Genomic DNA, 55,143 nt, shown 5'->3' with positions numbered 1-55,143 from the left:
CCGGCATGCCCGCAGCACTCGGCCGGTACGGCGCGTGGATGAGCCCCGCCACCGACGACGAGACTCGCAAGAAAGTGGCCGTGGAAGCCGAGAAACTGGGCTACGCCACGGTGTGGTTCGGCATCGGCGCGAGCTCCGTCGAGGATCTGGCCTACTTCGAGGAAGTCCTCGACGCCACCGACCGGATCACCGTCGCCACCGCGATCGTCAACATGTGGACCAACGACGCCGGTCGTATCGCCGCCGCCTACCACCGCCTCGCCGAGCGCCACGGTGAGCGGTTCGTTCTCGGCGTCGGCGTCGGGCACCCGGAGTCGATCACGACGTACCAGAGTCCGTACCAGAAGATGGTCGCCTACCTGGACCAGCTCGACGCCGAAGGCGTGCCCGCCGAAGCCCGCGTGCTCGCGGCGCTGGGGGACCGTTCGCTCGAGCTCGCCGCCACGCGTACGCGCGGCGCGCACCCGTACCTCGTCGTGCCGAAGCACACCGAGCACGCGCGGGCGGTCCTCGGCCCGGGCGCGCTGCTGGCGCCGGAGCACAAGGTCGTGGTGGACGACGATCCCGTGGCCGCCCGCGCGATCGGCCGTCCGTTCGTGCACAAGCCCTACCTCGGCCTGCGCAACTACATGAACAACCTGCGCCGCCTCGGCTACACCGATGCCGACGTCTCCGGTGAGGGCAGCGACCGCCTCGTCGACGACCTCGTCCTCCACGGCACGCCCGCCGCGATCCACACGCGGCTGGCCGAACACCTGAACGCCGGTGCCGACCACGTCGGGGTCCACGTGCTGGGGCCCGACCCGTTGACGGGCTACCGCCGGCTCGCCGAAGTGCTCTTGTGAGCGAACTGCTGCACGGCCTCATCGGCCTTGTCGAACGCCGCCCGCGCCGCCGAGAGGTCCTCGGCCGCGCGGGCGGCTCGCGCTTCCGCGTCCGCCAGGCGTTCGCGCAGCTCGGCCAGGCGGGTGTCGGCCAGTTCGGCGATGCGTTCGGTACGGACCAGATTTCGTGAGGCTTCGGCTCGTTCGCGCGTGGCGGCGGAAGCCTTGCGCTGCCACTCTTCGCGAGCGACGCGTTCCCGTTCGCGGTCCGCATGGTCCTTTTCGGACTTCTCGCGCGCGGCTTTCTCGTCGGCCTGTTTGCGACGGGTGTTTTCCTTGGCCGGTGCGGTTTTCTTCTCCGGCGCGGGCTTCTTCTCCGGCGCGGGCTTCTTCTTCCGCGGACCCGACGCGGCGGGCAACGACAGCCACTGGTCCACATCCTGGTGCGCCACCGACGTCAGCCGCCCGGCCAGCACGAGCCGCGCGACGTCCGGGTCCGCCACGACCGTCTCCAGCGTCTCCTCCACCTCGCGCGCGACGGAGTCGCTCAGGTCCGGCGCGTCGCGCAAGACCTCGCGCACCAGCTCGGCCCGCCGCTGCGCGAGCTCCCGCAACTGCTCGCCGGCGAGGCTCGCGTGCGCGGCACGCAGGCGGTCGCCCAGCTCGGCCAGCTCCTCGAGCGCCGAGGAACCGTCGCGAGCCAGCCGGTTGACGAAGAAGGCCGCGGTCGTCGGCTTGCGCAGCGCCTGGATGCGGCGCGCGAGCTCGGCGTCGCCCGCTTGTTTGGCCGCACGGGCCGCTGCTGTGCGCGACGCGACGAAGTCCGCGGGCTCGCCCGCGTAGAGGTCGTCGGCGACGGTGTCGAAATCCGGTGCTGCCACCGCACCACGGAACCACACCGGTAGTCCGAACGCGACGTATCACGTACGGTGGACGCCTCGGCAAAGCCGAAAGCCGCAGGTCAAGCGAGACAGGTCCAGGGACGGTGCCCATGACGCCATCGGGCAGGCTCGCGCTGACGGCCAGCCCCCTGGTCGCCGGCGCGCTGCAGGCGCTCCAGCGCGTGACCGGGCTGCCGGTCGCGATGGGCGGGCCCGTGTCGGCGGGGTCGCGGACGCTCGTGATCGACCAGCTGCGCGGCACGGCCACGGGCTCGCTGCAGCACCTGCGCGTCGACACCGGCGCCGGGCTGGGCGGCAAGGCCGTGGCGCTCGGGCGGCCGTCGACGGTCATCGACTACCTCAACGCGCAGGGCATCACCCACAAGTACGACCGCGCCGTCGCGCCGGAGCAGCTGCGGGCGATGGTCGCGCTGCCGGTGCGCGTGGGCGCGTCGACGCGTGCGGTGCTGTACGCGGCAACGCGCGATTCGATCACCTTCGGCGACCGGATCCTACGCGCGGCGAGCGCGGTCGTCGCACGGTTGGAGCGCGACATCGAGGTGGAGGAAGAAGTCCGGCGGCGCGTCAGGACACCGCCGCCGGGTGAGCACCACGACCTGCACGCCGAGCTCCTCGCGATCGCCGGTTCGATGCACGACGACGAGGCCCGCGCGCGGCTGCTCGAAGTGTGCGAACGCCTGCGTCCGCCCGAGGCCCCGCCGGGCATCACGCTGTCGCCGCGCGAGCTCGACGTGCTGCGGCTCGTGCGCGAGGGCTGCACCAACGACGAGATCTCCGAGCGGCTCGGGCTGCTGCCCAACACGGTCAAGTCGTACCTCAAGCACGCCATGCGCAAGCTCGACGTCAGCAACCGGATCCAGGCGGTGAACCGGGCGCACGCGGCCGGCCTGTTCGGCTGAGCACCCCCTTTGTGGGGTGGCCGGGTGGTCACCGCGCGGGCATCATCGCCGCACGGGCAGCGCTGCCCGTTCGACGCGAAGGGATCGGCACGTGTTCTACGACCTCGCTGTCCGCGATTTCCTCGACCGCGCGGAAACGGTGTACCCGGACCGGATCGCGGTGGTGGACGAACCCGACCAGCCCGCGGCCTCGTGGGGCGCGATCACCTACCGCGAGCTGGCCCGGCGGGCCCGCGCGCAGGCCGCGAACCTCGACACGCTGGGCGTGCCCGTCGGCGGCCGCGTCGCGATCGTTTCGCACAACTCGGCGCGGCTGCTCACGTCGTTCTTCGGGGTTTCGGGCTGGGGCCGCATCCTGGTGCCGGTGAACTTCCGGCTCGCGCCGGCGGAGGTGCGCTACATCGTGGAGCACTCGGGCGCCGAGGTCGTGATGGTCGACCCGGAGCTGAAGCCGCTGCTGGACTCTGTCACCGCGAAGCACGTGTTCGTGCTCGGCGAGCACGACGAGCAGATCTTCGGCGGTGACGGCGAACCGCGGCCGTGGAAGCCCGATGAATCGGCCACCGCCACGCTCAACTACACCTCGGGCACCACCGCGCGGCCCAAGGGCGTGCAGCTGACGCACCGCAATCTCTGGCTCAACGCCACCACGTTCGCCTTGCACACCACGCTCAACGACAACGACGTGCTGCTGCACACCCTGCCGATGTTCCACTGCAACGGCTGGGGCATGCCCTATGGCGTCACCGGTCTCGGCGCGCGCCACATCGTGCTGCGCAAGGTCGACGGCACGGAGATCCTGCGCCGCGTGGAGGAACACGGCGTCACGATCATGTGTGCCGCCCCCGCCGTGGTCACCGCGGCCCTCGACGGCGCCGCCAAGTGGGACGGCGAGATCCCCGGCCGCGACCGCGTGCGAATTGTCGTGGCGGGCGCGCCGCCGCCGACCCGCACCATCGAACGCGTGCGCGCCGAGCTGGGCTGGGAGTTCATCCAGATCTACGGCCTCACCGAGACGTCGCCGCTGCTCACGGTCAACCGCTTCCGCTCGGAGTGGGAAGACCTCGACGCGCACGAGCAGGCGAAGCTCCTGGGCCGCGCGGGCGCGCCGGCGCTGGGCGTGCGCGTGTCGATCGACACCGACGGCGAGGTGCTCGTCCAGTCGAACATGAACCTCGACGGCTACTGGGAGAACCCGGACGAAACCGCCCGCGTGCAGGGGGGCAACTGGTTCCACACCGGCGACGGCGGCCGCTTCGAGGACGGTTACCTCTCCATCGCCGACCGCAAGAAGGACGTGATCATCACCGGCGGCGAGAACGTGTCGTCCATCGAGGTGGAAGACGCCCTGAACTCCCACCCGGCCGTGCGCGAGGCCGCCGTGATCGGCATCCCCGACACGAAGTGGGGCGAGCTCGTCACGGCCCTGGTCGTCACCGACGGCACCCCCGTGACGGCGGAGGACCTGATCACGCACTGCCGCCGGCACCTGGCCGGCTACAAGTGCCCGAAACGCGTGGACTTCCTCGACGAACTCCCCCGCACGGCGACCGGCAAGATCCAGAAGTTCAAGCTGCGCAAGCCGTTCTGGGAAGGCCAGGACCGGCAGGTGAACTAGCCACGCGGCTCGGCCGGCCGGTAGACGAGCTGCACCACCCCGTTGCCGAACACCTTCGACCGTTCCAGCGCGAAGTCCAGATGCGGACCGTCGTCCGGGAACAGGCGGCGGCCCGCGCCGACGACGACGGGGTGTTGCAGGAGGACCAGCTCGTCGACGAGGCGGCGGGCGAGCAGCCAGCGCACGAGCGTCGCGCTGCCGCTGGTGAGGATGGTGCCGCCGGGGGCGGCCTTGAGGTCGCGGATCGCGGGTTCGAGGTCGCGCGGCAGGAGGGTGCTGTGCTGCCGGCCGACGGCGGTGAGCGTGGTGGAGGCGACGTACTTGCGGACGTTGTTCATGAACTCCGCGCCGGGGTCGTCCGCGCGGCCGGGCCAGGCTTCGGCGAAGCCCTCGTACGTCACGCGGCCCAGCAGCATCGCGTCGGCGTCGGACAGGCCGGCGCCGACGATGCGTTCGAGCTCGGGCGTCCAGTGCGAAAGCGACCAGCGGTCCGGCGCTTCGACGACGCCGTCCAGCGACACGAACAACGTGGACACGATCTTGCGCATCGGAGGGCTCCTCGTTCGGGGTGCCCCACTATCCCGGAGACGACCGGGATCGCGCAGACAAACCGAACGATCAACCCACTTGCCGCACCAGGTCGAGCGCGCGGCCGAGCGTCGACAGCCGCGCGTCGAGCGAGTCGCCCGCCGGGTAGAGGCGGACCGTGTCGACGCCGGCGTCGCGCCAGACGCGCAGCCGTGTGCGGACCATGTCCTCGGTGCCGATGAGCGTGGTGCCCAGGACCATCTCGTCCGTCACCAGCGAAGCGGCGCCGTCGCGGTCGCCGGACTGCCAGCGGTCGCGGACCTCCGCGGCGACCTCGGCCCAGCCCTGGCGGCTGTAGGCGTCGTTGTAGAAGTTGGTGCTCGCGGAACCCATGCCACCCAGGGAAAACGCGAGCTCCTTCTTCCGAGAGCCAACCATGTCGCGCAGCTCGTCGTCATTCGCGGCGAACGCGACTTCCGCGCCCTGGCACACGTCGAGGTCGCCCCGCGCGCGGCCGGACTTCGCGAGGCCCGCGTCGAGGTGGCTGAAGTACGCCGAAGCGCCTTCGGGTACGAAGCTGGTGCCGAGCCAGCCGTCGGCGACCTCGCCGGTGAGTTCCAGCATCTTCGGCGACAGCGTGGCCAAATAGATGGGGATGTCCTCGTTGGGTTTCGACGACAGCCGCATCGGCCGCGCCTCACCTGGCAGCGGGATCTCGAAAGCCTTGCCGGAGAAGGAGATCTTCTTCCCCGCGAACGCGCTGCGCACGATCTCCACCGTCTCGCGCATTCGCGTGAGCGGCTTCGCGAACGCCACGCCGTGCAGGCCCTCCATCACCTGCGGCCCACTCGGTCCGAGGCCCAGGGAAAACCGGCCGCCGGACATGTCGGCGAGCGTCAGCGCCGCCTGCGCCACCGCGACCGGCGTGCGCACACCGACCTGCATGATCCCGGAGCCGAGCTGTAGCCGCGAAGTGCGCCCGGCCAGGAACCCGAGCACCGACGGCGCGTCGGAACCCCACGCCTCGGCGACCCAGCACACGTCGAGACCGAGTTTTTCGGCCTCCAGCACGAAATCCAGTGTGTCCGTCCAGCCGCCGGAGGCTTCGACCGTGGTCGCGGTGCGCATCAGCGCGCCGCCTCGACCCGGTCCTTGATCGCCGCGACGGTGGCGATCATCGCGGTCTCGAACTCGCGCATGCGCACGAAAACGATCTTCTGCTCCTTGTCCGGCATGCGGTCGATGGCGAAGGACAGACCCGATCGTGCCGGCCCGATCTGCATCCACTGGGTGAGCTTCGTGCCGCCGTTCTCGGGCTCGAGCGTGAATCGCCAGGTCGCCGTGGGCGTGTCCGCGTCCGCCACCGCCCACGCGAACACGCGCGGCTCCTCGCACTCGACGATGAACGACGTCGTCGACCACTCGCCGAGCGCGTCGTGCTTGCTGTAGCCCACGAAGGAGCCGCCGAGCTTCGGGCCGGTCGCGCCGTCGCACCACTCGACACGCTGGAGCTCAGCGCTCATCTCGGGCATGCGCTGCACGTCGGACACGAACGGCCACACCGTCTCGGGAGCGCCGTCGATCCAGGTGGCCGCCTCGGCCGTGGGCTTGTCCGCGTACCGCGCGCCGGTCCACTCCATCGTGGTGCGCCTCCTCAGCATCGACCGTCAAGGTGCCTCTGACCACGATAGTTTCGTAGTGAGACCCTCGTGTCAACGCGAGGTCGGCTCAGTGCGCGGCTTCCTGCTTGGCGAACCGCGCCTCGACATCGGGCCGGTGCGCGATCTTCTCGGGGAAGCCGGGGCCGCGGCGCATCCGCGTGTCCTCGGCCGTGAGCGGCTCGCCGCACTGCGCGCAGACGACTTCGGCGTGCGTGTCGTGGCCGCACGTCTCGTGGTGCGTCGTGATCGGCGGGCCGGCCTCGCCAGCGAGCCAGCGGTCCCCCCACGCCGTCATCGCGATGAGGACCCCGAAGAAGTCCTTGCCCTTGTCGGTGAGCACGTAGTCGTAGCGCACCGGCTCGGTCTGGTACGCCACCTTCTCCAGCAGACCCTCGTCGACCAGCCGGCGCAGCCGGTCGGCGAGGGTGTTGCGCGCGATGCCGAGCGCCTGCTGGAACTCGTCGAAGCGCGTGACGCCGTAGAACGCGTCGCGCAGCACGAGCGGCGTCCACCAGTCCCCGAGCAGGTCCATGGTCCGCGCGATGGAGCACGGCCACTGCGCGAAGGAAGTCCGTTTCATGGACGGGAGACTACGCCGTCTCAGTCTGAAACTCAGCTGTTGGAAGCTGTGATCAGGCGATTTCCACGCGGTGGCCGACGGTCACGTCCACGTGATCGGGCACCTCGTCGTGCTCGTCGCCGACCGAGAGCGTACCCGCGGGCTCCACGAGCAGCACGGCCGCGCCTTCCTTCGAAGACGGCTTGTGGAACGTCCCGCGCGGCACCACGAACACCGAGCCGCGCCCCACCGTGACCACGCGCTCGCCGGCGGGCTCACGCAGGCCGATCTGGATCTCGCCGTCGAGGACCAGGAAGAACTCGTCGGTGTTCTCGTGGACGTGCCACACGTGCTCGCCGGAGAAGCGGGCGAGGCGGACGTCGTAGTCGTTGATGTTCGCGACGATGCGCGGGCTCCACACGGCGTCGAAGCCGTCGAGCACGGTCTGCAGATCGATGGGCTGGTTCATGCGATCGATCGTGGTCCTGTCGCCGGGCGACCGGGAGTGCTAGGAATAGCACATGTCGCAAGGATCCTCGCACCGCGTGGTGATGGTCGTGGACGACGGCTCGAACCCGTTCGAGATGGGCGTCGCGACGGAGCTGTTCGGCCTGCGCCGCCCGGAGCTCGGACGGGAGTGGTACGAGTTCACGCTGGCCTCGGCGCGCGAGCGCGTGGGCATGCACCTGGGGATGTTCACGCTCTCCGGCATCGCGAGGCTCGACGCGGTCGACGAGGCGGACACGGTGATCGTGCCGAACCGGCCGGATCCGCAGGTGCCGGCGGAGGCCTCGGTGCTGTCCGCGATCCGGCGGGCCCACACGCGCGGCGCGCGGCTGATGAGCTTCTGCACGGGCGCGTTCACGCTGGCCGAGGCGGGCGTGCTGGACGGGCTGCGCGCGACGACGCACTGGCGGTGGGCGGCCGAGTTCACCGAGCGCTACCCCGACGTGCGGCTGGAGCCCGACGTCCTGTTCGTCGACGAGGGCACGGTGCTCACGGCGGCGGGCAGCGCTGCGGCAATGGACCTGGGTCTGTACGTGATCCAGCGCGACCACGGCGCGGAGATCGCCAACGCCGTGAGCCGCCGCCTGGTCTTCCCCGGTCACCGCGACGGTGGTCAGCAGCAGTTCGTGGAACGGCCGGTGCCCGTGGTGCCGGACGCGTCACTGGCACCGGTGCTGGAGTGGGCGCGCGGCAATCTCGACCGGGCGTTGACCATCGCGGACCTGGCCGGGCGGGCGGCGACCAGCCAGGCGACGCTTCACCGGCGGTTCCGCGGCGAGCTGGGCACGACGCCGCTGGCCTGGCTGACGACGGAGCGCGTCAGCCTCGCGTGCCGGCTGCTGGAACGCGGCGAGCTGCGGCTGGACCGCGTCGCCACCGAATGCGGGTTCGGGACGGCCGCCAACCTGCGGGCACAGCTGCGGCGGCACACGGGGCTGAGCCCGTCGGAGTACCGGCGGCGGTTCGGACCGGCGGCCTGATCAGCTCTCGAGCTCGCGCAGGGCAGCGGCGATCGCGTCGCGGTGGACGGCCGGCGGGTAGGTGGCGGGGTCGGCCGCGGTCAGGGCGTTGAGGCCTTCGACCAGGGCGATCAGGCGTTTCGCGGTCCGTTCGCGGCGCGGGTGGGCCCAGCGGGGGTGGCAGGCGCCGACGAGCCGCGTCACGCGGATGACGAACGAGCGGTTGTGCGCGCGGTGGCGGTCGGCCAGCTCGGGGTCCGCGAGGGCGGCGGCGAGGAAGCCGACCCAGACCCGGGCCTCGTCGGCGGCTTCCTCGGTGAGGGTGGCGGCGTGGCAGAGGACGTCGCGCAGCACGGCCGCGGGTGGGCCGCCGGCCGCTTCGGTGGCGTCGGCGCGTTCGGCGGTGCGCTGGTGCAGCAGGTCGCGGGCGTGCAGCAACAGAGCGCGCTTGGTCGGGAACGCGTGCATGACCAGGCCCGTGGTGCAGCCCGCGCGCTCGGCGACCGCGCGCACGGTGAGGCCGGGCAGCCCGTCCGCGGCCAGCACCCGCCACACTGCACCGGAGAGCAGCTCGCGCTGAGCGCCGACGTCACGCTGTCTTGGCATGCGGGCCTCCTTTCCGTAACATCGGTTACGGTAACACTTGTTCCGAAACCACGTGTGAAAATCTGGGGGTGCCGGTGGTCGAGATCCTGCGTTCCGAGTGGGACGCGCCGGAGGCGGTCGCGCTGCGGGCTGCGCAACGGGCCGAATTGGACGCTCGGTACGCGACCGGCGACCACGAAGCCGGCCCGGCGCCAACCGCCGAAAGTATGGCCGTTTTTGTCATCGCGTGGTCCGGCGGCACCGCGGTCGGCTGCGGTGGCCTGCGGTTCCTCGGGCCGGGCGAGGCGGAGATCAAACGCATGTACGTGGTGCCGGCCTCGCGCGGGACCGGCGTTTCGACGGCGTTGTTGCGGGTGCTTGAAGGGGAGGCCGCGTCGCACGGCATCACGCGGCTACTTCTGGAAACCGGTGTCCGCCAGCCGGACGCGATCCGCTTCTACCAGCGGGAAGGCTACGAATCGATCCCGGCGTTCGGCGCGTACAGCAGTGATCCACTGGCCCGATGCTTCGCGCGATTACTCCATTCGGCGCAGTCGTCAAAAAACCGATCCGCGCCTCCTGTTAAACCCCGGTGAAAATGTCTGATCGGCCAACTACGGATTTAGCGTGGATGGACGAGACCTCGCCGTCTCGACAGATTTGGCGCAGGCCCTCACAAAAGGCGGCCGTCTTCGGCTAGCTTGACCCAAGAGGGTTCGAAAGGCGAAACGGGGAGCGACGATGGCGAAACACCGCCCACGCCGGAGGTCTGTCCGCAGCAAGACGGCAGCCGCCCTCGCGGGTGGTGCGCTCGTGGTGCTGCCGACGTTGGCCGCGTCGGGTCTGCCCATTCCGCTCGCCGCCGCCCCGGCTCTCAGGGCCGCGGGCACCTCGCAGCCGCCGATGGCCGCGCCGTGGCTTCCGCCGAACATCGAGCTCCCGCCGGTCGCCGTGGACGGCAGCCTGCCGCAGCCGCCGACCCCGTTGCCCCTGACCGTGCCGGGCTTCCACGTGAGCACGGGTTCGGCCACGCCGTCCGGTCCACTGGGGATTCCGGGCAGCATGCTGAAGGCGTACCAGAACGCGGCCGACATCATGTCCCGCGAGCAGCCCGGCTGCCACCTCGACTGGCAGCTCATCGCGGCCATCGGGCGCATCGAGTCCAACCACGCGCGCGGCGGTTACGTCGACGCGCAGGGCAACACGCTCGAGCCGATCCTCGGGCCGGTGCTCGACGGTTCCGGCCCGTTCGCCGCCATCGGCGACACCGACGGCGGCAAGTACGACGGCAACGCGGTGTGGGACCGCGCCGTGGGCGCCACGCAGTTCATCCCGTCGACCTGGGCGGGCTACGCCTCCGACGGCAACGGCGACGGCGTGTCCAACCCGAACAACATCTACGACGAAACCCTCGCCACGGCGCGCTACCTGTGCTCCGGCGGCTTGGACCTCTCCAGCGACGCGATGCAGCGCGTGGCCGTGCGGCGCTACAACAACTCGCAGTCCTATGTGGACACGGTCATGGCCTACGCGGCGGCCTACCGCGGCGGCGTGTCGCAGCTGCCCGACAGCCAGGTCCCCATCGGCGCGCCACCGGGCCCGGGCGCCATCGCGGCCGCCGCCGGCAGTCCCCTCGGCAACCCGGCCCCGCCGCCGCCCCCGCTCGTCACACCGCCGGGCAGCCCCACGCAGCTCCCACCGTCGACCACAACGAGCTCGCCCACCACGACTCCGACGACCCCCAGCACCACCCCGTCGGACTCCGGCGACACTCCGCCGCCGTCCGACGGCTCGACCCCGCCGCCTTCGGACGGATCGACTCCGCCGCCCGCTGACAGCTCCACCCCACCGGCCGGCTCGACCCCTCCGTCCAGCTCGACGACGCCGACCACCACCACGTCGTCGTCCAGTTCGGACTCGCCGTCGTCCGGCTCGGACTCGTCCTCCTCCACCAGCTCGGACACCACCCCGCCCCCGGAGACGACGAGCACCACGCCGACCAGCTGATTCCCGTGGCGTGAGTGGTGAAACCGGGCTTCGCCGCTCACGCGTCCGGCTGCGTCACCGAAGCCCGGGCCTCGTCGTAGGCGTCGCGGGCTTCGGTGACAGCGGGGAGCCGGCGTTCGACCCAGCGGACCAGACCGCGGACCTGCTCGGCGGCCTCGCGGCCCATCGGGGTGAGCGAGTAGTCGACGCGGGGCGGGATGACGGGCTTGGCGTCGCGGTCGAGGAAGCCGTCGCGTTCGAGGGTTTGCAGCGTCTGCGCCAGCATTTTTTCACTCACGCCGCCGATTTCGCGGCGGAGCTCGCTGAAGCGGTACGAGCGTTCGAGCAGGGCGGCGAGCACGAGGATGCCCCAGCGGCTCGTCACGTGCTCCAGCACGATGCGCGACGGACAGGTCGCGCGGTTGACGTTGGGCGCCTCGGGCAGTGCTTCGGTCATGTCACCCTCCTCATTACTCGAACACCAGTACCTTACTCTGAAGTGGGTACTTCCCGAGAGAGAGTAACAGTCCTACGGTGAGTGGTGGAAGATCCACCGACCCGAAGGAAAAACATGAGCATCGTCATCACCGGAGCCACCGGGCTGCTGGGCCGGCAGGTCGTCGCCGACCTCCTCGCGGCCGGCGTGCCCGCGGGTGAAATCACGGCCGTGGCGCGCAGTGCGGAGAAGGCGGCCGACCTGGGTGTGCGCGTGCACATCGGCGACTACGACCGGCCGGAGACGCTGGCCGGGGCCTTCGCCGCCGGGGACCGCGTGCTGCTGGTGTCCGGCACGGAGCTGGGCAAGCGCGTCGGCCAGCACACCGCCGTCATCGACGCCGCGAAGGCCGCCGACGTCGCGCAGCTCGCGTACACAGGCGTCTTCGGCAGCCCGGACGCCGACTTCACCCTCGCCGACGACCACCGCGAGACCGAGCAGCGCATCCTCGACGCAGGGCTGCCGTACACATTCCTGCGCAACAACTGGTACTCCGAGATGGCCGTCGCCGACGTCCCCGGCTCGCTCGCCCGCGGAGCCGTCGTGAACAGCGTCCGCGCCGACGCCCGCATCGCCACCGCCCCGCGTGAGGACTACGCCACGGCCGCGGCCACGGTCCTGCGCACGGACGGCCACCTCGGCGTCGCCTACGAGCTCGGCGGCGACACCGCGTGGACGTTCGGCGAGTTCGCCGCGGAGCTCGCGCGCCTCGGCGGCCGCCCGGTGGTCCATACCACTATCCCCGGCGCGGAGTACGAAGCGATCCTCACCGGCGCCGGTGTGCCGGCGTTCATGGCGACGGTCCTGGTCGACGTCGACGACGCCATCTCCCGCGGCCGCCTCGCCGGCACCCCGGGCGAGCTGGCGAAGCTCCTCGGGCGCCCGCCGGCACCGATCACCGAGACGATCGCGAAGCTCCTCGGCTGAAGCCGCGCCGAGTACCATTCGGCGCGGCGGCGATCCCGGCGCCGCACAGACGGGCGATCGGATGCCTGGCACCCGGGAGTTCCCGGCATCCGCGCCCGTACCAAGCCCGGCCACGCACCTCATGAGCCCGGCCGAGAGCCCTCTCGAACCCGATCAACCGGGGCGCCCGGGCTAAGCTGCACGCGGTCCGAGCCCGAGGAGCGAACGTGTCCTGGAACCCCCAAGCGCTGCCCGATCTGTCCGGTCGGACCTACGCCGTGACGGGCGGGAACGCGGGGATCGGCTACTTCATCTCCGAACAGCTCGCCGGCGCCGGCGCGCACGTCGTGATCCTCGGGCGCACCCCGGCCCGGCTGGCGACCGCGGCCGACGCGATCAAGAACCACCACGGACAGGCCGAAATCAGCACGATCCGCCTGGATCTGGCCGACCTCGAGTCCGTCGCGGAAGCCGCCGATTCACTCAATCGGCTCGGGCGCGTGGACGGGCTGGTCGAGAACGCCGGCTCCACCTCCCCCGGCCGCCGACGCCGGACCACGCGTCAGGGCTTCGAACTCGCCGTCGGCACCAACCACCTCGGCCACTTCGCCCTCACCGCGCTCGCGATGCCGGTGCTCACCGCGTCCGACGCCCGCGTCGTGCCCATGGGCAGCCTGATCACCCGGCTGCAGCCGTTCGACCTCGACGACCTGCAGACCGAACGCAAGTACTCCGAGTTCCGCGCCTACGCCCAGTCCAAGCACGCCGTGCAGTCCTTCGGCTTCGAACTCGACCGGCGGCTGCGCGCGGCCGGCTCGAAGGTCACCTGCGTGGTGGCCCACCCCGGCTTCAGCCTCGGCAGCGCCAGCCCGCGCCGCGACGGCATCACCGACCCGAAGCCGCTGATGCGCCTGTTCGCGCCCCTCACGCAGGGCAAGGACCGCGGCGCCTGGCCCGCCGTCCGCGCCGCCGTCGACCCGGAAGCCACCGGGGGCCAGTTCTACGGCCCCGCCCGCGGCGGCGTCGGCCGCCCCGTGCCGAAGACGGCCGTCAAGGTCGACCTGGACCCCGAACGCGCGGGCAAGCTGTGGACCCTGTCGGAAAAGCTGACGGGTACGACGTTCGACGTCCGCTGATCAACCCGGCGGCTCAAGGCCCGAGTCGAGGGCGTCCATCGCCCGGTTCAGCAACGTCACCAGGCCCGGATCACTCCCCGGGTACCAGCTCTTGAACGCCGCCCGGTTGGCGGCGAACGCGACCTCCACCGTGAGCCGCACGTAGAGGTCGTCCACCGAGAGGCCCGTGCGCGAAGCGATCGCCTCGAGCGCGGCTTCCTCCACGAGCTTGTTGACGTGCGCGAGCCGGCCCCACAACTCGGGGTATTCGCGCAGCATCAGGGCCCGCTCGCCGAAGGTGGGGTCGGCGGAGGCCTCCGTGAAGCGCTCCGTGAAGACCGCGCGCAGGGTCGCGAGTGGACGTTCCGAGGCGGGCCGCGCGGCGACGCCCGACCGGACGCCGTCGGGGGTGAGCGCCAGGGAGAAAACCGCGGCTTCCTTGCTGTCGAAGTAGTTGAAGAACGTACGCGCCGAGACGCCGGCCTTGTCGCAGATCTGGTCGACGGTCACCTCGTGCGGCCCGCGCGATCGGTACAGCGCGACGGCCGCCGCGCGGATCGCCTGTCGCGTTGCTTCCTTCTTGCGCTCGCGAAGTCCCGCCCCTGTCATCTTTCTTACACTACTGCACTTTTGCAGTACTGCAATATAACGTGACCACCATGGCGGAAGAACTGGCCAACCCCTCGACCACTCGCACCCTCGCCGAGAACCTTTGGTTCCCCGTTGTCCTTTTTCTCGGCTTTGCCGTGGTCTACCTGGCCGCCTTCCACCGGCCGCAGCCGCACGAGGTGCCGGTGGCGGTCGCCGACCCGGTGGCCGCGACGCGGGTCCAAAGCCGGCTGGACGAGGTCAGCCCCGGCGGGTTCCACGTCGTCGCCGTGCCCGACGGGCAAGCGGCCCGCGAAGCCGTGCTGGGCCGCACCACCAGCGGGGCCTTCACCCCGGACGCAAAGCACCCGGTGCTCTACGTCGCCAAAGCCAACGGCTTCACCCTCCATTCCCTGCTCACCCAGACCTTCACGCCCCTGGCCAACGGGAAGCTCGCCGTTGTCGACCTCGCCCCGACCGTCGCCGGCGACCCGCTCGGCAACGGGCTGTTCTACCTGCTGATCTCGTGGGGCCTGCCGAGCTATTTCGTCGTGATGATGCTGCTGCGCGCGGTCGGGCTCAGCCGCCGCGCGCGGATGCTCACGTTCGTCGGCTGGGCCGCGTTCCTGTCGGTGGCGGGCTTCCTCATCGCCCACGCCATGGACGTCATCCCCGGCAACCCGGCCGCGATCCCGCTCGCGTTCCTGTCGAGCCTCGTGGTTTCCCTGGTCTCCCAAGGCCTCGTGCCGATCTTCAAGCAGTTCTTCCCCGGCGTCGCGGTCACGCTGTTCGTCATCCTCAGCTCCGCGTCCAGCGGCGGCATCATCCCGCCGCAGATGCAGCCCGCGCTGTTCCGCGCCCTGCACCCGATCCTGCCGATGGGCAACCTCAACGACGCACTGCGCGGCATCTTCTACTTCCACGGCACCGGCGTCGCCGGACACGTCCTGGTGCTGTGCGCCTGGCTCGCGCTCGGCATCGCCCTCAACGTGGGTCACGCCCTGTGGCTGCGCCGAAAGCACACGCAAGACGAAACACCGCCCGTGGAAGATCCCGTGCTCGAGATGCCGCGCCCCACGGCACTCCCGACCCACGGCCACCGCTTCGGCGAGCTCGTGCCCATGCTGATCGGCACCGTCCGCTCCACCACCGGCGATCGCGTCGCCGACGCGATCCTCACCGTCACCGACGGAAAAGGCCGGCAGCTCGTGCGGACCACCACCGACGACGAGGGTGCCTTCGCCGTCGGTGGGTTGCCCGAGCAGTTCGTGCACCTCGTGGTGACCGCGCCCGGCCGGCAGCCCACCGCACGGCGGACGTTCTTCCGCGAAGGCGTGTTCCGGCGCGAAGACTTCGTGCTCGCACCGGAGCCGGCGCTGCCCCAGGGGGAAGCCGCCTTCGCGCGTTCAGGTCGGCAATACTGATGTGATGAACGATCCCCAGTTCCGGTCCGATCTCTACCGGGGAACCGCGAATTACTACGACCGATTCCGCGTGCCGTATCCGCAGGATCTCCTCGATGATCTCACCGACCGATCCGGGACGAGTGGCGAGGACAGCCTCCTGGACCTCGCGTGCGGCCCTGGCCTGATCAGCTTTGCCCTGCACGACCGATTCCGGGACGTCTGGGCCGTCGACCAGGAGCCCGGCATGATCGATGTCGCGCGGAACAAGGCCGCGGCAGCCGGTATCAATACCATCCGTTTCATGACCTCGTCCACCGAGGACTTGTCCGTGCCGGAGAACTCATTCGACCTGATTGCCATCGGTAACGCGTTTCACCGCATGCAGCGCGAGACCGTCGCCGCCCGCCTCATGCGGTGGCTTCGGCCGGGCCGGTGCGTGGCCTTGCTCTGGGGCGGAACGCCCTGGGACGGCCAAGCTCCTTGGCAACGAGCCATGTCGGAGACCATGGAGCGGTGGAGAGCCCGAGCGCAGGCCCATGACCGGATTCCGCCTCGCTATGACGAGAACCGGAAGCGAAGGCCGGACCTGGACATTCTGCGTGACGCCGGGTTCGAGCCGGCCGGCTCCCACCAGTTCCCCGCCACCTGGGAGTGGACACCCGACACGTTGATCGGATTCGCCTATTCCACGGCGGTTGTATCCCACGACGCGCTCGGCGACCTGGCCTCCGGCTTCGAAGAAGACCTCCGGCACGCAGTCCGCGCCTGTGAGCCTTCCGGGGTAATGCGCCAGAGCATCGAGTTCGCCTACGAACTGGCCCGCCGCCCGGCCTGACGTGAGGCGGTCCGGGCGGGCCCGCCGCTCACGCCGTCCAGCCACCGTCCACAGTGAGCGTCGAGCCGGTCGTGTACGAAGACGCGTCCGATGCCAGATACACCGCCGCACCACCGAGTTCCGGCGGCGAGGCCACCCGGTTCTGCGGGATGTTCGCCAGGATCCGCTCGCCCCACTTGCTCGTGACCAGGCCCTCGGACAGCTCGGTGTGGAAGTAGCCCGGCGCCAGCACGTTCACGCGCACGCCCTTCGGCGCCCACTCCACGGCGAGCACGCGCGACAACGCCTCAACACCACCCTTGCTCGCGGCGTAGGCGGCAATGCGGTCGAACCCGGTGCGCGCGTGCACCGACGACACCGTGATGATCGACCCCACCCCCTGCGTGAGCATCTGCCGCCCGGCCGCGCGGGCGCAGTAGTACGTGCCCGACAGGTTGACGTCGAGCACGTGCGCCCAGTCGTCGTCGCTGCCCTGCTCGCTGCGCCGGAACGTCGGGCTGATCCCGGCCGCGGTCACGCACACGTCCAACCGCCCGTGCGAAGCCACGATTCCCGATACCGCACTGTCCGCAAAGGACGGATCCGACACCGAACCCGCCAGCACCAGCGCACCACCGAGCTCCGCGGCCAACGACGTCAAGTCGTCCTCCGTCCGCGAGGTCACGGCCAGCGTCGCCCCGGCCGCGGCCAACGCCACCGCGATCGCCCGGCCCAGGCCCTTGCCCGCGCCCGTGACCCAGGCGACCTTGCCCGTCAGGTCGAACTCGTTCATCCGCGCAGGTTCCTCTTCAGCACCTTGCCCGAAGGCGTCCGCGGCAGCTCGTCGAGGAACACCAGATCCGCCGGCACCTTGAACTTCGCCAGCCGTTCGCGGCAGAACGCCACGAGCGCGTCACGGTCCCGCGTCGCGCCCGGGCGCAGCACGACGAACGCCTGCGGCACCTCGCCCCACCGCGGGTGGCCCATGCCGACCACCGCCGCCTCGACGACGTCGGGGTGCTCGTACAGCACGCGCTCCACCTCGGGCGTCGCGATGTTCTCGCCGCCGGACACGATCATGTCCTTCTTGCGGTCCTCGACGTAGAGGTACCCGTCCTCGTCGAGCCGCCCGACGTCGCCGGTGTGGAACCAGCCGTCGCGGAACGCCTTCGCCGTCGCGGCCTCGTCGCGCCAGTACCCGGTGCTCACCTTGGGCCCGCGCAACGCGATCTCGCCCAGCTCGCCGGCCGGCAGTGGCGCCCCGGACTCGTCGACGATCCGGACTTCCAGGTGTACCACCGGCCGCCCGACCGAACCCACCTTGGCCAGCATGTGCTCGGGGTCGTTGAAGGTGTCGCCCGACACGGTCTCGGTGAGCCCGTACGCGTCGGAGAACCACGCCTTCGGGAACGCGGCGAGGATCTTCTCCACCAGTGGCACCGGCATCTTCTCCCCACCGCCGATGATGAACCGGATCGACGACGTGTCGCGCTCCATGATGTCGGGCAGCTGCAGGATCGCGTTCATCATCGACGGCGCCAGCCAGATGTTGCTCGGCCGCTCGCGTTCGATCGTGTCCACGACCTCGGCCGCGTCGAACTTTCGCAGCACGATCAGCGAACCGCCCGCGTGCAACGTGCCGACGCCGGGCAGGTCGAACCCGCCGACGTGGTACAGCGGCCCGCAGACCAACGTCACGTCCTCGGCGGTGATGCCGAACTCGACGAGGTGGCCGAGGTTCTTCCACGCCAGGTTGCCGTGCGTGATCTGCACGCCCTTCGGCCGTGACGTCGTGCCTGACGTGTACATCAGCCGCTGCAGGTCGTCCGCGCCGACCGACGCCGGCGTCACCGAACGGCCGAGGTTCGAGCCCACCAGGTCTTGGTACGACGTCCAGCCCGAAGCACTTCCACTCAGCAACAGCCGCTGCTTCAGACCCGGCAACGGCAAAGTGTTGACCGACGACCGGAATTCCGGCTCCGTCAGCAGTGCGACCGCACCCGAGTGCTCGAGGATGTAGCGCCATTCCTCGGGCGAGAGCCGGTAGTTGAGCGGCAGGAACGCGGCCCCGATCCGGTTCACCGCGAAGACCGCCTCCAGGAACTCGAGGTGGTTGTACAGCAGCAGCCCGACGACGTCACCGCGGCCGATGCCCAGCTCCGTGAGCCCGGACGCCAGCGCGTCGACCCGGGTGAGCAGCTCGCGGTTGGTCAAGGACCGCGAACCCTGGCTGAGCACCACTTTGTCCGGGTAACGGCCGGTGTTGTGGTCGATAATCGTGGCGAAGTTCGACATCAGCGCTCCTGTGCGTGGAAGCTGTGCAGCTCGCCCCCGGCCGATCCCCAGTGGATGGTGCTGATCATGCCACCGTCGGCGACCAGGTCGGTGCCGGTGACGTAGTCCGCGCCCGGCCCGGCCAGGAACGCCACCACTCGCGCGATGTCGTCCGGCTCCCCGATGCGGCCCAGCGGCGTGTTGGCCACCGTCGCCGCGCGGATGTTCTCGTTGCCCAGTGTGTCGCGGTTCAGCCCGCTGCGGACGACGCCGGGACTCACGGAGTTGATGCGGATCCCGTCCACGGCCAGCTCCGCGGCCAGCTGCTTGGTCAACGCCAGCACCCCGCCCTTCGCCGCCGTATAGGAGGAAAAGCCGTACCCGGTGTGCCCGGCGATCGACGCGATCTGCACGATCGAACCGCCGCCACCCGCGGCCATCGCCGGAATCACCTGCTTGAGCAGGATGAAGTACCCGGTGAGGTTCACGTCGAGCACCCGCCGCCATTCGCCCACAGTGGACTCCAGCAGCTTCTTGCGGATGATGATCCCCGCCGCGTTCACCAGTACCTTCGGCGGACCGAACCGTTCGACGGCCTGGCTCACCGCGTCGGCCACAGCCTCTTCGTCGGTGACGTCGACCGCGAACGCCGCCGCGGCCACGGAAAGTTCCTTCGCGGTGCGCTCGGCCGCCGCGCCGTCGGAGTCGAGCAACACGAGAGGCCGGCCGTCCTCGGCCAGCCGCAGCGCGCAGGCGCGGCCGATCCCGGAGCCCGCCCCGGTCACGACCGCGCAACCTGATTTGTCCACAGTGGACCTCCTTCCGCAGGGCGCTCAGCCCATCGCGTAACCCCCGTTGACGTCGACCACCGCACCCGTCATGTAGCTCGCCGCGGGCGAGGCCAGGAAAGCCGCCACGCGCGCGATCTCCTCGGGCCGAGCCAAGCGGCCGAGCGGGTTGTAGTCGTCGGAATACCCCTTGCCCACGATCATGTCCGTGTCCACCACGCCCGGGGCCACGGCGTTGGCGACGATCCCGTTGCGGGCCTCGGTTTTCGCGAGCCACTTCACCACCGCGTGGACCGCGCCCTTGCTGGCCACGTAGTGCGGGCCGGCGAGCACGCCGCCGACCTTGCCCGCCACCGAGCCGATGCAGACGACCCGCGCGTCGTGACCGCGCAGGAACGGCAGCGCGCCGCCGATGCACCACAGCGTGCCCTTGACGTTGACGCCGAGCACCGCGTCCACTTCGGACTCCGACAGCTCGTCGAGCCGCATCGTCTCGCCGTAGACGGCCGCACACGTCACCAAGGCGTCGAGCCGCTTGCCGGGACCCGCCGCCTCGGCCATGGCCGAGGCGACGGCGGTGCGGTCGGTGACGTCGAGGACCAGGCCGGCGGCGGAACCGCCGGCCTCGGTGATCTCGGCGACGGTCGCGGCGGGATCCCGGGCATCGAGCACCGTGACGTGGGCCCCGGCGAGCGCGAGCTCGACTGCGATCCGGCTGCCGATCCCGCGCGCCGCACCGGTCACGACCACGCGCGCCCCGGCCAGGGATGCCGGACCGCGCGGGTCGAGAACTCCGTGGCTCACGCCGACTTCTGCTCGTGCGCCGCCAGTTCCTCCATCAGCACGGGGACCCCGAGGGTGCAGGTGTGGATCCCGAGTACGCTCGTGAGCTCCAGCACCTCCATGATCTCCTCCTTGGTGGCCCCGTAGCCGAGGGCGTTGCGGATGTGCTGGCGCAGCCCGGGCTCGTAGAGGTGCGTGGTGGAGGCGTCGATCGCGGTGTAGATCAGCTCCTTGACCTTCGGCTCCAACACCCCCTTGCGCCACGGCACGGCGGAGAAGTTCAAGTACGCCTCGAAGAAGTCCGGGTCGAGGCTCAGCAGTCCTTCCCAGAACGTGTTCCAGTACCCGCGTTCGGCGAGGAAGGTCTCCCTGAGCTTGTTCTGCCGGTCGACGTCCGTCCCGTTCTCGGACAACGGTTCCTCCCTACTTCGCGGCCAGCTCGGCGCGGCGCTTGGCGGTGGCTTCCTGGTCGATCTTGAGGTTCTCCGGGTCACCGTGCGGGTCGCCGGAGATCACCACGCCGTAGTCGCGGTACGCGCCCTCGATGGTCACGTACTCGTCGCGCACGTCGCGGCACACTCGCTCGGGATCGCGCTGCAGCGGTGAACCCCAGCCGCCACCGCCGTTGGTGAGGTAGCGGAACACCGCGTTGGGCTTGGTGTGCCACACCGGGGTGCTGGCGAAGTAGAAGTACTCGCCGTTCGGGTCCACGGTCTTGGTCTTCGGGTCGAGCATCCCGGCGACCGGCGTCGCGCCCGAGTAGACCTCGGGTTCGGTGCCGATGAGGTCCTTGTCCTTGGTGACGTTCTTGTAGTCCGGGTGGAACACCCAGGTCGCGCCGAGCGCGCCGGCCTCACCGCCGTAGACCCCGACCCCGCTCGCGGTCTTGGTGTGCAGCGGGCTCGACCAGTGTTCGGCGTCCGTCAGGTACAGCGTGTCCTTGAGCACGGCCGCGCCACCGCGGTTGTCGCCCGCGCCGCCGCTGTCCGGCGCGTACTCCTTGCGCAGCACCACGGCCGGCAGCTCGGACTCGATGGCTTCCGTGGCCGGGTCGAGGTTGTTGGCCTGGTAGACCACGGAGTAGCTGTCCGCGTCGCCCGCTTCGGTCGCGCCCCAGGGCCCGTGCTCGCCGCCGCACTGCGCGGTGGTGACCCACGGGGTGCCGTCGGGCAGCACGCCGTTGGCGTTGTGGATGTTCAGCGAGCCGTAGTCGCCGCCGACGGCCTTGCGGCCCAGCGCCTTCTCCAGCGCGCGGAACACCGCGAGCAGGACCGGCCCGGTGCTTTCCCAGTACAGGAACACCGCGCCGTCCGGTGGCGTGGCGCTGATGAACGTGCCGGCCGGCAGCACGATGTCGATCGGCCGGTACGCACCGGAGGTGAACGGCGTGGCCGGATCGATGAGGAACTTCAACGCGACCCCGACGGCGGTCTTCGTGTCGAGGATGCCGGCGTTGATCGACGTGCGCGCCTGTGGCGAGGTGCCCGAGAAGTCGAGCTCCATCCGGTCGGCGGCCTTGCTGATCTTCAGCCGGATCTTGTACTCGACGGTGTCGTCGACACCGTCGCAGTCGATGCCTTCCTCGGCCTCGTAGACGCCGTCGGGCAGCTCGGCCAGCGCGGTGCTCATGGACTCGGCCGACACGTCGGTGGAGTAGCGGATCGCGCCGAGGTACGCGTCGACGCCGTAGCGTTCCACGCTCTCGTTGATCAGCTTCTCGCCCAGCAGGAGGTTCTGGTAGATCGTCTTGATGTCGGGCAGCAGCAGTGCGCAGTAACGGGCGTTGTCGAAGATCAGGTTGAACGCCGACTTCACCGGCTTGTCTTTCTTGTACAGCTGCATCGGCGCGATCACGAGGCCGTTTTCGTACACGTTGCGCTTGGTGCCGGAGAAGCCCGCCGGGATCACGCCGCCCATGTCGAGCTGGTGCGCGCGCAGCGTGACGAGCGAGATCAGCTTGCCCTCGTGGAACACCGGGCGGATGAAGCAGATGTCGTTCACGTGGTTGCCCGCGCGGTACGGGTCGTTGCAGATCACCACGTCACCCGGTTCGAGGTTCTCCGGGCCGTACTCCTCGATGGTGTTGCGCACGGCCTCGGACATGGTGCCGAGGAACATCGCGAGGCTGTTGCTCACCGAGGACATCGGGTAGTTCTGTTCCGGCGGGCCGGAGATCGTCGCCGCGAAGTCGTACCAGTCGCGCAGGATGAGCGAGAACGCGTTGTTGAGCAGGCCGGTGCACATGTGCTGCACGATGTAGCGCATGCGGCTCGACAGGACCGACGCGGTGAAGCGGTCGGAGCCGTACAGCTCGGCGAACTGGGCGTCGTCGAGGTCCTTCAGAGAGGTCATGGTTCACGCCTTCCGGATGCGCAGCTCGCCGTAGGTCCCGACGGTCGCGACCTGACCCGGGACGAGGAACGTGGTGGACAGCGGTTCGCGGACGACCGCGGGGCCGGGGACCTGGTCGCCGACGCGGAGGTCGGCGCGCTGGTACTCGCCGGCGTCGAGGACGTCGTCGGTGAGGTAGCGGATCTTCAGTGTGCGCGTCGGCTGCAAGGTGTCGCCCGACGCGCGCTCCGGGATCTTCGGGTACTCGACCTTGTCGGCCTTCGCGACGGCCTGGACGCGGTAGGTGACGCCCTGCACGGGCAGTGCCTCGAACTTGTTGCCCGAGCGCTCGGCGTAGGCCTCGTGGAAGTTCGCGACCATCGTGGCGACGGCCTCCGCGTCGATCGTGCCCGCGGGCACGCCGATGAACGGCGTTTCCCACGTCTGGCCGGCGAGGCGCCCGTCGAAGCTGCGGACGAACTCGATGTTGTCGCGGTCCTTCTCCTGCAGGCGTTCGCGCAGCCGCTCTTCCATGGAGTGGTAGACCTTGTCGACCTGCTCGGCCGCCTCGGCGGTCAGCAGTGTGTAGGCGCTGCGGCTGTCGGCGTAGACGAGGTCGGAGCTGACGAGGCCCAGCGCGGAGAACAGGCCCGGGTGCGGCGGCACGATGACCTCGGCCGCGTGCACCAGGTCGAGCACCGCGGGCAGCAGCATTGGGCCGGCCGCACCGTAGGCGACGAGGCTGTAGTCGCGCGGGTCGACGCCGTGCTGAATGGCGATGTTCACGACGCCCTCGGCGATGTTGTTCACGCCGATGTTGAACGCGTAGCTCACGCGCTGCTCGAACGACAGCTTCGAGTCGAGCGCCTCGAAGGCTTGCCGGGAGAGATCGGGGTCGAGCTTCATCCGGCCGCCGGCGAACCCGTCGGGGTCGATGATGCCCATCAGCAGGCAGGTGTCGGTGGTCGTCGGCTGCCGACCGCCGAGGCCGTAGCAAGCCGGGCCGGGGTCGGCGCCCGCGCTTCCCGGGCCGACCTTGAGCTCACCGGCCGGGTTGATCGTGACGAGGCTGCCGCCGCCGGCGCCGATGCTGGAGACCTCGTTGGACAGTGCGTTCACGATCAGGTCGTGTTCGAGTTCGAACGTCGTGTTCACGAACGGCTTGCCGTCGCTGACCATGCTGATGTCGCACGAGGTGCCGCCGACGTCCGCGCACAACAGGTTTCCGGCGCCGATCAGGCCGCCGAAGTGGGCGCTGGACACGGTTCCCGCCGCGGGGCCGGCGAACACGATGCGGAACGGATGTTCCATCGCGACGTCGGAACGCACGAGCTGCGCGGCGCAGTCGGCGAAGTTGAGGTCACCGGTGAAGCCGAGGTCGCGCAGGCCGGCGTCGAGGCGCTTGGTGTAGGCGTCGTAAGTCAGGCGCATGAAGACGTCGATGACCGTGGTCGACGCGCGCGCGAACTCCTTGGCCAGTGGGGAGACCTCGCTGGAGATCGACACCGGGATGTCGCCGAGCTCCTCGTGCACGAGCTGGCGCAAGCGTTCTTCGTGATGGTTGTTCACGTATGCGTTGATGAGGCAGATGGCCACGCCTTCGACGCCGCACTTGCGCAGCACCGCGAGCTCTTCGCGCACGTGGTCCTCGTCGAGCTGGATCAGGATGCCGCCGTCGGCGGTCAGCCGCTCGCGGATGCCGCGCCGGAGGTACCGGGGCACGAGCGGCCGGTTCGCGTCGCCGTAGGAGCGGCGCCACGCGGGGTTCGTCAGGCCTTCGACCGGGCGCCAGGTGCGGCCGATGTCGAGGATGTCCCGGTGTCCCAGCGTGGTCAGGAAAGCGATCTTCGGCAGCCGCCGCGTGATGATCGCGTTGAGGCCGTGGGTGCTGGCGTGGTTGAAGACCGCGGACGCGCTCACGCCGACCTCTTCGGCACCGCGCAGCACACCGCGTTCGGTGGTGCGCACGTCCGTGGCGACCTTGACGGTCTTGATCTCGCCATCGGCGATCGCCACCACGTCCGTGAACGTGCCGCCGACGTCTACTCCGATCATGGAACTACCCGCCTTTCGGTGATTCGTGGTCAGTAAACGTCGAGGCCGTCGGAGGTGAGAACGATGGGGCCGAGCAGCGGGCCGGTTTCACGGCTCACCGATTCGAGCGTTTTCTGGTGCTTGACGACGGTGAACCAACCGCCTTCCGAGAGCACCGGGTAGCGGCGGAAGTCCGCTGCGGTGGAACCGGGGAAATCCCGTTCGAGGTTCACGCCGAGTGCCTGCAGATCGGCGTCGGTGACCTCTTCCCGGGCTACCGAAAGTCCTTCGGGGACGGATGATTCGACTGCGTCCATGGGCCATCACTCCGGTGTGTTGTGCCGCTGCCGAGTTTCGTGTACCAATCGGTCTAAGAAACCGTGATGGGAAGCACTGTAGGACCCTGATCGCGGCCTGACAAGCCCGGACCGGGTGAGGTGAGGAGCTTCAGTGATGACGGAACGGCTACACGTCGAAACCACCGGCCGGGTCGCGACGGTCCGCCTGGACCACCCGCCCCTCAACGCCTTCGACACCGAGATGCGCCACGCGCTGGCCGACACCGCGGCGCGCTTGGCGGACTCCGACGACGTCCACGCGGTGGTGCTCCACGGCGGCTCGCGGGTCTTCGCGGCGGGCGCGGACATCAAGCAGCTGGCCGGGTTCTCGTTCGAGGAGGTGCTCGGCTGGAACCGCGCGCTGCAGAAGGCGTTCACGCGGTTCGCCGAACTCCCGATGCCGGTTGTCGCGGCCGTCAACGGCTACGCCCTCGGCGGCGGCATGGAACTCGCGCTCGCGGCCGACTACCGCGTCGCCGCTCCCGACGCGGTGTTCGGCCAGCCGGAGGTGCTGCTCGGCATCATCCCGGGATCCGGCGGCACGCAACGGCTGGCGCGCTTGATCGGCCCGTCGCGGGCGAAGGAGCTGCTGATGACCGGACGGCGGGTGCGTGCTCCGGAAGCGCTCTCCCTGGGGCTCGTGGATCGGATCGCCGACGATCCTCTTGCCGCGGCTCTGGAGTACGCGCAGGCGCTCGCGGCGGGACCCCGGTTCGCGATCCAGGCGGTGAAGGAGGCCGTGGACCACGGACTCGATTCGTCGATCGCCGCGGGCCTGGCCCTGGAACGCTCGCTCATCGCCGGCCTGTTCGCCACGCGCGACCGCGACACCGGCATGGCGTCGTTCCTGCGCGACGGGCCGGGCAAGGCCACGTTCGACCGTGACGCCTAGAGTGGTGTGTCTGCCAGCAGCGGAGGGGAAAAATGCCGAGACCACCGGGACACGGCCCCGGCTACGAGGTCAAGCGCCAGGAGATCATCGACCAGGCCGCCGCGCTGTTCGCCAAGCAGGGCTACGCCGCCACCGGGATCGCCGAGATCGGTCAGGTCGCGGGCCTCGCGAAGGGCGCGCTGTACTACTACATCGGGTCCAAGGAGAACCTCCTGGTCGAGATCCAGGACCGCGTACTGCGCCCGCTGCTCACCGCCGCCCGCCGCATCGCCACCCTCGACGAGGACCCGGTCCTGCGGCTGCGCCTGCTGTCCGAGACGCTGCTCGACATCATCCTCGAGCGCCTCGACCACATCTGGGTGTACGAACACGACTACCGCCACCTGCGCGGCGCCAACCGCGCCCGCCTGCTGCGCCAGCGCCGCGAGTTCGAACGCATCGTGCTGGATCTGCTGGCCGCTGCGATGGACACCGGCGCGTTCCGCCGGCTGGACCCGCGGCTGGCCATGCTGCAGTTCCTGAACCTGCACAACCACACCTACCAGTGGGCCCGGCCGGACGGACCGTGGGACGCGGCGTTCCTGTCGCGGGAGTACTGCGCGACGTTGATCTCGGGGTTCTGCAGTCCGGGTTACGACGTGGCTGACCTGGAGGAACGGGTGGCCGCGTTCAGAGCGCGGGTGCCGGCCTGACCCGCTCGATTCGCTCGGTCACGCGCGGACGGGTGCCTCCTCGTCCGGCCCCGTGATCTGCAGGGCCTCGCGGACCTGCTGACGCAGCCCGAGCAGGAGCACGCCCAGGTAGCGCTGGTTCTTCACGGCCGCACCCAGATCGCGCAGGCCCAGCGCGTAGTCGTGGCTCTGGCGGAACTCGAGGTAGACCTCGTCGGCCGCGGCAGCGAGCGCAGTCGGGCCGAAGATCATCAGACCGGACAGCACCTGCTGCACCTGCTCGTCGAGTGCGCGCAGCTCGTCGAGGCCGGCCGGCTCGTGGCCGGCCTCGCGCGCCGCGACCGGCTTCTCCAGCGCGCGCTCCCAGTCGCGGAAGGCGGCGAGCACCGCGATGTGCACGTCGAAGCGCTTCTCTCGCCAGTGGGCGTCGAGGTCGCGCTGGCGTTCCCGCGCCCAGCGCTGGTCCTCGCGCACGGCTTCCCGCGCCCACCGGCGCTCCTCGCGCCAGACGTTGATCAGCTGACCACTCACCACCCCCAGGATGCCGAGCACCGCGACGACGATCGGGACCCACACCGAGACCTGGCCGGACTCCATGCGGGCAGCGTAGTCACGCGCGAGCCGATTCCCGGACGGCGGCGGCGATCCGTTCCTTCGACGGCAACCACACCCGCTCCAGCGAAGGCGCATAAGGCGCCGGCGTCCCGGCCGCACCTACGCGGATCACGGGCGCGTCCAGCGTCCAGAAGCCTTCTCGCGCGGCCACGGCGGCCAGCTCGGCGCCCACGCCGAAGTCGCCGACCGCCTGGTGCGCCACCACCAGCCGCCCGGTCTTGGCCAGCGACTGCAGGACCGTGGCGGTGTCCAGCGGTGCGATGGTCCGCAGGTCGATCACCTCGACGCTGATCCCCTCGGCCGCCAGCTCCGCGGCCACGTCGACACAGTCGTGCACCAGCTTCGAGTACGACACCAGCGTCACGTCCGTTCCCGGCCGGCGGATGGCGGCGCAACCCAGCGGCACCAGGTGCGTGGGCGGCGGCTGCGGTCCCTTCCGCCCGTACATCAGGCGGTTCTCGACGAACACCACCGGATTCGGATCGCGAATGGCGGCCCGCAGGAGGCCATACGTGTCCGCCGGGGTCGACGGCATCACCACGGTCAGGCCGGGAATGTGCGCGAGCAGCGCCTCCAGGCTCTGCGAATGCTGGCTCCCCGACGACTTCCCCGCGCCGAACTGCGTGCGCACGACCATGGGCAGGCTGACGGCGCCGCCGGTCATGAACCGGAGCTTCGCGGCCTGGTTCATGAGCTGGTCGAGGCACACGCCGACGAAGTCGAAGTACATCAGCTCCACCACGGGGCGCAGGCCGGCCATCGCGGCGCCCACGCCGGCGCCGATGATGGCGCTTTCCGAGATCGGCGTGTCGCGTACGCGGCCGGGGTACTTCTCGGCGAGTCCCCTGGTCAGGCCGAAGACGTTGCCGCCGGCGCCGACGTCGATACCCGCCAGGAACACGGACTCGTCGTGGGACAGCTCGTACTCCAGCGCGCCGCGGATCGCGTCCATGGTCCGGAAGATCTCGCCCGTCGCCTCAGCCGGCTCCGGCACGGGCTCGCGTGGCACGCCGACGTAGTGGTGCAACGTGTCCGGCGACGGTTCCTCCGCGGCGCGCGCGGCCTCGACCGCCGCCTCGATCCGGGCGTCCACCTCGGAATCGATCGGGGCGACGTCCGTGCCCAGTTCACGCAGCCGCGCCGCCAGGCGCACCAGCGGGTCGCGTTCCTTCCACTCCGCCAGCTCTTCGGGCTCCCGGTACTTCTCCGGGTCGCCCTCGTAGTGGCCGTGCCAGCGGTACGTGTCGGCCTCGACCAGCACGGGCCCGCCGCCCTCACGCAGCTCGCGCACCAAGCCGTCGACGAGCGAGGCGACGGCGGCGACGTCGTTGCCGTCCACGTGGTGGTAATCCATCGCGTACCCCGGCGCGCGGTCAGCGAGCGACGCGCGCGTCTGGGTGGCGATCGGCGAGAACTCGGCGTACTTGTTGTTCTCGCAGAAGAAGATGACCGGAAGCCGCCACACCGAAGCGAGGTTCGCCGCTTCGTGGAACATGCCCTGGGCCACGGCGCCGTCGCCGAAGAACGCCAGCACCACACCGCCCTGAGCACGCAGCTGCGCGGCCGTACCCGCGCCGACGGCGATCGGCAGCCCCGCCGCGACGATTCCGTTGGCCCCGAAGATCCCCTTGCGCGGGTCCGCGATGTGCATCGACCCGCCGCGGCCCCGGCACGTGCCGGTCTCCTTGCCCATCAGCTCCGCGAACATGCCCTCGACGTCGAGGCCTTTCGCGATGCAGTGGCCGTGCCCGCGATGGGTGGAGGTGATCACGTCGCGGTCGTCCAGCGGCCGGCACGCGCCGACCGCCGAGGCTTCCTGCCCGATTGACAGGTGCAGGAAGCCGGGGATCTCGTTGTTCCGGTACAGCCTCGACGCCCGGTCCTCGAACTGCCGGATCAGCCGCATCCGCCGGTACATCTCGGTCAATGCGCTCGGGTCACCGTCGAATGCCGTTGCCAGGTCGCTCACCCGGGTGGAAGTCATCACGCTCCTGCCCTTGCCGTTCACCGGTTTCCTCCCCGGCCCTTGACATCGCGCCGGGAACCACGATTCTTGTACCGACTGTTCGAAAAAACAACTCCAGTTCGGAGGTGGTCGCGTGCACGCGCTGCGCTGGCACGCCAAGGGCGAGCTCCGCCTCGACGACGTGCCGGAACCGCCGGCACCGGCGCCGGGTCAAGCGGTGATCGCCGTGTCGTACTGCGGGATCTGCGGCACCGACCTGCACGAGTTCGCGCACGGCCCCAATCTCATCCGCACGGGGCCACACCCGTTGACGGGCCTCGAACCGCCGTTCACCCTGGGCCACGAGATGAGCGGCACGGTCGTGGCGCTCGGTTCCGACGTGCCCGGTGTGAACGTCGGCACACGCGTGGCCGTCGACCCGTGCCTGCGCTGCGGCGTGTGCCGCTGGTGCACCCACGGCGAGTACCACATCTGCGCCAAGGGCGGCTCGATCGGCCTCGCCGCCGACGGTGGGTTCGCGTCGAAGGTCACCGTGCCCGTCGAGGGCCTCGTGCCGGTCCCCGACGGCGTCTCCGACGAGCTCGCCGCCCTGGCCGAGCCGCTCGCCGTGGGCCTGCACGCGATCCGCCGCGCGGGTGTCCAGCCGGGTGATCACGTCCTCCTGCTCGGCGCCGGCCCGATCGGGATCGCCGCGCTGCTGGCCGCGAAGCTCGCGGGCGCCGCGGGCCTGTACGTGAGCGAGCCCGTGCCCGACCGTGCGCGCAAGGCCGCCGAGATCGGCGCGACCGAGGTCTACGACCCGGCGAAGACCGATGTGCGGCGCGAAGTCTTCCTGCGCACCGGGCGCGTCGGGCCCGACGTGGTGGTGGAGGCGACCGGCCGTCCGGACCTGGTGGAGCTGGCCGTGAGCACCGTGCGCCGAGGTGGGCGCGCGGTGCTGTGCGGGATCAGCGGCGCCAGCGCGTCCTTGCCGATCACGCAGATCGTGCCGTTCGAGCGCACGGTGCTCGGCTCGCTGGGCTACAACTTCGACATCCCCCGCGTGCTCGACCTCATGGCCACCGGCCGGCTCGACGCGACGCCGATGCTCACCGGGGTGCGGCCGCTCTCGGCCGGGCGCGACGCGTTCGCCGAGCTCGAAGCCGACCGCGGCAGCCACCTCAAGATCCTGCTGAAGCCCGAGGAGCACTGATGGACTTCGACCTGCCCGAGGAAACCGTCGCGCTGAAGCAGCTCTGCCGGGATTTCGCCGCGAAGGAAATCGCGCCGTACGCCGCCGATTGGTCCGAGCGCAGCCACTTCCCCACGAAGGTGTTCCACGACTTGGGCAAGCTCGGGCTGATGGGCATGCTCGTGGACGAGAAGTACGGCGGCACCGACGCCGGCTTCGTGTCCTATGTTGCCGCGATGGAGGAGCTGGGCGCGGCCGACCAGTCGATCGCGTCGGCGTGGAACGCGCACTCGACGATCGCCACGCTGCCGCTCGCCACGTTCGGCACCCACGAGCAGAAGGAACGGTGGCTGCGGCCGCTCGCCTCGGGAGAGGCGATCGGTGCCTTCGGCCTCACCGAACCCACGGCCGGCTCGGACGCGGCCGGCATCCGCACGCGCGCGCGACAAGCCGACGGTGGCTGGCTGCTCGACGGCACGAAGATGTTCATCAGCAACGCCGGCACCGAGATGAGCCTCGGCGTCACCGTGCTGGCCCTGACCGGCGAGAACGACGGCGGCGCGAAGCGCTACGGCACCTTCTTCATCCCCGAAGGCACACCCGGCTACACCAAGGGGCAGCCGCTGAAGAAACTCGGCTGGCACGCGCTCGACACGCGTGAGCTCGTGTTCTCCGGCTGCTGGGTGCCCGACGACCACCTGATCGGCGAGGAGGGCAACGGCTTGCGCCAGTTCCTGGAAGTCCTCGACGGCGGGCGCATCAGTGTGGCCGCGCTGTCGTTGTCGCTGGCGCAGAAGGCCCTCGACCTCGCGGTGCGCCACGCGGGCGAACGCGAGCAGTTCGGCCAGCCGCTCACACGGTTCCAGGCCGTGGGGCACAAACTCGCGGACATGGCCACGGAGATCGCGGCGGCGCGCTGGCTCGTGTACAACGCGGCGTGGCTCGGCGACCAGGGCCGGCCGTTCAGCACGGCGGCGGCGATGGCGAAGCTCTACGCGTCGGAGGTCGCGAACCGCGCGGCCAGCCAGAGCGTGCAGATCCACGGCGGCTACGGCTTCATCCGCGAGTCAACCATCTCGCGCTTCTACGCCGACGCGAAGATCCTCGAAATCGGCGAAGGCACAAGTGAGGTGCAGCGCAACGTCATCGCCCGGGCTCTGGCCCGCGGCACCGCTTGACCTGCAGCTCGATGCCGTCGAGCAGCCGGTCGAGGCCGAACTCCCAAGCCTCGGCCGCCTGCTCGCCCGCGCCCTGGTCGAAGCCGCCGCCGAGCCAAGCCCGGTTCATCGCCGGGTGCGCGGTGAGGTCGAAGTACTTGCCCCAGAAGGAAGAACGCTGGTCCCACCACGCGTCGTTCGACTGGCCGGTGCTGCGTTCGAGGTGGATGCTCTCGGCTTCGAGCGCCGCGTTGGCGTCCACGTAGGCCGTGATGCTGTTCGCGGCGGCCACGGTTTCGCGTGGCGCGAGCCCCAGACCGTCCACGGTGGACAGTACGTACTCCTGTCCGGCGAGCTGACCCGGGCCGAGCGCGGGCCGCACGCGCGACATCTCGCGCAGCCACGGGTGGCGGCGGTGGGCTTCGCGCGTGCGCTCGGAGTAGAGCCGGATCTGCGCGCGCCAATCACCCGTCCGTGGCTGCCCGGGGCCGGGCAGGCCGCGCTCGACGAGGACGTCGTCCACCATCAGGTCGACGAGCTCGGTCTTGCCGGGCACGTACGTGTAGAGCGTCATGGTCCCGGCGCCGAGCTCCTTGGCGACGCGGTGCATCGACGTGGCCACGAGCCCGTCGGCGTCGGCGACCGTGATGGCCGCGGCCACGATCTGCCCGACGGTGAGCGTCGGCCGGCGCCCACGCGCGGGTTCGGCTGCGGACGTGGAACGTTCGCGCCACAGCAACGCGAGCGTGCGGTCGATCTGCTCAGCCTCCGCGGCGCGTTCGTCGCTGTTCTGCTCGACGGTCATCGTCGCAGCCCCTCCCCTGCCCCGGCGCTGATCGGTTGCCGGGGATCCTACCTGCCGGTTCGGGACCTTCGACCCATCCGCGAGGCTCCGGGCGCGGCTACGCTGGGTGGGGATCGGAGGTGTTGGAGTGACCGAGCGCAAACCCCCCGGCGTGTCCTTCGGCTCGTGGGTCGACCGCCTGATCAACGCCGCCCAGTCGCGCGGCGAGTTCGACGACCTGCCCGGCGCCGGCAAGCCGCTGCCACCCGCCACGGGGCGCGACGCCGCCACGGACTGGGCCTTGCGCCGCGCCCGCGAAGGCGACCTGGACACGGGCTCGTTCCTGCCGCCGTCACTCGCGATCCCGCGCGAGATCCAGGACCTGCCGGCGAAACTCGCGTCGGTGCGCACCGAGAAGCGCGTGCGCGAGATCGTGGAAGACCTCAACGAACGCATCCGCGAAACGCACCGCCGGCCGCAGGAAGGCCCGCCGCTGCGCGCGATGCCGTTGGACGTCGACGAAACCGTGGAGAGCTGGCGCGTCACCCGGTGATCGCCGAGAGAGGCGCCAGCGGCAGCGTGATCGAAGACGCGGGCGTCTTCACCTGGTAGATGCCGCCGAGCAGGCGGGGGAGCTGGGTGAGCGTCGGGGTGAGGTGCGGGGTGTCGGCCGTCGTCAGCACCACACGGATCCGGTGCCCGGCCGCGAGCTGCGCGAAGGTGGGGAACACCTCCACGTCGTAACGCGTGATTTCGTTGGGCACCAGCCATTTCTCCGACTGGCGCGTGTACGGGTGGTAGGGCATCAGGAGCTTCCCGTCGGGGCTGTACCAGCTGCGCGACGAGTCGGTTTCCCGCTGCGAACCGACCAGCGCGCCTTCGGTGAGCGGCTTGGACGAACCGTCCGGGCCGACGTCGGTCACGGTCACCACCCACATCGTGTCCAGGGTGTTGGCCTGCGCGGAGATCGACGCGGTGATCGGCCCGGCGAGCACGCTCGGCTGCGTCAGCGGCGCGGACGTATAGACGAGCGAGCCTGGACCGTGTTCGCGGTCGAGGTTCGTGGTGTCACACGCCAGGTTCGGCAGAAATCCGCCCAGCCACTGGGCGGTGGATCGCGTGCAGGTGCTCGACGTCGGCGTCCAGGTGATCCAGTCGGTGCCGCTGCCCGAGGGCGGGCTGGTCGAAAGCGTGCCGTCGTTGGCCGCGCGCGGTGCGGTGCCGGTGCGGCCGGCGCCGAAGTAGTAGGTGGTGGCTTGTGCGCCGGCGAACGGGTACGTCGTGGTGTCGACCCAGTTGTCAGTGCCGAACACGTTGGTGTGCAAGGGTTTCGTGGTGTCGGTGATCCCGGTGTCGACGCCCTTGAGCCAGTGGTCGTACCAGGCCAGCTCGATCGGGTGCAGGTCGATGTCACCGGTCGGATCGTGGTACCACGGGCCCATCATGAGCTGGTAGCGGCTGGTCGCCGTCTGGCCGGCGGCCATCGGAGCGTTCACCGGACGGCCGGCCCACGCGTTCTCCCGTGCTCGGCTCGCGCAACCGACGCAGTCCGGCTCGGCCACAGGACTCGACCGACCTGGTCGGCCAGCTCAGCGACTCGGCCAGCTCAGCGACTCGGCGGCTCGGCGACCCGACCCACCGAAACAGCCCTAACAGCCCATTGGGCCGTTAGCCCCCGAGTCCGGCTACTCTGGGTAGACCATGTCGAAGGGATGGCGACCGTGATGCGTCGGGTTCGTCGGGCGGCCGCCCTGGTTGTTGCGTTGCTGTTGTTGTTCGGGGAGCCCTGGTCGGTGTTCGTGTTGTTGCCGGGGTGGCCGGTGGCGGGGACCGTCGCGGGGACGGTGGTGTTCGCGGGCGCGATGGTGGCGTTTCCGGTGCTGATGTTCCAGGGCCACGGGCCGAGGCAGAGCGATGCCGCGGCGCGGACTGGGGACGTCATGTTGGGCACCATCTGGGTGCTGTTCACGTGGAGCGTCCTCGGGCACGTGTTGCGGCTGGCGCTGCTGGCGGCGGGTGTCGACGACCCCGCGCGGCCGCGGATTGTGGCGGCGGCGAGCCTGGCGGTGTCGGTGGTGCTGCTCGTGGTCGGCAACCGGGCCGCGATGCGGGTGCCGCCGGTGAAGGAAGTGGACGTGGTGATCCCGCGGCTGGGCGCGGGCGTCGACGGGCTGCGCATCGCGGTCATCACCGACACGCACTACGGTCCCCTCGACCGCACCAAGTGGTCGGAGAAGCTGGTCGCCGAGGTGAACCGGCTGCAGGCCGACGTCGTCTGCCACGCGGGCGACCTCGCCGACGGATCGGTCGCCAAGCGCCGCAAGCAGGTCGACCCGCTGGGCGGCGTGCAGGCCGGCCTCGGCCGTTTCTACATCACCGGCAACCACGAGTACTTCGGCGAAGCCCAGGCCTGGCTCGACCACATGGCGAGCCTCGGCTGGGACACCCTCCACAACCGCAGCACCCTCGTCGAGCGCGGCGGCGACCGCATCCTCTTCGCCGGCATCGACGACCCCACCGGCGCGGCCTCCGGGCTGCCCGGCCACGGCCCCGACCTGCCCGCCGCCCTCGCCGGCGCGGACCCCGACGTCCCCGTCGTCCTCCTCGCCCACCAGCCCAAGCAGGTCAAACAGGCCCGCGAAGCCGGCGTCGACCTGCAGATCTCGGGGCACACCCACGGCGGCCAGATCTGGCCGTTCCACCTGCTCGTCCGGCTCGACCAACCCACGCTCTCCGGCCTGACGCCCCACGGGCCCCGCACCCAGCTGTACAACAGCCGCGGCTCCGGGTTTTGGGGGCCGCCGTTCCGCGTGTTCGCGCCGAACGAGATCAGCCTTCTCACGCTCCGTCGCGCCGCCTGACCTGGACACCACCAACCCTCGACCGCCCGGCCTGACGCGAGCAACGCCGGGCCGGGCGAGCGCTTCGGCGCGACCAGCGGCCGAGCGGGCCCGCCTCGCCGAATCCAAGTAGGCCCCACGCCAGATCCGAACAGCGCAGACCCGCCCGGCCTGAGGCGAGCTAAGCCAGGCTGGGCGAGACCTTCGGCGCGATCCGGCGATCCGCCGAACCACATGACCAACGCCATCGCCGACCCCGATCGCCCTCACCTGAGCAGCGCCAGGGCGGGCGAGGACTCCGGCTCAACCCAGCGACGCGCCGCCCGAACAGCACCGCGGCTCCGTGCCTCAACCCGGCCACCGGACCAGGCCTGAGCACCGCCAACTCCCGGCCGGCCGGGCGAGGGCTTCGACCCGACCGGCGATAATCGCGTCGCCTGGCCCGTCCGCCTTCTCCGGCCCCGACCTGGGCACCACCGACCGGTCCGGCTCTCGCAACGCCATGCCGACAAAATGTTTTGGCGTCGCCCGGCGACCCGTCGCAGCCTCTGGTCGGTCCGCCTCTCTCCCACCTCGCCCTGGCCAGCACGCCACCGACTGGCCTGGCTCTCGCACCCCATGCCGGCCACGTCTTTGACGCGGCCCCGCAACCCGACGCGCCGCCCGATCGGCTTGCCCCCCGCCCACCTCGGCACGGCCCGGCAACCCGACGCGCCGCCCGATCGGCTTGCCCCTCGCCCACCTCGACCCGGCCGCTGCGCCTGACCTGGGCACCACCGACCGGCCTGGCCCTCGCAACCCCATGCCAGCCAAGTCTTTCGGCACGGCCCGGCAACCCGACGCGCCGCCTGATCGGTCTGCCCCCCGCCCCTCGCCCACCTCGACCCGGCCACTGCGCCCGACCTGAGCACCGCCGAGCCCGACCCCACTCGAGCGGGCGGCGGGCGTTCCGGCGTGCGACAAGCGATCTCGCCACCCCTCAGCTCTGCCGGGTCCTCGAATGACCGCACCGACGCCCACCCCACCGACTAATATTTTTGTCTTGACAATCAAAACCATCGGTGACAGCCTTCTCCACACCAGACCAACCAAGGAGTCCACCACCCGAGGGAAGCTCGCCATGACCACCACCGCACCGAGACCGACCACCCGCCAGAGCAGCACAAACACCACCCGCGCCCTCCTCAACGCCGGCATCGCCGCCGGGCCGGTCTACCTCGTGACCGCCCTCGCCCAGGCCCTGGCCCGCCCCGGGTTCGACCCCGCGCGAACCGACGTCAGCCTCCTCGCCATCGGGCCCGACGGCTGGATCCAAATAGCCAACTTCGTCGTCACCGGACTGCTCGTCATCGCCTGCGCCATCGGGCTCAAGAGCCGGCTGATCGCCACCTTCGGCGCCGGCCTCGTCGCCGCCGGGATCTTTGTGGCCGACCCCGCCGGCGCGGCGATCAGCTGGCACGGAGCGCTCCACATCGTCACCGCCGGAATCGGTTTCCTCGCCTTCACCGCCGCGTGCCTCGCCCGCAAATCCGCCTACTCCCGCATCACCGGCATCGCGTTCCTCGCCGGGTTCGCGGGCGTCGCGACCGGGTCGACCAACCCCGTGGTCGTCATCGGTTTTTGGGTGGCCGTCGCATTGGCGTTCACCTGGCTCGCCGTGACAGCGGTCCACACCAAGCGCACCATCAACCACTGAAGGAGGCAAAACCCATGCCCACCACCACGTCCGCCGACGGCACCACCCTCGGCTACACCCGCCTCGGCACCGGGCCGTCGCTCGTGCTCGTCGACGGGGCGATGTGTTACCGCGGCTCGACGCCCAACGACGCCATCGCGAAGGAACTCGCCGCCCGCTTCACCGTCTTCACGTTCGACCGCCGCGGCCGGGGTGAAAGCGGGAACACGCTGCCCTACGACGTGGAGCGCGAAGTGGAAGACGTCGCGGCCATCGTCAAGGAGGCGGGTGGAGAAGCCGGCCTCTTCGGGATCTCCTCGGGAGCCGTGCTCGCGCTCGAAGCGGCGCACCGCGGGGTGCCGACGAGCAAACTCGCCGTGTACGAGCCGCCGTTCGTCGTCGACGGGTCGCGCAAGCCCCTCAAAGCCGACTACACCGAGAAGCTCGAGCAGGCCGTCGCAACAGACGACCGCGCGGAAGCCGTCCGCCTCTTCATGCGCATCGGGATCGAGCTGCCCGCGCCCATGGTCGCGATGATGCGCCTCATGCCCGCGTGGCCGAAGCTCAAGCGCGTCGCCCACACGCTCCCCTACGACAACGCCCTGATGGACGGCAACCAGGCCGGCGAGCCGCTCCCCGAGGGACGCTGGTCGGGCATCACCGCGCCGACCCTCGTCATCGACGGTGGCAAGAGTCCCCGGTGGATGCGCACCGGCGTGGCCCAGCTGGCCCAGACGCTGCCGGGCGCCACCTACCGCACCCTCGCGGGCCAGACCCACCTCGTGAAGGCCAAGGCTCTCGCCCCCGTGCTTGCGGAGTTCTTCACACCTCGCTGACACCGCGAACGGCCGTACGGCAAGCTGACCGGGTGGCCACGCGAGCGCTGATCTTCGACTTCGACGGAACGCTGGCCGACACGGAAGCCGCGGTGCTGCAGTCGTGGCAGGAGATGTTCCGCGACCACGGCACGGAGCTCCCGCTGGAGGTCTGGCACACCGTGATCGGCACGCAGAACACGGCCGCCACGATGTTCAAGCTGCTGGCCGAGCGCGTCGCGCACATCGACCCCGAGCAGCTGCGCCCGGGGATGCGCGCCCGCGTCCACCAGCTGCTGGAAGCCGAAGGCCCGCGCGAGGGCGTGCTCGGCTATCTCGACGAGGCCGCGAGCCGGAACCTCAAGCTCGGCGTCGCGTCCAGCTCGTCGGGCACCTGGGTCCACGGCCAGCTCGCCCGCCTCGGCCTCGCCGAACGGTTCGGCTCCGTCGAGACCGGCGACCGCCACGCCGCCAAACCGCGCCCCGACACCTACCTCGCCGCGCTGGCCACGCTCGACGTCCCGGCGGAGCAAGCCATCGCCTTCGAGGACTCGCCCCACGGTGTGAGCGCCGCCAAGGCCGCGGGCATCCCGACGGTCGCCGTGCCGAACGCCATCACCACTGTGCTCGACTTCGGCCACGCCGACCTGGTGCTGCCGTCGTTCACGGCCAAGCCGCTGGCCGAGGTCCTCGACCTCTTAGGCTAGATCACTTCGGACAGCCGGTCGAGGAACGCCCGCTGCCCCTTCACGAGCTTCACCCGCGCGGCGTCCAGCCCGAACCACTCGACGCGGTCCACCTCCGGGAACTCCTGCTTGCGCCCCGAGCGCGGCGGCCACTCCAGCTCGAACGTCCCCGGCACGACCGCCGCCGGGTCCAGGTCCGCCTCCACGGCCCACGCCGTGACGACCTTCCCCGACTGCCGCACGTCACCCATCGCGAACCACTCGCCGTCGGGCGCGGGCAGGCCGAGCTCCTCCGCGAACTCGCGCCGCGCGGCGGCCACCGGCTCCTCGCCGTCCTCCAGCTCGCCCTTGGGCAGCGACCACGCGGCCTCGTCCTTCTTCGCCCAGAACGGCCCGCCCATGTGCGCGAGCAGCACCTCGACCTCGTCGCGCCGGCGGAAGAGCAGCAGCCCGGCGCTGTGTTTGGCAGCCATCGCGACAGTCTGCCGGAACCCGCCCGAAAAAGTTTCCGCACCCGTGTCGATCCGCGTCGAGCCCGCTCGACGCATCGGCAAAAGGGAAAAACACTCGGAGGGAACCGGAAATGACCACCATCACCCGCACCCAGGCCACCCCGTCCACCGTGTCGACCACGAAGCCGCAGCTCGTCGAGCGCGTCCGCCCGATCGTGCTGGCCCTGTTCCGGGTCGTCACGTCGGCCCTGTTCCTGATCCACGGCCTGGCCGGCTTCGGCTTCTTCGGCGGCATCGACGGCCAGGGTGGGGCCGTGCCGTTCGGCAGCTTCCCCGGCTTCTGGGCCAGCGCGATCGAGGTCGTCGGCGCCGTGCTGATCCTGCTGGGTGTGGCGACACGACCGGCCGCGATCGTGCTGTCCGGCGTGATGGCCTACGCCTACTTCACCGTCCACGCGCCGATGGGCCTGCTGCCGATGCAGAACATGGGCGAGCCGGCCGCGCTGTACTCGTGGATCTTCCTGACGATCGCCTTCACCGGTCCGGGCGCGTTCGCCCTGGGCAACCTGGGCAACCTTCGCAACCGAGCCAAGAAAGCCCGTCAGTAGCCCGCGGCCGCCAGGTCGTTGTACTTCATCACGTGCTCCATGAGGATCGTCAGCACCTGCTTGGTGGACTCCCGCTCACGGGCGTCGCACAGCAACAGGGGAACGTCCGGGTCGAGGTCCAACGCGGCCCGGACCTCTTCCGTGCCGTATCGGTAGGCGCCGTCGAAGCAGTTCACGCCGACCACGAACGGAAGGCCCCGGCGCTCGAAGAAGTCCACCGCGGCGAAGCACGAATCGAGCCGCCGCGTGTCCGCCAGCACCACGGCGCCCAGCGCGCCCTCGGCCAGCTCGTCCCACATGAACCAGAACCGGTCCTGCCCGGGCGTGCCGAACAAGTACAGGATCAGCTCGGGGTTGATCGTGATGCGGCCGAAGTCCAGCGCGACGGTGGTGGTGGTCTTCTGCTCCACGCCCGAGAGGTCGTCGACGCCTTCGGAAGCGGCGGTGATCACCTCTTCCGTACGCAGCGGGGGGACCTCGCTGACCGACCCGACCATCGTGGTCTTGCCGACCCCGAACCCACCGGCGATCAGCACTTTGACCGCGGTCGCGGTCAGCGCGCGCCGGGGTTCAGAGTTTCCGGATGCCATCGAGAACCGCCTGGAGTACGTGTTTGTTCGGAGCTTCGGTCGGGGGTGCCGCGGTGCGGAACAGCACGAGGTTCGACTCGATCAGATCACTCAGCAGAACCTTCACCACCGGCAGGGGCAGATCCACCCGCGCGGCCACCTCGGCGACCGACGTCGGTTTCTGGCACAGGCTCAGGATCTGCGCGTACTCCGGCTCGATCGCGGCCACCTCGCGTGCGGTCCGCATGGCGACCACGAGCGTGATCAGGTCCAGCCCGAGCGTGTCCGAGCGGGTGCGCCCGCCCGTGACGGCGTACGAGCGGACCAGCGGCCCGGCCTCGTCGTCGAACCAGGACTCGTGCCGGCCGCTCATGGCGAGGTCCGCTGGACCACTCCGGCTCGCGGTGCCGCCGTGAGCACCGCGCCGACCCGCTTGACCATCAGGTTCATCTCGTACGCCACGAGCCCCATGTCCGCGTCGGCGCTCGCCAGCAGCGCGAGGCACGCCCCGCGGCCGGCCGCCGTCACGAAGAGGAACGCGTGATCCATCTCCACCATCGTCTGCCGCACGTTGCCGCCGCCGAAGTGGCGCCCGGTGCCCCTCGCGAGGCTCTGGAACGCCGAGGCGACGGCCGACAGGTGCTCACCGTCCTCTTCGGACAGGTTGCTCGACCGGCCGATCAGCAGCCCGTCGGAAGAAAGCACCACTGCCCGCTCGGCACCGGCGACCCGCTTGACGAGGTCGTCGAGCAACCAGTCGAGCTCGTTGACGCCGTTGTTGGCCATCAGTCGCGATCTCCGTACCTGTTGTCGTCGTAATCGACTTCCGTCTCCCGGGCGCGCCGGGTGCCCTGCTGGAACGCCGTGAGGCGGTTGCGGGCGAGTTCCGGCGTGTCCTCCCGGGCGTCCTGGAGCTCGTGCGCCGGACTGTCCTCGCGCAGCTGGGGCACGAGGTTCTGCTGACGCCGGCGCTGGGGCAGCGGCGGACGACCGGGTGCTTCCGGCCGGTACGGCTGCTGGGGGCGGCCGTTCTCCGGCGCCGGCCGCGGCTCGTGCGCGGGCCACGCCGGCTGGGGCGGGCGAGGCGGCCGGGCGGCGCGCGGCGGAGCGGGCTGCTCGGCCGGCGGCGCAGGCGGTTCGTACCCGGGCTGTTCCACCGCCGCGACCGGAGCCGCTTCGGGGCGCAACCGCGCCGCCCGCCGGCCGACGCGGCTCATGCGCACCGGGTCCTTCACCGGCTGCTCGGGCACCGGCACCGGGGCCTGCTCCTCGGCGACCTCCGGCGTCGCTTCGGCCAGCTGGGCCAGCAGATCCCGTCGCACCAGCACGATCGCGCGCGTGCCGCCGTAGGCCGACTCCCGCAGGTGCACGGAGATGCCGTGGCGCGAAGCGAGCCGCGCGACCACGAACAGGCCCAGCCGGGGCTCGTCCGACAGCGCCATGATCCCGAAGTCCGGCGGGTCGGCGAGCATCGCGTTGAACTCGTCCGCCTGCTCCTTCTCCAGCCCGAGGCCCTGGTCCTCGACCTCGATCACCACGCCCTTGCCGACGACGTTGCCGCGCAGCTCGACGCGCGCCTCGGGCGGCGAGAACGACGTCGCGTTGTCGATCAGCTCCGCCAGCAGGTGCACGAGGTCGCCGACCACCGGACCGCGCACGGCGATCGACGGCAGCGCGGCCGTCTTCACGCGCGAGAAGTCTTCGGTCTCGGCCGCCGCGCCCCGCACCAGCTCCGCCAGGCCGACGGGGTTGCGCCACTGCCGGCCGGGCTGGCCGCCGCCGAGGATGATCAGGTTTTCGGCGTTGCGGCGGGCGCGCGTGGAGAGGTGGTCGAGCTGGAAGAGCGTGTCCAGCTGGTCCGGGTCCTCCTGCTTGCGCTCGGCCGCGTCGAGCACCTTCAGCTGCCGGTGCACGATGACCTGGCTGCGGTGGGCGATGTTGAGGAACACCGTCTTGGTGCCCTCCCTCGTCTTCGCCTCTTCGACGGCCGCGGCGATGGCCGCCTGCTGCGCTTTGTTGAACGCCTCGGCGACCTCCCCGATCTCGTCGTCACCGTGGTCGAGGAAGTGCCCGCCCTCCTCGAGGTCCACGGGCTCGCCCGCGCGCACGCGCTCCACCAGTTCCGGCAGCCGGACCTCGGCCGCGTCGAGCGTGTCCTCCCGCAGCCGCGCGAGGCGCGCGATGAACCGGCGCGAGAGGCGCAGCGCGATGAGCACCACGATGATCGCGATGAGCAGCGCGGCGGCGCCGGCGATGATCGAGTTGGTGAGCGTGGTGTCGGCGTCGGCGATCGCCGCGTTGGTGGCGGCCGAGCTCTGCGTCACGAACATCGTCATCAACGTGGTGGCGACCTGGTGCGCGGCGTCGCGCCACTGCTGCTGCGGCACGGGCAGCTGCTTTTCGCCCGCCAGGAACGCGTTCTCGACCTGCGTGACGGTGCGCCAGTCCGGTCCGGCCACGAGCTTGTCGTAGCTCGCGCGCACCTGCGGCAGCATCTGCGGCACGGACTGTTCCAGCTGCGCGTGGTACGCGCCGATCTGCCCGATGTACGCGCGTTGCTCGTCACCGCTCAGACCGCCCGAAGCGAGCCCGGCCGCCGACAGGGCATCGCTGCGCTGCATCTCCTCGGCGGCGTTGAAGATCGGAATCGCCGACAGGCGCGCGAAGGCGTTCTCCGCACCGCGCGCGGCCTGCGCGAGCCCGGCGACGCCCTGCGTGAACTGGTCGATGATCTGGTTGTAGAAGGTGAACGTCTGCAGCAGCGGCAACTGCCCCGCGTCCACCTGCTGACGCACCTGCGGCACCTTCGAGTACAGCCCGGCGAACGTGGCGATGTTCTGCTTCACGCTCGCGGGCACGGTGTCGTCGTCGGCGAAGTTGCCCTCGAGGATCGAGCTGATCTGCGCGGCCGCCGCGTCGGTCTTCGGCCGCGCGGCCTGCAGCGCCTGACGCGCGTCGGTCTGTCCGGCCAGCAGGCTCATCGACAGCTGCCGCTCCTGCTCGGCGGCGAGGATGAACGGGATGCCCGGGCCTTCCGAACTGCGGATCTTCTGCGCGTAATCCCGCGCCTGCAGGGCGTCGGTGATCAGGTAACCGGCGAGCGCGACGCCGACGAGCAAGAGAGCGAGACTCGGAATCAACGCGATCGCGAGCACGCGTGATCGAATCGACGAGCCGCGGCTGCGACGAACAGAATTCTGCTTCACCGTGGTCCGTTTTCCTTCCGGCAGTACAAGGTATTCGGGTCTCCCAGGGTTTTCTCACCCGGTTCCGACCAGCCGGATCAACTCACCGTGGTCCATCGCCCGCGACGACGTTAGGCAGGCCGGGCAAGCACGTCAAGTCTGGACGCGAATTTCGATCACGTTCCCGTGAGCGTCTCACAACCCTTGCCAGTGCTTGGGAAATCCGCCACGGCAGACGTGAGCTTGGTCGCAGCAGTAATGGGCCGGACGGCGGTGCCACCGTGACCTGCGGCGCGCTATCGGCGCGGTGAACGGCGTGTGAGGAACACCGAATTCATCGGTGAGGTCGATCACCGAACGCGCGGACAGTCCGTGACGGCGACCTTACGCGCGGCCCCGGACTCCACGCGAGGACGAAAAGGCGTGAAATGGACTACACCGGCCACGGAATCGCTGTTCACACCGGCGCGATTACCACTTTTCAGCGCCGAACGCCGTTCGGACGCGAGTCGCCGTCGCGGTGCAGGATCAAGCGCGGCACGTCGGGCCAGTCGGGGTCGTCTTCGTGGTCGGCCCGGCGAGCGGAGCCGCCGCGCCGGCCCCGGCGGAGGAGGTCGTGCAGCATCTCCCGGCACGCCCAGCCGAGCACGGCCACGGAGCAGACCAGCACCAGCACGAGCACCGACTCCACCGGGAAGCGCACGAACAGGTCGCCGAATTCGGCGAGCAGAATTCCGAGGATTACCCCGACCAGGAGTGTGCCGACATACGAAATCGGCACCTCACGAACCCGTGCACCGGCCATCGCCGCCCCCTTCGCCCGGCAACCGCGCCGACGTTTCCCCGTGCCGCACGAGCACGGGATCGCGCCGGTCCGCAGTGCGCCCACCAGCGGAAAAGCAGGGTCCGATCATAGCGGGCAACCACGCGGAACTGTCTCGGTCGCTCACCCGAAGGGGCTATGCGTGGATCCATTCAGCCGCGAAAACCGCGATTTTCCGTGAATTCAGTTCGCCTTTCGTTCAGCGCGGCTCATGCAACGCCGTGACCGCGCGCAGCACTTCCGCGTACCGCGTGTAGAGCGGCGCGAGCCCGAACCGCAGCACGTCGGGCGGACGGAAATCGCCGAGCACGCCGCGTTCGTGCAACGCCGCCATGGTCCGTGGCGCGTCCCGCACCCGCACCGAAATCTGGTGGCCGCGCGCGTGGTCGCGCGGCGTCGGCACGTCGGCGCCGGGCAGTAGTTCGTCGAGGCAGCGCAGGAAGAAATCGCCCAGTGCCAAGCCTTTCGCGCGCAACACGGCGAGATCGACGTCCTCCCACACGTCCAGCGCGGCGTCGAGCGCGAGCAGCGACAGGATGCCCGGAGTGCCCGCGCGCGCCCGCGAAATCCCCGCGCCCGCGCGGTAGCCGGCCTCCATCGCGAACGGGTCGGCGTGCCCGGCCCAGCCCGCAAGCGGTTGGTCGAACGACTCCTGCAGCCGGTTCGCGACGTAGACGAACGCGGGCGCGCCCGGCCCGCCGTTGAGGAACTTGTAGGTGCAGCCCACCGCGTAGTCGACCTCGTGCTCGTCGAGCCGCACCTCGATCGCGCCGACGCTGTGGCAGAGGTCCCAGACCACGGCGGCGCCGGCAGCGTGCGCGGCGGCGGTGATCGCGCCCATGTCGTGCAGCCGGCCGGACACGTAGTCGACGTGGTTCACGAGCACCGCCGCCGTCGCCTCACCGCACGCGGCAGGCAGCTCGGCGACCGGCACGCGCCGCACGGCGTGTCCGGTGAGGCGCCCGACCTGCTCGGTGACGTAGCCGTCGGTCGGGAACGTCGCGGCGTCGAGCAGGATCTCGCCGCGGCCCGGGTTCGCGCGCACGGCGGCGACGAGCACCTTGAACAGGTCGACGCTCGTCGAGTCGGCGACCACGACCTGCCCGGGCGCCGCGCCGACGAGCGGCGCGATGCGCCTCCCGACCCGCTCCGGCGCGTCCCACCAGCCGTCGGTCCACGACCGGATCAGCCGGCCACCCCACTGCTCGCGGACCACCTCGGCGAGCCGCTGCGCGACGTGCCTCGGCGGTGCGCCGAGGGAATTGCCGTCGAAGTACGCGACGGCCGGGTCGAGGTCGAACTCCGCGCGCTTGGCGGCCAGGGGGTCGGCGGCGTCGAGCTCCGCCGCTTCTTCGGCGAGGCTCATGCCGGGAACTCGTCGGCGAGGGTGCTCCAGAACATCAGCTCGTAGCTCTGGAACAGCCGGGCGTACGTCCGCGCGCGATCCGCGTCGAGCCGCCCGGCGTCGAGCCCGGCCTGGATCGCGGCGAGCGCCTGCTCTTCGACTTCCGGGACGTCGGCGGCGAAGAAGTCGAAGAACGCGCACGCGTCCTCGGAGAAGCCACCGTCCTCAAAACAGTAGTGCTCACGCATCCCCGCGGCGATGGCGGCGCAGTACCGGCCCCACGCGGCGAAGTTCGCGAAGATCGCGACGGTGACTTCAGCCGCTTCGCCGTTCAGCGCCAGCCACGCGAAGTACGCCGGATATGCCTGACAACCCGCACGCGGCAACTCGGTCCCAGGATCATCTCCGACCGCGGCCGCCATCGCGTCGAGCTTGCCCAGCGCGAGCTGCTCCCCCGGCGCGAGGCCGCCGAAGAACTCACGCGCCCGCGGTTCGTCGGCGCGGGCGGCCAGCGCGTGGAAGCTGCGCCAGTCGCTGCGCACGATCCACCGCTCCTCGGCGGCGATCGCGGCGAACACCTCGCGCGGCGCACGGCCGGACACGACGAGCGGCACGAGCCGGTTGTCGTCGTCGCGCGGCGCGAGCTCGCGCTGGATCGCACTCAGCAGTTCACGAGCGGACTGATCACGAGCGGGCACGGGCTCTCCTTCGGCAGGGGCTTCCATTCAAGCAGGATCCGCTGAAGTGGATCTTTTCCTCGAGGCGTGAGGAATAGACCGTTTTGCGTAGTTCACGGTCAGGTCCACGCAGGCACGCGGAGTGGCCGCGATTCTCTATCCACACCGGCCGGGAGCCCCTACAGTGGTCGGTCATCCACACCACTGGAGGAGGGCCAGCGTTGACCACCCCGCAGTCCGCAGCCGCACAGGCCGAAGGTCAGACGATCCCCCGCCTGCTGCACCGCAACGCCACCGAGTACGGCGAACACCCCGCCGTCACCTCGCTCGACCTCGAGGGTCACCCGACGCTGAACTGGAGCGAGTTCCGCACCGCGATCGCCGAGTTCTCGCGCGGCCTGGCCGGGCTCGGCCTCGGCAAGCGCGACCGCATGCTGATCATGGCCGCGAGCAGTCCCGACCACCTGGTCGCCGACCTCGCCGCCGTGCACCTGGCCGCGATCCCGTGCACCGCGTACGCGACGTTGAGCCCGGACCAGATCCGCTACGTCGCCCGCCACAGCGCCGCGCCCGTGGTCGTCCTCGGCGGCACGGGTGAGCTCGATCGTTGGCTGCCGGTGCTCGACGATCTCCCCGCGCTGCGCCACGTCGTCGTGATGGACGCGGCCGCCATCCCGGCCGGCGACGAACGGTTCGTTTCCTTCGCCGAGGTGCGCGAGGCCGGACGCGCGGCACTCGCCGAAGACCCCGCCGCGTTCGAAGCCGCGTGGCAGGCGATCCAGCCGGACGACCCGCTCGCGATGATCTACACCTCCGGCACCACCGGCGACCCCAAGGGTGTCGTGCTGTCGCACCGCAACGCCGTCCACGAAGGACTCGCGGTGCAGAACCTGCACGACGCGCCCATGCACGCCAAGAACATCGCCTACCTGCCGCTGGCGCACATCGCCGAGCGCGAGCTGTCGATCTACCTGCCGCTGCTGTGGGCGGGCCACGTGCACACCGTCGCCGACGCCGCCGGAGTCGTCGCCGCGCTCGGGCAGGTGCACCCGGAGAGCTTCTTCGGCGTACCGCGCGTGTGGGAAAAGATGGTGGCGGGCATGAAGAACATGCTCGGCGGCGTACCCGAGGACCGGCGCGAGGCGCTGCTCTCGGCCAACGCCCTGCTGCAGGAGGGCTACAAGCTGCGCTCCGACGGCAAGGAGGTGCCGGCCGAGCTCGCCGAGCGCATCGCGAAGACCGACGAAGCCGTGCTCGCCCCCGTGCGCGCGCTGCTCGGTCTGGACAAGGTGCTCGTCGCCTCCAGTGGCGCGGCGGCCCTGCCGGTGGAGGTCCTGTACTTCATCGCCGGCCTGGGCGTGGAGATCCAGGAGGTCTGGGGCCTGTCCGAGACGACCGGCGCGGCCACGTCGAACAGCGCCGGCGGCTTCCGCGCGGGCACCGTCGGCAAGCCGCTCGAGGGCGTCGAGGTGAAGGTGGCCGAAGACGGCGAGCTGCTCGTGCGCGGCCCCATCGTGTTCCTCGGCTACCTGCAGGAAGACGGCTCCATCGCCGACGCCACCGACGCCGACGGCTGGTACGCCACCGGCGACATCGGCACCATCGACGAAGACGGTTTCGTGCGGATCACCGACCGCAAGAAGGAACTGATCATCACCTCGAGCGGCAAGAACATCGCCCCCACCCGCATCGAGGGCCTGCTCAAGGAGCACCCGCTCATCGGCCAGGCCGTCGCGATCGGCGACGACCGCCCGTATGTCACCGCCCTCATCGTGCTCGACGACGAGATCGCCCCCGGCTGGGCCGCGGCGAACGGCATCGAGGCGTCCGGCATCGACGAGCTGGCCACCCACGACCAGGTGCTCGCCGAGATCGAACGCGCGGTGGAATCCGCCAACAGCCGCCTGGCGCGCATCGAGCAGATCAAGCGCTACCACCTGATCACGCAGGCGTGGACCCCCGAAACCGGTGAGCTCACGCCCACGCTGAAGCTCAAGCGCCGCGTCATCAACGAGCGCTACGACGCCGCGATCAAGGACCTCTACACCGCTGTCACCCCGGCGTCCTGATCGCCGACCCCGGGCGGTTCGGATGAGCCCCGCCCGGGGTGGGCCGTCAGGCGATCCGGCTGCTGTCCGTCCACTTGCGAAGCCGCGGCGGCACCCGCTTCTCGAGCCCGTAGTTCTCCAGGTGCGCCGAAAACACCTCGTCGAAGGCGTTCTGCACCGTCTCCGTGTCCCACACCTGCCGCTCGAGGATCGGCTGCTTCAGGAACGGCTGTCCCATCACGTGCAGCTGCGGCCCGTTGCACCGGATCATCTGCCCGGTGATCCCCGCCGACCCATCCCCGAGCAGGAACAACACCACCGGCGCGATCCGGGACGGCGTCCGCTCGGGCGGACAAGCCCGCAACGCCCGCTCCGACTTCCACACCATCCGCGTGTGCGCCACCGGGCACACCGCGTTGGCGCGGATCCCGTGCTCTTCCAGGTCCAGGGCCCACGAATACGTCAACGAAGCAACCGCGCCCTTCGAAGCCGCGTACACGCCGAGCTTGCGCTGCCCCAGCGAAGCGCCCGACGAAATATTCACGATGGACCCGCGAATCCCCCCGGCGACCATCGCCTTGATCGCCGCCAGGCCCGTGTACATCACGCCCAGGACGTTGACCTCGACCAGCTCCCTGGCCTGCTCGACGTTGTCGTCCCACGGCAGGGCCTCGTAGTTGAGCCCGGCGTTGTTGACCAGGCCGTTGATCCGCCCGAACTCGCCGACGCACAGGTCCACGATCGCCTGGGCCTGCGCCGGGTCGGCCACGCTGTGTCCACTCGCGACGGCCCGGCCGCCGCGCTGCCGGATCGTCTCGGCCGTGCGCTCGGCGAGCCCGGCGTCGACGTCGTTGACCACCACGGCCCCGCCCGCGCGGGCCACGTGCACGGCGAACGCCTCGCCGAGTCCCCGGCCGGCGCCTGTGACGACCACGGCCTTGTCCTGCATGAGCCTGTCCATAACCATCTCCCCGCTGCCAGGCACCGGAGGGGCGAGGGGTCGCTCCACCGGGCTCTTTTCCAGTGTTGGGCCATTCCGCACGGGGAACAGGGCGACGGCGGCGAACGGTGGGCGTCATGCGACGAGCGAGTCACGCACGATCAGTGCTCCGGTACCTCCGGACTGGTCACCACCGACCGAAATCAGGGTCCGCCCGGCGTGGTCCGGGCCCCCTTGAACAGCCCGACCGCGGAGAACGATCGTTCTACTGTTCGCCCGCGCGTAATCAGCGGCATACTGATTGTTGTCCCGCTGCCCGGACCTGTGACTCCCTCGGGGTCGCCGTCACAGCCCAGGCAGAATGCCCACCGGACACGTTCACCCGATCGGGGAGGGGGAAGTGGTCACCCTGTGACGACCCACGCCACGCCACGGCTGACGGCGCCACTGCGGAACGTCGAGTACCGCGTTCTGTGGGCGGCCGAGGCCATCTCGAGCGCGGGCGACCAGCTGGCGAAGGTGGCGCTCGCCATCCTCGTCTACGACCGCACCGGCTCGGCCCTCTGGGCCGCCGTCGTCTACGCCCTCACGTTCCTCCCCGCCCTGGCGGGCGGGCTCGGGCTGTCCTTCCTCGCCGACCGCTACCGGCGCCGCGCGGTGCTGAGCGTGAGTGCGGCGGTGCAGGCGATGCTCGTGGGGCTGATGAGCCTGCCGGGCATGCCGCTGGCCGTACTGTGCGGCCTGCTCGTGGCCGTGCAGTTGGCCGCGTCACCCGCCAACGCCGCGCAGAACGCGATCACGCGCGAAGTGTTCACCGACGACGAGATCTACCTGCGCAGCCAGGACCTGCGCGGGATCACCACCAACACGGTGATGCTGCTGGGGCTCGCGGGCGGCGGCCTCCTGGTGACATTCGTGGGCACGTCGTGGGCGCTGGCGATCGACGCCGTGAGTTTTGCCGTTGCCTCGCTCATCGTGCGCGTGTGGGTGCACGATCGCCCGGCCGCGGGCGGCGAGCAGTCGACGTGGTTCGGGGCCACGCGGTTCGTGTTCGGGCAGCGCAGGCTGCGGGTTCTGATCGCGCTGTCGTGGCTGGTCGGGCTCGCGGTGGTCCCCGAAGGGCTCGCGGCTCCGCTGGCGCAGCAGCTCGGCGCGTCGTCCGCGGCCGTCGGCTGGCTGCTGGCTGCCGACCCGCTGGGGTTCGTGGCCGGTGCCTACTTGCTCTCGAAGTTCGCGTCCGCCCAGGTCAGGCTGCGGCTGCTGGGCATCCTCGCGACGACGTCGCTGGCCCTGCTCGCATTGTTCCTGCTCCAGCCGAACCTTGCACTGGCTCTCGTGCTCCTCGCACTGGCGGGTGCGATGGGCGCGTACATCATCACGGTCACCGCGACGTTCGCCACCTGGGTGCCGAACGAGCTGCGCGGCGGCGCCGGCGGGCTCTACCGCACCGGGCTGCGGGTCGCGCAGGGAGTCGGGGTCGCGCTGGGTGGGGTGGTCGCCCAGGTGACCGGGTCCGCGGTCACCGCCATCGCGCTCGCCGGTCTGCTCGGCGTGGCGCTGGCCATCCCCACCGCCTTCTCATGGACCCGGGTGCGGCACGCGGTCGCAGCCGGTACCGGGCTCTGAGTCGTGGCCGGCTCGTTCACCGGCCGGGGCGATCCGGTTCTGACCTCCGGATCGAAGTCTGGGGGTGCGTCTTGTTCTCAGGCTTCGCGGTCACGCATCGCGACTCTCCTCTGCTCACGCTGTCACGAACTCTTGGTTGCCGGTCACCGGAATCACGCCTCGCGGTCACGCACGGTCGGACACCTCCTCGAACAGAGAGCACTGAGCACACTGACAATTTCCGGGAAAACAGACAAGAACGATTCAGGCCTCGCGGTCGCGCATCGGGAAAACACCTCCTCGAGGGCCCAGCTCAGCGACTGGCGTTGCAATTCGCATTCAGGATTCACCAGCCATCGGGGGAAGGCACCTCAGGGTAAGAGGCACACGGTTGGACGGAACACGAATTCAGCCCTCGCGGAGGGCCCACCGCCGGGGAGTCGGTGAGTGCGATGATACCGGTAAGCGATAACAGCACCACAGTGGATACCACCAGACGCGAACCACCCGAGAGACCGGAGGAGGCCGAGCCCGATGCCCGAGAACGCACGCGCGCACGGTGAACCCACGGACTCCAATCGCGGGGTACCCACACCCTCCCATGATCACGCACCGAAGTTCCAGGATTCTTCCGGGCATGCGCAAGGGGATGCACGCAGTGATGCACAAAAAGCAACCGCGCGGTCGCAGGGTGTCGGCCAACGGCTCGGTGAGTTGATTTCCGGCAATCCCGTGCGGTCGTGGGATCTGTGGACGAAGCCGCGCCCGATGATCGTTTTCCTGCTTTCCTGGGAAGCGCTTGCCATCGGCCTGCTGACGTTCGGGATCGTCACCGGCGGTCCCGCCACCGCCCTGGACTGGGCCCGGTTCGGCATCCTCGCCGTGTGCGCCACGGTGCACATCCAGCTCACGCGCCGGCAGGAGGAGCGGCGGCGCAACCGCGTGACGGCCGTCCACATCGACCTGTCGGGGATCTGGGTGTTCCCTGGCGCGCTGCTGCTGCCGATCCCCTTGACACTGCTGCTGATCGTCATCGTCCGCGGGCAGCGGTGGTTCAACTCGCGGCGGCCTCCGCACAAGTTCGTATTCACCTCGTTCACGCACGCCGTGTCGGCCTTGGCGGCACACCAGCTGTACCAGACCTTCGCCTCAGCGGAGCTGGAGAACCTCACGCCGAACAACTCGCTGAAGCTCTTCGGCATCCTCATGCTGGTCGGCTTCTGCTACGCGGCGCTGCAGGCGATCGTCATCGGCAGCCTGCTCGCACTGGGCGGAACTTCCGCCCCGACGCTGAGCAACGTGCTGGGCACCAAGGATGACAACCTGCTGGAGCTCTCGACCATCGGTCTCGGCACGATCGCCACGATCCTGCTGGTGAACTTCCCGCCGGCGATCGTGATCCTGGTGCTCATCACCGTGCTGGGCAACCGGCTCGCCGAGATCAACCAGCTGCAGTCCGAGGCGCGCACGGACCCGAAGACCGGCATCTTCAACGTGCGCGGGTGGTCCGAATCAGCCGACCGCGCCTTGACGCGAGCCGCTCGCGGCAACGAAATGCTGGCGCTGCTGATGATCGACCTGGACCATTTCAAGTGGATCAACGACACCTACGGCCACCCCGCGGGCGACGACGTCCTGCGCACCGTGGCCCAGACCTTGGACGACATCACGCGCCCCAGGGACATCATCGGCCGCTTCGGCGGCGAGGAATTCCTGATCCTGCTGCCGGACGTGGACCAAACGGCCGCCAAGGTCGCGGCCGAACGGATCCGTCTCGCGATCGCCGAACAGCAGATCGTGACCACCGACAAACGCGGCGGACGCGCCCGCATCACCGGTCGGACCACGTCGATCGGAGTGGCGTTGCTCGGGCCGAACGGATCGACGGTGGAACAGTTGCTGCACGCGGCCGACGCCGCCGTGTATGCCGCGAAGGAAGGGGGCCGGAATCAAGTCCGGTTCGCCGACGCGGATCCGCCGCCGCGCGTGGCCTGAGCGAAATCGCCGCCCGGCCAATTGCGATTAATCGCGTTGGGTGAACGGGCCCCGAAAACGGACAGCCAATTAAGCAGGGCTTGCTCTCCGTGACCGGAAGTCGCGAAAAGGGGACTGTGATGCAATTCACCACCCCCTGAAATGTGGTGCCCGGCCCGGACCCGGGGAGATCCCCACCCCTTCCGGGGGTCATCCCCATGCCGCCGCCCGGGTGGGACTGGCACCCTTGAGCGCATGCCCGCCACCGACGACCGGCCTCCGGCCGCCGCTCGCGCCCGCCGTCCGTGGTCGACGTCGGGCTGGCTGCTGCTGGTGCTCTTCGTCGTGTTCGGCTTCGGGCTCATCGCCTCGCGCCCGGCGTCGCCGCCGGACCAGGGACCGCCGACGGGCGACGTACTGGCCGCGCAGAACGCCATCGCCGCGCTGACCCACCCCGGCCCGCAGCCCACCGCGCTCGCGCTCCTGCCCAAGGACTTCACCGCAGTCAGCGGCGTGACGCCGGGTGCGCTGGCCGCACGCGACGGGACCGTTCGCGCCGTCCACGTCGACGGCGGGTGCTCCACCCCGTGGGGCGACGACAACACCAAGTGGGACTACGCGGTGCCGTGCAAGGCCCACGACCTGGGCTACGACCTGCTGCGCTACGCGGACAAGAAGGGCCACCCGCTCGACCAGAGCGTGCGGGCCTCGCTCGACGCTCGGCTGTCGCAGGACATGCACCACGCGTGCGTGGTGAACCCGATGGGCTCGCCGGGCACCTGCCAGGTCGTCGCCACGCTCTACTCCGCCGGGCTCGTCGTGAACTCGTGGCACCAGCGGTGGGGACCTCCGGTCGCCGACCCGATCGGGCCGATGGTCGCCGGCGTCCTCGTGATCGGCTGCCTGCTCGTGTTCCGGCTGCGCGGCTGGCACACGGCCCGGCGCGCCACCCCCCGACCCGCTCGCGCCGCGACTGGTCCCCCCACCCGCTGGGCCGTGCTCGGCGCTGCCTCGGCCGTGCTGCTCGTGCTCGGCGAATCGGCGACGGCGCTGGCCGACTGGGCGGGCGCGCCCGAGTCCGCGTGGTGGCCGCTGACGTGGCTCGCGCAGCTCACGCCGCTGCTGTTCTTCGCGGGCGGCTACGCGAACGTCACCGGCTGGCCGGCCGAACGCGACCGCGGCTACCGCCACTACCTCGCCGAGCGCGCGAGCCCGCTGCTGCGCCCCGCGTTGATCTTCGCCGTGGTCGCCCTGCTCGTCCCGCTGGCGCTGGAGCTGCTCGGCATTCCCGCAGGCACGAACGCGACGGTCATGCGGATCGCGCTGCACCCGCTGTGGCTGCTGGGCGTGTACCTGCTGACGGTCGTCTGCGCGCCCGCACTGCTCGCGCTGCACCGCCGCGCCGGGTTGTGGTCGGTGGCCGGCCTGCTGGCGCTCGTCGTCGCGGGCGAGGCCACCGCGGCCTGGTCCGGCTCGCCGCTGCCCGGTTACGGCGCCACCCTGGCGCTCGCGCTGCTGGCCCAGAAGATCGCGTTCGCCCACGCCGACGGGGTGCGGCTCCCCCGGCCGGTGCTGGCGGGCGCCGCCGTGGCCGGAGTGGGCGCTCTGGCCGTGGCCACCTTCGCGCTCGGCGCGTCGCCGATCCTGCTGGGCAGCCCGGGCGCGCCGGCCGCGTTGTCAGCGCCGCCGTGGGAGGTCCTGCTGCTCGGCGTGACCCAGCTCGGCTTGGCGGGCGTGCTCGGTGGACGGCTGGTGCGCGTCGCGGCGTGGCCGCGGGTCAGCCGCGCGGCCGGGTTCGTGCTGCGGGCGCCGATGAGCCTGTACCTGGCGTTCCTGGCGGCGATGCTGCTGCTCGTCGCCGTCGTCTACCTGCCGGGCCCGATCGCCGACGGGCTGAGCTGGCTCGTGAAACCGCGCACCGCCATGGCGATCGCGCTACTGCTCGTGCCGGCGGGGTGCGTGTTCTGGTGGTTCGAACGCCACCCGCGCGGCCACGGCGAACCCGCGCCGCCCCCGCCGAGACCGCGCACGGCCACCGGCTGGCGGCCGGTGCTGCTCACGAGAGCGGCCGCCGCGCTCGGCATCGGCTACGCGACACTCGGTGTCTTCGGGCTCGCGCTGGCCCGCTTCGGCGACGTCGCCGCCGACGCCGATTTCCTCGGCCTGCACCTCGACCCCGTGCAGAGCCTCGTGCACCTGCTTCTCGGCGTGCTCCTGCTGCACACCGTCCGCACGGGCGCCACCGCGTCGGCGGGCACGTGGTTCGTCTGCGCACTCGCCTGCGGCCCGCCGCTGATGGTCTCGTCGGCCGGCACGCCGACCGTGGTCCTGCACGCCGCGACGGCGGTGTTTGCGCTGGTCGCGGCCGTTTCGTGCCTGGTTCCCCGGCGCCGCGCTGCGAGCGCGACTTCTTGACGAGAAACTCGAAGCGCGACACGCACACAACCGGCCAGGCGAACGCGCCCGACTTGGCGGACCATGGGTGGTGCAGGCCACACCGGCCGGGGGAGGTGCGAACCCGCCGCAACCCCGTCCCGGCACCATGCGTCTTCAAGGTCCGGGAGACCCGGACAGTGGCAGGCAGACGGACGAGCAGAAGGAGCGGACCGCGTGGATCACCCGCCTCGGAACGGGCAAGGCGACCGACGCCCCGCCCGCCCCTGGCAGGACCCGCCGGGGCGCGCGAGCGGACGCCGGGTGCCACCGCCCGCGCGTGATCGCGCTGGGCCGCGCGGCCCCCGCGA

General features: G+C 70.4%; 55 protein-coding genes. 25 read left to right on the top strand and 30 right to left on the bottom strand.

Going from position 1 to position 55,143, the window contains the following annotated elements:
* The first annotated feature begins 5 nt into the window (after positions 1–5).
* The gene (locus tag AB0M56_RS35245) at positions 6–845 is read left to right on the top strand and encodes an LLM class F420-dependent oxidoreductase (protein ID WP_364184427.1); all 840 of its coding nucleotides are present in this window, start codon (positions 6–8) and stop codon (positions 843–845) included.
* On the opposite strand, the gene AB0M56_RS35240 is transcribed toward AB0M56_RS35245, so the two are convergent.
* A complete protein-coding gene (locus tag AB0M56_RS35240) occupies positions 815–1,705 on the bottom strand; it encodes a hypothetical protein (protein WP_364184425.1) in 891 nt (296 codons plus the stop codon). The genes AB0M56_RS35245 and AB0M56_RS35240 overlap by 31 nt on opposite strands.
* Before the next feature lie 110 nt (positions 1,706–1,815).
* Here AB0M56_RS35240 and AB0M56_RS35235 point away from each other — a divergent pair, with 110 nt between their 5' ends.
* Complete coding sequence (locus tag AB0M56_RS35235) at positions 1,816–2,625, top strand: helix-turn-helix transcriptional regulator (RefSeq protein ID WP_364184423.1); 810 nt, start codon at positions 1,816–1,818, stop codon at positions 2,623–2,625.
* A 91-nt stretch (positions 2,626–2,716) separates the two neighbouring features.
* Positions 2,717–4,243 carry an AMP-binding protein gene (locus AB0M56_RS35230; RefSeq protein WP_364184420.1) on the top strand — a complete coding sequence of 509 codons (1,527 nt, stop codon included), beginning with the start codon at positions 2,717–2,719 and terminating at the stop codon, positions 4,241–4,243.
* On the opposite strand, the gene AB0M56_RS35225 is transcribed toward AB0M56_RS35230, so the two are convergent.
* The 5 genes from AB0M56_RS35225 to AB0M56_RS35205 form a co-directional block, all read right to left on the bottom strand.
* Positions 4,240–4,791 carry a dihydrofolate reductase family protein gene (locus AB0M56_RS35225; RefSeq protein ID WP_364184417.1) on the bottom strand — a complete coding sequence of 184 codons (552 nt, stop codon included), beginning with the start codon at positions 4,789–4,791 and terminating at the stop codon, positions 4,240–4,242. The genes AB0M56_RS35230 and AB0M56_RS35225 overlap by 4 nt on opposite strands.
* Before the next feature lie 70 nt (positions 4,792–4,861).
* On the bottom strand, positions 4,862–5,899 hold the full coding sequence (locus tag AB0M56_RS35220; RefSeq protein ID WP_364184414.1) for an LLM class flavin-dependent oxidoreductase: 1,038 nt from the start codon (positions 5,897–5,899) through the stop codon (positions 4,862–4,864).
* The gene (locus AB0M56_RS35215; protein ID WP_364184411.1) at positions 5,899–6,411 is read right to left on the bottom strand and encodes an SRPBCC family protein; all 513 of its coding nucleotides are present in this window, start codon (positions 6,409–6,411) and stop codon (positions 5,899–5,901) included. Before AB0M56_RS35215 ends, AB0M56_RS35220 begins: the two co-directional genes overlap by 1 nt.
* An 88-nt stretch (positions 6,412–6,499) precedes the next feature.
* Positions 6,500–7,012 (bottom strand): helix-turn-helix domain-containing protein, encoded by a 513-nt coding sequence (locus AB0M56_RS35210; protein WP_364184408.1) that lies wholly within the window; start codon positions 7,010–7,012, stop codon positions 6,500–6,502.
* A gap of 52 nt (positions 7,013–7,064) precedes the next feature.
* Positions 7,065–7,460, bottom strand: coding sequence for a cupin domain-containing protein (locus AB0M56_RS35205; RefSeq protein WP_354872258.1), 396 nt, complete (start codon positions 7,458–7,460; stop codon positions 7,065–7,067).
* A gap of 52 nt (positions 7,461–7,512) precedes the next feature.
* On the opposite strand from AB0M56_RS35205, the gene AB0M56_RS35200 reads away from it, so the two are divergent.
* Complete coding sequence (locus AB0M56_RS35200) at positions 7,513–8,478, top strand: helix-turn-helix domain-containing protein (RefSeq protein ID WP_364184405.1); 966 nt, start codon at positions 7,513–7,515, stop codon at positions 8,476–8,478.
* Here the strand turns inward: AB0M56_RS35200 and AB0M56_RS35195 are convergent, their stop codons facing one another.
* On the bottom strand, positions 8,479–9,063 hold the full coding sequence (locus tag AB0M56_RS35195) for a TetR/AcrR family transcriptional regulator (RefSeq protein ID WP_364184403.1): 585 nt from the start codon (positions 9,061–9,063) through the stop codon (positions 8,479–8,481). It abuts the gene before it with no gap.
* 68 nt (positions 9,064–9,131) lie between these two features.
* On the opposite strand from AB0M56_RS35195, the gene AB0M56_RS35190 reads away from it, so the two are divergent.
* Both AB0M56_RS35190 and AB0M56_RS35185 read left to right on the top strand, forming a co-directional pair.
* Complete coding sequence (locus AB0M56_RS35190; protein WP_364184400.1) at positions 9,132–9,638, top strand: GNAT family N-acetyltransferase; 507 nt, start codon at positions 9,132–9,134, stop codon at positions 9,636–9,638.
* 145 nt (positions 9,639–9,783) lie between these two features.
* A complete protein-coding gene (locus AB0M56_RS35185; protein WP_364184397.1) occupies positions 9,784–11,049 on the top strand; it encodes a lytic murein transglycosylase in 1,266 nt (421 codons plus the stop codon).
* A 37-nt stretch (positions 11,050–11,086) separates the two neighbouring features.
* Here the strand turns inward: AB0M56_RS35185 and AB0M56_RS35180 are convergent, their stop codons facing one another.
* A complete protein-coding gene (locus tag AB0M56_RS35180; RefSeq protein ID WP_364184394.1) occupies positions 11,087–11,485 on the bottom strand; it encodes a helix-turn-helix domain-containing protein in 399 nt (132 codons plus the stop codon).
* Between the two features lie 114 nt (positions 11,486–11,599).
* Here AB0M56_RS35180 and AB0M56_RS35175 point away from each other — a divergent pair, with 114 nt between their 5' ends.
* Both AB0M56_RS35175 and AB0M56_RS35170 read left to right on the top strand, forming a co-directional pair.
* Positions 11,600–12,451 carry an SDR family oxidoreductase gene (locus tag AB0M56_RS35175; protein WP_364184391.1) on the top strand — a complete coding sequence of 284 codons (852 nt, stop codon included), beginning with the start codon at positions 11,600–11,602 and terminating at the stop codon, positions 12,449–12,451.
* A gap of 206 nt (positions 12,452–12,657) precedes the next feature.
* A complete protein-coding gene (locus AB0M56_RS35170) occupies positions 12,658–13,566 on the top strand; it encodes an SDR family NAD(P)-dependent oxidoreductase (protein WP_364184388.1) in 909 nt (302 codons plus the stop codon).
* Here the strand turns inward: AB0M56_RS35170 and AB0M56_RS35165 are convergent, their stop codons facing one another.
* Positions 13,567–14,154: a TetR/AcrR family transcriptional regulator gene (locus AB0M56_RS35165; RefSeq protein WP_364184385.1), complete on the bottom strand. Its 588-nt coding sequence runs from the start codon at positions 14,152–14,154 to the stop codon at positions 13,567–13,569.
* 50 nt (positions 14,155–14,204) lie between these two features.
* On the opposite strand from AB0M56_RS35165, the gene AB0M56_RS35160 reads away from it, so the two are divergent.
* Entirely contained in the window at positions 14,205–15,557 is a 1,353-nt protein-coding gene (locus AB0M56_RS35160) for a carboxypeptidase regulatory-like domain-containing protein (protein ID WP_364184383.1), read from the top strand.
* 4 nt (positions 15,558–15,561) lie between these two features.
* Positions 15,562–16,374, top strand: a complete 813-nt coding sequence (locus tag AB0M56_RS35155; RefSeq protein ID WP_364184380.1) for a class I SAM-dependent methyltransferase — start codon at positions 15,562–15,564, stop codon at positions 16,372–16,374.
* A 28-nt stretch (positions 16,375–16,402) separates the two neighbouring features.
* On the opposite strand, the gene AB0M56_RS35150 is transcribed toward AB0M56_RS35155, so the two are convergent.
* Genes AB0M56_RS35150 through AB0M56_RS35115 form a run of 8 tightly spaced genes read right to left on the bottom strand, consistent with a single transcriptional unit; the run spans position 16,403 to position 24,880 of the window.
* Positions 16,403–17,146, bottom strand: coding sequence for an SDR family oxidoreductase (locus AB0M56_RS35150; protein ID WP_364184377.1), 744 nt, complete (start codon positions 17,144–17,146; stop codon positions 16,403–16,405).
* Complete coding sequence (locus tag AB0M56_RS35145; RefSeq protein WP_364184374.1) at positions 17,143–18,648, bottom strand: long-chain fatty acid--CoA ligase; 1,506 nt, start codon at positions 18,646–18,648, stop codon at positions 17,143–17,145. Before AB0M56_RS35145 ends, AB0M56_RS35150 begins: the two co-directional genes overlap by 4 nt.
* Positions 18,648–19,436 carry an SDR family NAD(P)-dependent oxidoreductase gene (locus AB0M56_RS35140; protein ID WP_364184371.1) on the bottom strand — a complete coding sequence of 263 codons (789 nt, stop codon included), beginning with the start codon at positions 19,434–19,436 and terminating at the stop codon, positions 18,648–18,650. Before AB0M56_RS35140 ends, AB0M56_RS35145 begins: the two co-directional genes overlap by 1 nt.
* Before the next feature lie 24 nt (positions 19,437–19,460).
* Complete coding sequence (locus AB0M56_RS35135; RefSeq protein ID WP_364184368.1) at positions 19,461–20,219, bottom strand: SDR family NAD(P)-dependent oxidoreductase; 759 nt, start codon at positions 20,217–20,219, stop codon at positions 19,461–19,463.
* Complete coding sequence (locus AB0M56_RS35130; RefSeq protein ID WP_220243675.1) at positions 20,216–20,611, bottom strand: carboxymuconolactone decarboxylase family protein; 396 nt, start codon at positions 20,609–20,611, stop codon at positions 20,216–20,218. The genes AB0M56_RS35135 and AB0M56_RS35130 overlap by 4 nt, the downstream gene beginning before the upstream one ends.
* 10 nt (positions 20,612–20,621) lie before the next feature.
* Complete coding sequence (locus AB0M56_RS35125; RefSeq protein ID WP_364184365.1) at positions 20,622–22,550, bottom strand: hydantoinase B/oxoprolinase family protein; 1,929 nt, start codon at positions 22,548–22,550, stop codon at positions 20,622–20,624.
* A gap of 3 nt (positions 22,551–22,553) precedes the next feature.
* A complete protein-coding gene (locus AB0M56_RS35120; RefSeq protein ID WP_364184362.1) occupies positions 22,554–24,584 on the bottom strand; it encodes a hydantoinase/oxoprolinase family protein in 2,031 nt (676 codons plus the stop codon).
* A gap of 29 nt (positions 24,585–24,613) precedes the next feature.
* Complete coding sequence (locus AB0M56_RS35115) at positions 24,614–24,880, bottom strand: hypothetical protein (RefSeq protein ID WP_220243678.1); 267 nt, start codon at positions 24,878–24,880, stop codon at positions 24,614–24,616.
* Positions 24,881–25,016: 136 nt separating this feature from the next.
* On the opposite strand from AB0M56_RS35115, the gene AB0M56_RS35110 reads away from it, so the two are divergent.
* Together AB0M56_RS35110 and AB0M56_RS35105 are read left to right on the top strand one after the other, a co-directional pair.
* On the top strand, positions 25,017–25,793 hold the full coding sequence (locus AB0M56_RS35110) for an enoyl-CoA hydratase-related protein (protein WP_364184359.1): 777 nt from the start codon (positions 25,017–25,019) through the stop codon (positions 25,791–25,793).
* Positions 25,794–25,825: 32 nt separating this feature from the next.
* Positions 25,826–26,485: a TetR/AcrR family transcriptional regulator gene (locus AB0M56_RS35105; protein WP_364184356.1), complete on the top strand. Its 660-nt coding sequence runs from the start codon at positions 25,826–25,828 to the stop codon at positions 26,483–26,485.
* Positions 26,486–26,503: 18 nt separating this feature from the next.
* On the opposite strand, the gene AB0M56_RS35100 is transcribed toward AB0M56_RS35105, so the two are convergent.
* Together AB0M56_RS35100 and AB0M56_RS35095 are read right to left on the bottom strand one after the other, a co-directional pair.
* Entirely contained in the window at positions 26,504–27,061 is a 558-nt protein-coding gene (locus AB0M56_RS35100; RefSeq protein WP_364184353.1) for a hypothetical protein, read from the bottom strand.
* A gap of 13 nt (positions 27,062–27,074) precedes the next feature.
* Positions 27,075–29,063: a dehydrogenase E1 component subunit alpha/beta gene (locus AB0M56_RS35095; RefSeq protein WP_364184350.1), complete on the bottom strand. Its 1,989-nt coding sequence runs from the start codon at positions 29,061–29,063 to the stop codon at positions 27,075–27,077.
* A gap of 115 nt (positions 29,064–29,178) precedes the next feature.
* Here AB0M56_RS35095 and AB0M56_RS35090 point away from each other — a divergent pair, with 115 nt between their 5' ends.
* Together AB0M56_RS35090 and AB0M56_RS35085 are read left to right on the top strand one after the other, a co-directional pair.
* A complete protein-coding gene (locus AB0M56_RS35090) occupies positions 29,179–30,237 on the top strand; it encodes an alcohol dehydrogenase catalytic domain-containing protein (RefSeq protein ID WP_364184347.1) in 1,059 nt (352 codons plus the stop codon).
* The gene (locus tag AB0M56_RS35085) at positions 30,237–31,394 is read left to right on the top strand and encodes an acyl-CoA dehydrogenase family protein (RefSeq protein WP_364184345.1); all 1,158 of its coding nucleotides are present in this window, start codon (positions 30,237–30,239) and stop codon (positions 31,392–31,394) included. The genes AB0M56_RS35090 and AB0M56_RS35085 overlap by 1 nt, the downstream gene beginning before the upstream one ends.
* Here the strand turns inward: AB0M56_RS35085 and AB0M56_RS35080 are convergent.
* Entirely contained in the window at positions 31,360–32,178 is an 819-nt protein-coding gene (locus AB0M56_RS35080; RefSeq protein WP_364184342.1) for a TetR/AcrR family transcriptional regulator, read from the bottom strand. The two genes, AB0M56_RS35085 and AB0M56_RS35080, sit on opposite strands and share 35 nt — an antisense overlap.
* Before the next feature lie 127 nt (positions 32,179–32,305).
* Here AB0M56_RS35080 and AB0M56_RS35075 point away from each other — a divergent pair, with 127 nt between their 5' ends.
* Positions 32,306–32,710, top strand: coding sequence for a DUF1992 domain-containing protein (locus AB0M56_RS35075; RefSeq protein ID WP_364184339.1), 405 nt, complete (start codon positions 32,306–32,308; stop codon positions 32,708–32,710).
* Here AB0M56_RS35075 and AB0M56_RS35070 read toward each other — a convergent pair.
* Positions 32,700–33,641 (bottom strand): CocE/NonD family hydrolase, encoded by a 942-nt coding sequence (locus AB0M56_RS35070; RefSeq protein WP_364184336.1) that lies wholly within the window; start codon positions 33,639–33,641, stop codon positions 32,700–32,702. The two genes, AB0M56_RS35075 and AB0M56_RS35070, sit on opposite strands and share 11 nt — an antisense overlap.
* Before the next feature lie 240 nt (positions 33,642–33,881).
* Here AB0M56_RS35070 and AB0M56_RS35065 point away from each other — a divergent pair, with 240 nt between their 5' ends.
* The 4 genes from AB0M56_RS35065 (at position 33,882) to AB0M56_RS35050 (ending at position 38,194) form a co-directional block, all read left to right on the top strand.
* Positions 33,882–35,018 carry a metallophosphoesterase gene (locus AB0M56_RS35065; protein ID WP_364184333.1) on the top strand — a complete coding sequence of 379 codons (1,137 nt, stop codon included), beginning with the start codon at positions 33,882–33,884 and terminating at the stop codon, positions 35,016–35,018.
* Positions 35,019–36,117: 1,099 nt separating this feature from the next.
* Complete coding sequence (locus AB0M56_RS35060) at positions 36,118–36,693, top strand: DUF998 domain-containing protein (protein ID WP_364184330.1); 576 nt, start codon at positions 36,118–36,120, stop codon at positions 36,691–36,693.
* A 14-nt stretch (positions 36,694–36,707) separates the two neighbouring features.
* On the top strand, positions 36,708–37,508 hold the full coding sequence (locus tag AB0M56_RS35055) for an alpha/beta hydrolase (RefSeq protein ID WP_364184327.1): 801 nt from the start codon (positions 36,708–36,710) through the stop codon (positions 37,506–37,508).
* 32 nt (positions 37,509–37,540) lie between these two features.
* On the top strand, positions 37,541–38,194 hold the full coding sequence (locus tag AB0M56_RS35050) for an HAD-IA family hydrolase (protein WP_364184324.1): 654 nt from the start codon (positions 37,541–37,543) through the stop codon (positions 38,192–38,194).
* On the opposite strand, the gene AB0M56_RS35045 is transcribed toward AB0M56_RS35050, so the two are convergent.
* On the bottom strand, positions 38,191–38,646 hold the full coding sequence (locus AB0M56_RS35045; protein WP_364184321.1) for an NUDIX domain-containing protein: 456 nt from the start codon (positions 38,644–38,646) through the stop codon (positions 38,191–38,193). The genes AB0M56_RS35050 and AB0M56_RS35045 overlap by 4 nt on opposite strands.
* A 110-nt stretch (positions 38,647–38,756) precedes the next feature.
* Between AB0M56_RS35045 and AB0M56_RS35040 the strand changes: the two genes are divergently transcribed.
* Positions 38,757–39,233 (top strand): DoxX family protein, encoded by a 477-nt coding sequence (locus AB0M56_RS35040; RefSeq protein WP_364184318.1) that lies wholly within the window; start codon positions 38,757–38,759, stop codon positions 39,231–39,233.
* Here the strand turns inward: AB0M56_RS35040 and AB0M56_RS35035 are convergent.
* The 7 genes from AB0M56_RS35035 to AB0M56_RS35005 form a co-directional block, all read right to left on the bottom strand.
* Positions 39,227–39,823 carry an ATP/GTP-binding protein gene (locus AB0M56_RS35035; protein ID WP_364184315.1) on the bottom strand — a complete coding sequence of 199 codons (597 nt, stop codon included), beginning with the start codon at positions 39,821–39,823 and terminating at the stop codon, positions 39,227–39,229. The genes AB0M56_RS35040 and AB0M56_RS35035 overlap by 7 nt on opposite strands.
* Positions 39,804–40,175, bottom strand: coding sequence for a DUF742 domain-containing protein (locus tag AB0M56_RS35030; protein ID WP_364184312.1), 372 nt, complete (start codon positions 40,173–40,175; stop codon positions 39,804–39,806). The genes AB0M56_RS35035 and AB0M56_RS35030 overlap by 20 nt, the downstream gene beginning before the upstream one ends.
* A complete protein-coding gene (locus AB0M56_RS35025; protein WP_220243702.1) occupies positions 40,172–40,588 on the bottom strand; it encodes a roadblock/LC7 domain-containing protein in 417 nt (138 codons plus the stop codon). The genes AB0M56_RS35030 and AB0M56_RS35025 overlap by 4 nt, the downstream gene beginning before the upstream one ends.
* Positions 40,588–43,008: a nitrate- and nitrite sensing domain-containing protein gene (locus AB0M56_RS35020; protein WP_364184310.1), complete on the bottom strand. Its 2,421-nt coding sequence runs from the start codon at positions 43,006–43,008 to the stop codon at positions 40,588–40,590. Before AB0M56_RS35020 ends, AB0M56_RS35025 begins: the two co-directional genes overlap by 1 nt.
* A gap of 460 nt (positions 43,009–43,468) precedes the next feature.
* Complete coding sequence (locus AB0M56_RS35015; RefSeq protein WP_364184308.1) at positions 43,469–43,792, bottom strand: hypothetical protein; 324 nt, start codon at positions 43,790–43,792, stop codon at positions 43,469–43,471.
* Between the two features lie 217 nt (positions 43,793–44,009).
* Positions 44,010–45,176, bottom strand: coding sequence for a kynureninase (gene kynU, locus AB0M56_RS35010; RefSeq protein WP_364184306.1), 1,167 nt, complete (start codon positions 45,174–45,176; stop codon positions 44,010–44,012).
* Positions 45,173–45,853 carry a transcriptional regulator gene (locus AB0M56_RS35005; protein ID WP_364184303.1) on the bottom strand — a complete coding sequence of 227 codons (681 nt, stop codon included), beginning with the start codon at positions 45,851–45,853 and terminating at the stop codon, positions 45,173–45,175. Before AB0M56_RS35005 ends, kynU begins: the two co-directional genes overlap by 4 nt.
* A 200-nt stretch (positions 45,854–46,053) precedes the next feature.
* Between AB0M56_RS35005 and AB0M56_RS35000 the strand changes: the two genes are divergently transcribed.
* Positions 46,054–47,901 (top strand): AMP-dependent synthetase/ligase, encoded by a 1,848-nt coding sequence (locus AB0M56_RS35000; RefSeq protein WP_364184301.1) that lies wholly within the window; start codon positions 46,054–46,056, stop codon positions 47,899–47,901.
* 46 nt (positions 47,902–47,947) lie between these two features.
* On the opposite strand, the gene AB0M56_RS34995 is transcribed toward AB0M56_RS35000, so the two are convergent.
* The gene (locus AB0M56_RS34995; RefSeq protein ID WP_364184298.1) at positions 47,948–48,841 is read right to left on the bottom strand and encodes an SDR family oxidoreductase; all 894 of its coding nucleotides are present in this window, start codon (positions 48,839–48,841) and stop codon (positions 47,948–47,950) included.
* Positions 48,842–49,231: 390 nt separating this feature from the next.
* On the opposite strand from AB0M56_RS34995, the gene AB0M56_RS34990 reads away from it, so the two are divergent.
* From AB0M56_RS34990 to AB0M56_RS34975, 4 genes are all read left to right on the top strand, one after another.
* The gene (locus AB0M56_RS34990) at positions 49,232–50,446 is read left to right on the top strand and encodes an MFS transporter (protein WP_364184296.1); all 1,215 of its coding nucleotides are present in this window, start codon (positions 49,232–49,234) and stop codon (positions 50,444–50,446) included.
* Positions 50,447–51,193: 747 nt separating this feature from the next.
* Complete coding sequence (locus tag AB0M56_RS34985; protein ID WP_364184294.1) at positions 51,194–52,420, top strand: GGDEF domain-containing protein; 1,227 nt, start codon at positions 51,194–51,196, stop codon at positions 52,418–52,420.
* Positions 52,421–52,654: 234 nt separating this feature from the next.
* Positions 52,655–54,814, top strand: coding sequence for a phospholipase (locus AB0M56_RS34980; RefSeq protein ID WP_364184292.1), 2,160 nt, complete (start codon positions 52,655–52,657; stop codon positions 54,812–54,814).
* Between the two features lie 127 nt (positions 54,815–54,941).
* Positions 54,942–55,143: hypothetical protein (locus tag AB0M56_RS34975; protein ID WP_364184289.1), on the top strand; the 202-nt coding region annotated here is incomplete at its 3' end.

The organism is Amycolatopsis sp. NPDC051372 (assembly GCF_040682095.1).
Lineage (GTDB): Bacteria > Actinomycetota > Actinomycetes > Mycobacteriales > Pseudonocardiaceae > Amycolatopsis.
This window is presented reverse-complemented; position numbering and strand designations above follow the sequence as displayed.

Excerpts from the sequence above, each read along its gene's own strand:
- AB0M56_RS35200 (WP_364184405.1), top strand. The coding sequence starts at position 7,513 with ATGTCGCAAGGATCCTCGCACCGCGTGGTGATGGTCGTGGACGACGGC.
- AB0M56_RS35015 (WP_364184308.1), bottom strand. The coding sequence starts at position 43,792 with ATGGCCGGTGCACGGGTTCGTGAGGTGCCGATTTCGTATGTCGGCACA.
- AB0M56_RS35180 (WP_364184394.1), bottom strand. The coding sequence starts at position 11,485 with ATGACCGAAGCACTGCCCGAGGCGCCCAACGTCAACCGCGCGACCTGT.
- AB0M56_RS35085 (WP_364184345.1), top strand. The coding sequence starts at position 30,237 with ATGGACTTCGACCTGCCCGAGGAAACCGTCGCGCTGAAGCAGCTCTGC.
- AB0M56_RS35055 (WP_364184327.1), top strand. The coding sequence starts at position 36,708 with ATGCCCACCACCACGTCCGCCGACGGCACCACCCTCGGCTACACCCGC.
- AB0M56_RS35100 (WP_364184353.1), bottom strand. The coding sequence starts at position 27,061 with ATGGAGTCCGGCCAGGTCTCGGTGTGGGTCCCGATCGTCGTCGCGGTG.
- AB0M56_RS34995 (WP_364184298.1), bottom strand. The coding sequence starts at position 48,841 with ATGGACAGGCTCATGCAGGACAAGGCCGTGGTCGTCACAGGCGCCGGC.
- AB0M56_RS35165 (WP_364184385.1), bottom strand. The coding sequence starts at position 14,154 with ATGACAGGGGCGGGACTTCGCGAGCGCAAGAAGGAAGCAACGCGACAG.
- AB0M56_RS35125 (WP_364184365.1), bottom strand. The coding sequence starts at position 22,550 with ATGACCTCTCTGAAGGACCTCGACGACGCCCAGTTCGCCGAGCTGTAC.
- AB0M56_RS35070 (WP_364184336.1), bottom strand. The coding sequence starts at position 33,641 with ATGGCCGCCGGCCAGACGGCGACCAGCCGCTACCAGCTCATGATGGGC.
- AB0M56_RS34980 (WP_364184292.1), top strand. The coding sequence starts at position 52,655 with ATGCCCGCCACCGACGACCGGCCTCCGGCCGCCGCTCGCGCCCGCCGT.
- AB0M56_RS35155 (WP_364184380.1), top strand. The coding sequence starts at position 15,562 with ATGAACGATCCCCAGTTCCGGTCCGATCTCTACCGGGGAACCGCGAAT.
- AB0M56_RS35045 (WP_364184321.1), bottom strand. The coding sequence starts at position 38,646 with ATGGCTGCCAAACACAGCGCCGGGCTGCTGCTCTTCCGCCGGCGCGAC.
- AB0M56_RS35065 (WP_364184333.1), top strand. The coding sequence starts at position 33,882 with ATGCGTCGGGTTCGTCGGGCGGCCGCCCTGGTTGTTGCGTTGCTGTTG.
- AB0M56_RS35235 (WP_364184423.1), top strand. The coding sequence starts at position 1,816 with ATGACGCCATCGGGCAGGCTCGCGCTGACGGCCAGCCCCCTGGTCGCC.
- AB0M56_RS35160 (WP_364184383.1), top strand. The coding sequence starts at position 14,205 with ATGGCGGAAGAACTGGCCAACCCCTCGACCACTCGCACCCTCGCCGAG.
- AB0M56_RS35205 (WP_354872258.1), bottom strand. The coding sequence starts at position 7,460 with ATGAACCAGCCCATCGATCTGCAGACCGTGCTCGACGGCTTCGACGCC.
- kynU (WP_364184306.1), bottom strand. The coding sequence starts at position 45,176 with ATGAGCCTCGCCGAAGAAGCGGCGGAGCTCGACGCCGCCGACCCCCTG.
- AB0M56_RS35215 (WP_364184411.1), bottom strand. The coding sequence starts at position 6,411 with ATGGAGTGGACCGGCGCGCGGTACGCGGACAAGCCCACGGCCGAGGCG.
- AB0M56_RS35210 (WP_364184408.1), bottom strand. The coding sequence starts at position 7,012 with ATGAAACGGACTTCCTTCGCGCAGTGGCCGTGCTCCATCGCGCGGACC.
- AB0M56_RS35225 (WP_364184417.1), bottom strand. The coding sequence starts at position 4,791 with ATGCGCAAGATCGTGTCCACGTTGTTCGTGTCGCTGGACGGCGTCGTC.
- AB0M56_RS35035 (WP_364184315.1), bottom strand. The coding sequence starts at position 39,823 with ATGGCATCCGGAAACTCTGAACCCCGGCGCGCGCTGACCGCGACCGCG.
- AB0M56_RS35220 (WP_364184414.1), bottom strand. The coding sequence starts at position 5,899 with ATGCGCACCGCGACCACGGTCGAAGCCTCCGGCGGCTGGACGGACACA.
- AB0M56_RS35080 (WP_364184342.1), bottom strand. The coding sequence starts at position 32,178 with ATGACCGTCGAGCAGAACAGCGACGAACGCGCCGCGGAGGCTGAGCAG.
- AB0M56_RS35120 (WP_364184362.1), bottom strand. The coding sequence starts at position 24,584 with ATGATCGGAGTAGACGTCGGCGGCACGTTCACGGACGTGGTGGCGATC.
- AB0M56_RS35245 (WP_364184427.1), top strand. The coding sequence starts at position 6 with ATGCCCGCAGCACTCGGCCGGTACGGCGCGTGGATGAGCCCCGCCACC.
- AB0M56_RS35060 (WP_364184330.1), top strand. The coding sequence starts at position 36,118 with ATGACCACCACCGCACCGAGACCGACCACCCGCCAGAGCAGCACAAAC.
- AB0M56_RS35185 (WP_364184397.1), top strand. The coding sequence starts at position 9,784 with ATGGCGAAACACCGCCCACGCCGGAGGTCTGTCCGCAGCAAGACGGCA.
- AB0M56_RS35030 (WP_364184312.1), bottom strand. The coding sequence starts at position 40,175 with ATGAGCGGCCGGCACGAGTCCTGGTTCGACGACGAGGCCGGGCCGCTG.
- AB0M56_RS35025 (WP_220243702.1), bottom strand. The coding sequence starts at position 40,588 with ATGGCCAACAACGGCGTCAACGAGCTCGACTGGTTGCTCGACGACCTC.
- AB0M56_RS35150 (WP_364184377.1), bottom strand. The coding sequence starts at position 17,146 with ATGAACGAGTTCGACCTGACGGGCAAGGTCGCCTGGGTCACGGGCGCG.
- AB0M56_RS34985 (WP_364184294.1), top strand. The coding sequence starts at position 51,194 with ATGATCGTTTTCCTGCTTTCCTGGGAAGCGCTTGCCATCGGCCTGCTG.
- AB0M56_RS35195 (WP_364184403.1), bottom strand. The coding sequence starts at position 9,063 with ATGCCAAGACAGCGTGACGTCGGCGCTCAGCGCGAGCTGCTCTCCGGT.
- AB0M56_RS35040 (WP_364184318.1), top strand. The coding sequence starts at position 38,757 with ATGACCACCATCACCCGCACCCAGGCCACCCCGTCCACCGTGTCGACC.
- AB0M56_RS35095 (WP_364184350.1), bottom strand. The coding sequence starts at position 29,063 with ATGACTTCCACCCGGGTGAGCGACCTGGCAACGGCATTCGACGGTGAC.
- AB0M56_RS35175 (WP_364184391.1), top strand. The coding sequence starts at position 11,600 with ATGAGCATCGTCATCACCGGAGCCACCGGGCTGCTGGGCCGGCAGGTC.
- AB0M56_RS35105 (WP_364184356.1), top strand. The coding sequence starts at position 25,826 with ATGCCGAGACCACCGGGACACGGCCCCGGCTACGAGGTCAAGCGCCAG.
- AB0M56_RS35115 (WP_220243678.1), bottom strand. The coding sequence starts at position 24,880 with ATGGACGCAGTCGAATCATCCGTCCCCGAAGGACTTTCGGTAGCCCGG.
- AB0M56_RS35110 (WP_364184359.1), top strand. The coding sequence starts at position 25,017 with ATGACGGAACGGCTACACGTCGAAACCACCGGCCGGGTCGCGACGGTC.
- AB0M56_RS35145 (WP_364184374.1), bottom strand. The coding sequence starts at position 18,648 with ATGTCGAACTTCGCCACGATTATCGACCACAACACCGGCCGTTACCCG.